The 55,060-nt window shown below is 68.7% G+C and carries 53 protein-coding genes and 1 pseudogene; 23 read left to right on the forward strand and 31 right to left on the reverse strand.

The window, feature by feature from the left end; translation table 11 throughout:
- From DIE04_RS26380 to DIE04_RS30240, 4 genes and pseudogenes are all read right to left on the reverse strand, one after another.
- Positions 1-188, reverse strand: a pseudogene (locus tag DIE04_RS26380) (aspartate aminotransferase family protein); the annotation flags it as partial.
- A 37-nt stretch (positions 189-225) separates the two neighbouring features.
- Positions 226-1,563 (reverse strand): glutamine synthetase family protein, encoded by a 1,338-nt coding sequence (locus tag DIE04_RS26385; RefSeq protein WP_044849097.1) that lies wholly within the window; start codon positions 1,561-1,563, stop codon positions 226-228.
- A gap of 29 nt (positions 1,564-1,592) precedes the next feature.
- On the reverse strand, positions 1,593-2,378 hold the full coding sequence (locus DIE04_RS26390) for a gamma-glutamyl-gamma-aminobutyrate hydrolase family protein (protein ID WP_124520612.1): 786 nt from the start codon (positions 2,376-2,378) through the stop codon (positions 1,593-1,595).
- A gap of 285 nt (positions 2,379-2,663) precedes the next feature.
- Positions 2,664-2,846 carry a hypothetical protein gene (locus DIE04_RS30240; protein WP_006402789.1) on the reverse strand — a complete coding sequence of 61 codons (183 nt, stop codon included), beginning with the start codon at positions 2,844-2,846 and terminating at the stop codon, positions 2,664-2,666.
- A 468-nt stretch (positions 2,847-3,314) separates the two neighbouring features.
- Here DIE04_RS30240 and DIE04_RS26400 point away from each other — a divergent pair, with 468 nt between their 5' ends.
- Positions 3,315-3,866, forward strand: a complete 552-nt coding sequence (locus DIE04_RS26400) for a cupin domain-containing protein (protein WP_044849101.1) — start codon at positions 3,315-3,317, stop codon at positions 3,864-3,866.
- 89 nt (positions 3,867-3,955) lie between these two features.
- Entirely contained in the window at positions 3,956-5,446 is a 1,491-nt protein-coding gene (locus DIE04_RS26405; protein ID WP_044849095.1) for an aldehyde dehydrogenase, read from the forward strand.
- A 60-nt stretch (positions 5,447-5,506) separates the two neighbouring features.
- Here DIE04_RS26405 and DIE04_RS26410 read toward each other — a convergent pair whose 3' ends face one another.
- Entirely contained in the window at positions 5,507-5,707 is a 201-nt protein-coding gene (locus DIE04_RS26410; protein WP_044849094.1) for a heavy-metal-associated domain-containing protein, read from the reverse strand.
- 333 nt (positions 5,708-6,040) lie between these two features.
- On the opposite strand from DIE04_RS26410, the gene DIE04_RS26420 reads away from it, so the two are divergent.
- Complete coding sequence (locus DIE04_RS26420) at positions 6,041-6,373, forward strand: cupredoxin domain-containing protein (protein WP_124520613.1); 333 nt, start codon at positions 6,041-6,043, stop codon at positions 6,371-6,373.
- A 12-nt stretch (positions 6,374-6,385) separates the two neighbouring features.
- Positions 6,386-7,222: an FTR1 family protein gene (locus tag DIE04_RS26425; protein ID WP_044849093.1), complete on the forward strand. Its 837-nt coding sequence runs from the start codon at positions 6,386-6,388 to the stop codon at positions 7,220-7,222.
- Between the two features lie 73 nt (positions 7,223-7,295).
- Here DIE04_RS26425 and DIE04_RS26430 read toward each other — a convergent pair whose 3' ends face one another.
- From DIE04_RS26430 to DIE04_RS26460, 7 genes are all read right to left on the reverse strand, one after another.
- Positions 7,296-7,514 (reverse strand): hypothetical protein, encoded by a 219-nt coding sequence (locus tag DIE04_RS26430; protein ID WP_040142345.1) that lies wholly within the window; start codon positions 7,512-7,514, stop codon positions 7,296-7,298.
- Positions 7,514-7,969, reverse strand: coding sequence for a hypothetical protein (locus tag DIE04_RS26435; protein ID WP_124520614.1), 456 nt, complete (start codon positions 7,967-7,969; stop codon positions 7,514-7,516). Before DIE04_RS26435 ends, DIE04_RS26430 begins: the two co-directional genes overlap by 1 nt.
- A gap of 50 nt (positions 7,970-8,019) precedes the next feature.
- Positions 8,020-9,837, reverse strand: coding sequence for a glutamine--fructose-6-phosphate transaminase (isomerizing) (glmS, locus tag DIE04_RS26440; protein ID WP_124520615.1), 1,818 nt, complete (start codon positions 9,835-9,837; stop codon positions 8,020-8,022).
- A 54-nt stretch (positions 9,838-9,891) separates the two neighbouring features.
- Positions 9,892-11,253 (reverse strand): bifunctional UDP-N-acetylglucosamine diphosphorylase/glucosamine-1-phosphate N-acetyltransferase GlmU, encoded by a 1,362-nt coding sequence (glmU, locus tag DIE04_RS26445; RefSeq protein ID WP_124520616.1) that lies wholly within the window; start codon positions 11,251-11,253, stop codon positions 9,892-9,894.
- Between the two features lie 135 nt (positions 11,254-11,388).
- On the reverse strand, positions 11,389-12,384 hold the full coding sequence (gene ttcA, locus DIE04_RS26450; protein WP_124486623.1) for a tRNA 2-thiocytidine(32) synthetase TtcA: 996 nt from the start codon (positions 12,382-12,384) through the stop codon (positions 11,389-11,391).
- Positions 12,381-12,785 carry a dihydroneopterin aldolase gene (locus tag DIE04_RS26455; protein ID WP_124486622.1) on the reverse strand — a complete coding sequence of 135 codons (405 nt, stop codon included), beginning with the start codon at positions 12,783-12,785 and terminating at the stop codon, positions 12,381-12,383. The genes ttcA and DIE04_RS26455 overlap by 4 nt, the downstream gene beginning before the upstream one ends.
- Positions 12,786-12,863: 78 nt before the next feature.
- On the reverse strand, positions 12,864-13,607 hold the full coding sequence (locus DIE04_RS26460; RefSeq protein WP_044849085.1) for an SDR family oxidoreductase: 744 nt from the start codon (positions 13,605-13,607) through the stop codon (positions 12,864-12,866).
- Between the two features lie 13 nt (positions 13,608-13,620).
- Between DIE04_RS26460 and DIE04_RS26465 the strand changes: the two genes are divergently transcribed.
- Entirely contained in the window at positions 13,621-14,811 is a 1,191-nt protein-coding gene (locus DIE04_RS26465) for a class I SAM-dependent methyltransferase (protein WP_124520617.1), read from the forward strand.
- 14 nt (positions 14,812-14,825) lie between these two features.
- The gene (locus DIE04_RS26470) at positions 14,826-15,020 is read left to right on the forward strand and encodes a DUF2905 domain-containing protein (protein ID WP_124486620.1); all 195 of its coding nucleotides are present in this window, start codon (positions 14,826-14,828) and stop codon (positions 15,018-15,020) included.
- Between the two features lie 103 nt (positions 15,021-15,123).
- Here DIE04_RS26470 and DIE04_RS26475 read toward each other — a convergent pair whose 3' ends face one another.
- The 6 genes from DIE04_RS26475 to DIE04_RS26500 form a co-directional block, all read right to left on the reverse strand.
- The gene (locus DIE04_RS26475) at positions 15,124-15,345 is read right to left on the reverse strand and encodes a hypothetical protein (protein ID WP_044849082.1); all 222 of its coding nucleotides are present in this window, start codon (positions 15,343-15,345) and stop codon (positions 15,124-15,126) included.
- A gap of 98 nt (positions 15,346-15,443) precedes the next feature.
- Positions 15,444-16,352, reverse strand: coding sequence for a carbohydrate kinase (locus DIE04_RS26480; RefSeq protein ID WP_124486619.1), 909 nt, complete (start codon positions 16,350-16,352; stop codon positions 15,444-15,446).
- Positions 16,349-17,629 carry an AGE family epimerase/isomerase gene (locus tag DIE04_RS26485; protein ID WP_124520618.1) on the reverse strand — a complete coding sequence of 427 codons (1,281 nt, stop codon included), beginning with the start codon at positions 17,627-17,629 and terminating at the stop codon, positions 16,349-16,351. The genes DIE04_RS26480 and DIE04_RS26485 overlap by 4 nt, the downstream gene beginning before the upstream one ends.
- Positions 17,626-18,645, reverse strand: coding sequence for a LacI family DNA-binding transcriptional regulator (locus tag DIE04_RS26490; RefSeq protein WP_124520619.1), 1,020 nt, complete (start codon positions 18,643-18,645; stop codon positions 17,626-17,628). The genes DIE04_RS26485 and DIE04_RS26490 overlap by 4 nt, the downstream gene beginning before the upstream one ends.
- 351 nt (positions 18,646-18,996) lie before the next feature.
- Positions 18,997-20,835, reverse strand: coding sequence for a phosphodiesterase (locus DIE04_RS26495; protein ID WP_124520620.1), 1,839 nt, complete (start codon positions 20,833-20,835; stop codon positions 18,997-18,999).
- Between the two features lie 260 nt (positions 20,836-21,095).
- Positions 21,096-22,139: a bile acid:sodium symporter family protein gene (locus DIE04_RS26500; RefSeq protein WP_124520621.1), complete on the reverse strand. Its 1,044-nt coding sequence runs from the start codon at positions 22,137-22,139 to the stop codon at positions 21,096-21,098.
- A 358-nt stretch (positions 22,140-22,497) separates the two neighbouring features.
- Between DIE04_RS26500 and DIE04_RS26505 the strand changes: the two genes are divergently transcribed.
- The 3 genes from DIE04_RS26505 (at position 22,498) to DIE04_RS26515 (ending at position 25,556) form a co-directional block, all read left to right on the forward strand.
- A complete protein-coding gene (locus DIE04_RS26505; protein WP_124520758.1) occupies positions 22,498-22,995 on the forward strand; it encodes a peptide-binding protein in 498 nt (165 codons plus the stop codon).
- A gap of 347 nt (positions 22,996-23,342) precedes the next feature.
- Positions 23,343-24,419 carry a porin gene (locus DIE04_RS26510; RefSeq protein ID WP_044846147.1) on the forward strand — a complete coding sequence of 359 codons (1,077 nt, stop codon included), beginning with the start codon at positions 23,343-23,345 and terminating at the stop codon, positions 24,417-24,419.
- Positions 24,420-24,593: 174 nt separating this feature from the next.
- Positions 24,594-25,556, forward strand: coding sequence for a LysR family transcriptional regulator (locus DIE04_RS26515; protein WP_044846148.1), 963 nt, complete (start codon positions 24,594-24,596; stop codon positions 25,554-25,556).
- 112 nt (positions 25,557-25,668) lie between these two features.
- Here DIE04_RS26515 and DIE04_RS26520 read toward each other — a convergent pair whose 3' ends face one another.
- The gene (locus DIE04_RS26520) at positions 25,669-26,628 is read right to left on the reverse strand and encodes a nitronate monooxygenase family protein (RefSeq protein ID WP_044846149.1); all 960 of its coding nucleotides are present in this window, start codon (positions 26,626-26,628) and stop codon (positions 25,669-25,671) included.
- A gap of 280 nt (positions 26,629-26,908) precedes the next feature.
- On the opposite strand from DIE04_RS26520, the gene DIE04_RS26525 reads away from it, so the two are divergent.
- Positions 26,909-27,805 (forward strand): alpha/beta fold hydrolase, encoded by an 897-nt coding sequence (locus DIE04_RS26525; RefSeq protein ID WP_124520622.1) that lies wholly within the window; start codon positions 26,909-26,911, stop codon positions 27,803-27,805.
- A gap of 62 nt (positions 27,806-27,867) precedes the next feature.
- Here DIE04_RS26525 and DIE04_RS26530 read toward each other — a convergent pair whose 3' ends face one another.
- A complete protein-coding gene (locus tag DIE04_RS26530) occupies positions 27,868-28,359 on the reverse strand; it encodes an Lrp/AsnC family transcriptional regulator (protein WP_124520623.1) in 492 nt (163 codons plus the stop codon).
- Positions 28,360-28,472: 113 nt separating this feature from the next.
- On the opposite strand from DIE04_RS26530, the gene DIE04_RS26535 reads away from it, so the two are divergent.
- On the forward strand, positions 28,473-29,375 hold the full coding sequence (locus tag DIE04_RS26535) for a DMT family transporter (protein ID WP_124486613.1): 903 nt from the start codon (positions 28,473-28,475) through the stop codon (positions 29,373-29,375).
- Positions 29,376-29,593: 218 nt separating this feature from the next.
- On the opposite strand, the gene DIE04_RS26540 is transcribed toward DIE04_RS26535, so the two are convergent.
- Genes DIE04_RS26540 through DIE04_RS26560 form a run of 5 tightly spaced genes read right to left on the reverse strand, consistent with a single transcriptional unit; the run spans position 29,594 to position 32,672 of the window.
- Entirely contained in the window at positions 29,594-29,800 is a 207-nt protein-coding gene (locus tag DIE04_RS26540; RefSeq protein ID WP_124520624.1) for a DUF1289 domain-containing protein, read from the reverse strand.
- On the reverse strand, positions 29,797-30,303 hold the full coding sequence (locus tag DIE04_RS26545) for a YbaK/EbsC family protein (RefSeq protein ID WP_044846152.1): 507 nt from the start codon (positions 30,301-30,303) through the stop codon (positions 29,797-29,799). The genes DIE04_RS26540 and DIE04_RS26545 overlap by 4 nt, the downstream gene beginning before the upstream one ends.
- Positions 30,304-30,326: 23 nt before the next feature.
- The gene (locus tag DIE04_RS26550) at positions 30,327-31,259 is read right to left on the reverse strand and encodes a hydroxymethylglutaryl-CoA lyase (RefSeq protein ID WP_124486611.1); all 933 of its coding nucleotides are present in this window, start codon (positions 31,257-31,259) and stop codon (positions 30,327-30,329) included.
- Between the two features lie 29 nt (positions 31,260-31,288).
- The gene (locus DIE04_RS26555) at positions 31,289-32,230 is read right to left on the reverse strand and encodes a glyoxylate/hydroxypyruvate reductase A (RefSeq protein WP_124520625.1); all 942 of its coding nucleotides are present in this window, start codon (positions 32,228-32,230) and stop codon (positions 31,289-31,291) included.
- A 4-nt stretch (positions 32,231-32,234) separates the two neighbouring features.
- Entirely contained in the window at positions 32,235-32,672 is a 438-nt protein-coding gene (locus DIE04_RS26560; protein ID WP_044846155.1) for a VOC family protein, read from the reverse strand.
- A 256-nt stretch (positions 32,673-32,928) separates the two neighbouring features.
- Between DIE04_RS26560 and DIE04_RS26565 the strand changes: the two genes are divergently transcribed.
- Positions 32,929-33,552, forward strand: a complete 624-nt coding sequence (locus tag DIE04_RS26565) for an alpha/beta hydrolase (RefSeq protein ID WP_124486609.1) — start codon at positions 32,929-32,931, stop codon at positions 33,550-33,552.
- Between the two features lie 54 nt (positions 33,553-33,606).
- Here DIE04_RS26565 and DIE04_RS26570 read toward each other — a convergent pair whose 3' ends face one another.
- Together DIE04_RS26570 and DIE04_RS26575 are read right to left on the reverse strand one after the other, a co-directional pair.
- On the reverse strand, positions 33,607-35,727 hold the full coding sequence (locus DIE04_RS26570) for a phosphocholine-specific phospholipase C (RefSeq protein WP_124520627.1): 2,121 nt from the start codon (positions 35,725-35,727) through the stop codon (positions 33,607-33,609).
- Between the two features lie 57 nt (positions 35,728-35,784).
- Positions 35,785-36,069, reverse strand: coding sequence for a hypothetical protein (locus DIE04_RS26575; RefSeq protein WP_124520629.1), 285 nt, complete (start codon positions 36,067-36,069; stop codon positions 35,785-35,787).
- Between the two features lie 559 nt (positions 36,070-36,628).
- Between DIE04_RS26575 and DIE04_RS26580 the strand changes: the two genes are divergently transcribed.
- The 3 genes from DIE04_RS26580 to DIE04_RS26590 are packed head-to-tail and all read left to right on the forward strand — an operon-like array spanning position 36,629 to position 40,622.
- Positions 36,629-37,381, forward strand: a complete 753-nt coding sequence (locus DIE04_RS26580) for a (2Fe-2S)-binding protein (RefSeq protein WP_124520630.1) — start codon at positions 36,629-36,631, stop codon at positions 37,379-37,381.
- Between the two features lie 17 nt (positions 37,382-37,398).
- Positions 37,399-38,400, forward strand: coding sequence for a xanthine dehydrogenase family protein subunit M (locus tag DIE04_RS26585; RefSeq protein ID WP_124520631.1), 1,002 nt, complete (start codon positions 37,399-37,401; stop codon positions 38,398-38,400).
- Positions 38,397-40,622: a xanthine dehydrogenase family protein molybdopterin-binding subunit gene (locus DIE04_RS26590; RefSeq protein ID WP_124520633.1), complete on the forward strand. Its 2,226-nt coding sequence runs from the start codon at positions 38,397-38,399 to the stop codon at positions 40,620-40,622. The genes DIE04_RS26585 and DIE04_RS26590 overlap by 4 nt, the downstream gene beginning before the upstream one ends.
- A 15-nt stretch (positions 40,623-40,637) precedes the next feature.
- Here DIE04_RS26590 and DIE04_RS26595 read toward each other — a convergent pair whose 3' ends face one another.
- Complete coding sequence (locus tag DIE04_RS26595; protein WP_124486603.1) at positions 40,638-41,558, reverse strand: LysR substrate-binding domain-containing protein; 921 nt, start codon at positions 41,556-41,558, stop codon at positions 40,638-40,640.
- 111 nt (positions 41,559-41,669) lie between these two features.
- Here DIE04_RS26595 and DIE04_RS26600 point away from each other — a divergent pair, with 111 nt between their 5' ends.
- Both DIE04_RS26600 and DIE04_RS26605 read left to right on the forward strand, forming a co-directional pair.
- Positions 41,670-42,308: a glutathione S-transferase family protein gene (locus DIE04_RS26600; protein WP_124520634.1), complete on the forward strand. Its 639-nt coding sequence runs from the start codon at positions 41,670-41,672 to the stop codon at positions 42,306-42,308.
- A 305-nt stretch (positions 42,309-42,613) separates the two neighbouring features.
- Positions 42,614-44,815 (forward strand): TonB-dependent siderophore receptor, encoded by a 2,202-nt coding sequence (locus DIE04_RS26605; RefSeq protein ID WP_124520635.1) that lies wholly within the window; start codon positions 42,614-42,616, stop codon positions 44,813-44,815.
- 55 nt (positions 44,816-44,870) lie between these two features.
- Here DIE04_RS26605 and DIE04_RS26610 read toward each other — a convergent pair whose 3' ends face one another.
- Entirely contained in the window at positions 44,871-46,145 is a 1,275-nt protein-coding gene (locus tag DIE04_RS26610; protein ID WP_124520637.1) for an MFS transporter, read from the reverse strand.
- Between the two features lie 107 nt (positions 46,146-46,252).
- Between DIE04_RS26610 and DIE04_RS26615 the strand changes: the two genes are divergently transcribed.
- The 3 genes from DIE04_RS26615 (at position 46,253) to DIE04_RS26625 (ending at position 48,000) form a co-directional block, all read left to right on the forward strand.
- Entirely contained in the window at positions 46,253-47,296 is a 1,044-nt protein-coding gene (locus DIE04_RS26615; protein ID WP_124520639.1) for a LysR substrate-binding domain-containing protein, read from the forward strand.
- A gap of 96 nt (positions 47,297-47,392) precedes the next feature.
- Entirely contained in the window at positions 47,393-47,620 is a 228-nt protein-coding gene (locus tag DIE04_RS26620) for a type II toxin-antitoxin system Phd/YefM family antitoxin (protein ID WP_124486598.1), read from the forward strand.
- On the forward strand, positions 47,620-48,000 hold the full coding sequence (locus DIE04_RS26625) for a type II toxin-antitoxin system VapC family toxin (RefSeq protein WP_014895868.1): 381 nt from the start codon (positions 47,620-47,622) through the stop codon (positions 47,998-48,000). Before DIE04_RS26620 ends, DIE04_RS26625 begins: the two co-directional genes overlap by 1 nt.
- A gap of 21 nt (positions 48,001-48,021) precedes the next feature.
- Here the strand turns inward: DIE04_RS26625 and dapA are convergent, their stop codons facing one another.
- Positions 48,022-48,915 carry a 4-hydroxy-tetrahydrodipicolinate synthase gene (dapA, locus tag DIE04_RS26630; RefSeq protein ID WP_124520640.1) on the reverse strand — a complete coding sequence of 298 codons (894 nt, stop codon included), beginning with the start codon at positions 48,913-48,915 and terminating at the stop codon, positions 48,022-48,024.
- A 453-nt stretch (positions 48,916-49,368) separates the two neighbouring features.
- On the opposite strand from dapA, the gene DIE04_RS26640 reads away from it, so the two are divergent.
- Together DIE04_RS26640 and DIE04_RS26645 are read left to right on the forward strand one after the other, a co-directional pair.
- Positions 49,369-50,388 (forward strand): sulfate ABC transporter substrate-binding protein, encoded by a 1,020-nt coding sequence (locus tag DIE04_RS26640; protein ID WP_044846167.1) that lies wholly within the window; start codon positions 49,369-49,371, stop codon positions 50,386-50,388.
- A gap of 193 nt (positions 50,389-50,581) precedes the next feature.
- Positions 50,582-51,550 carry an ion channel gene (locus DIE04_RS26645; RefSeq protein ID WP_124486595.1) on the forward strand — a complete coding sequence of 323 codons (969 nt, stop codon included), beginning with the start codon at positions 50,582-50,584 and terminating at the stop codon, positions 51,548-51,550.
- A gap of 74 nt (positions 51,551-51,624) precedes the next feature.
- Here DIE04_RS26645 and DIE04_RS26650 read toward each other — a convergent pair whose 3' ends face one another.
- Positions 51,625-52,239, reverse strand: coding sequence for a glutathione S-transferase family protein (locus DIE04_RS26650; RefSeq protein WP_044846169.1), 615 nt, complete (start codon positions 52,237-52,239; stop codon positions 51,625-51,627).
- A gap of 465 nt (positions 52,240-52,704) precedes the next feature.
- Here DIE04_RS26650 and DIE04_RS26655 point away from each other — a divergent pair, with 465 nt between their 5' ends.
- On the forward strand, positions 52,705-53,262 hold the full coding sequence (locus DIE04_RS26655; RefSeq protein ID WP_124520641.1) for a sugar O-acetyltransferase: 558 nt from the start codon (positions 52,705-52,707) through the stop codon (positions 53,260-53,262).
- Positions 53,263-55,060 lie beyond the last annotated feature (1,798 nt).

The raw sequence follows: 55,060 nt of genomic DNA on the forward strand, positions 1-55,060 counted from the left end.
TAGACGCCGTCGGCCTTCACGATCACGCGGCTGCCCGCGCGATTGAGCGCACCCATGTCCGAGAACGGATGGATGTGGTGCGCGGCGTCGAGCGCGCGGTATTCGGCGGTCGAGCGTGCCTGCGTCGTGCGCGGTGCGGTGGCCGGCGCGGCCGGCTGGATCCAGGCAGATTCGTTGCGGTACGTCATGTTTCCTCCGTGATTCCGTATTCGGTCGTGTGCACGCTCAGACGTGCAGCAGCAGATGGCGGCGTTCCCACGAACTGATCACGCGGAAGAACGCTTCGTATTCGGTTTCCTTCAGCGCGAAATACGCCTTCAGGAACTTGTGGCCGAGAATCTCGCCGAGCGGCTCGCACGCGGCCATCAGCGTGAGCCCTTCCTCGAGGTTGCGCGGCAGCTGGTACGGCAGCTCGTAGCCGTCGCTGACGAGCGGTTCGGTCGGCTCGAGACGCTGCGTCATGCCGAGATAGCCGGCCGCGAGCGTCGCCGCGAGCGCGAGGTACGGGTTGCAGTCGACGCCCGGAATCCGGTTCTCGATGCGGCGCGCGGCCGGGCCCGAGTGCGGGATGCGGAAGCCGACCGTGCGGTTGTCGTAGCCCCACTGCACGTTGATCGGCGCGGCCATGAAGCGCGACAGCCGGCGATACGAATTGATGTACGGCGCGAAGATCGGCATCAAGGCGGGCGTGTACTTCTGCAGCCCCGCGAGGTAGTTGTAGAACAGCGAGGTCGCGCCGCCCGTTTCCGGCGACGTGAACAGGTTGCGGCCCGTTTCCTCGTCGACGATGCTCTGGTGCACGTGCATCGCCGAGCCCGGCTCGTTTTCCATCGGCTTGGCCATGAAGGTCGAGTACATGTTGTGGCGCAACGCGGCCTCGCGCACCGTGCGCTTGAACAGGAACACCTGGTCGGCCAGCGACAGCGCGTCGCCGTGCATGAAGTTGATCTCCATCTGCGCGGCGCCGACTTCGTGGATCAGCGTGTCGATGTCGAGGTTCTGCGCTTCGCAGTACTCGTAGATGTCCTCGAACAGCGGGTCGAACTCGTTGACCGCCTCGATCGAATACGACTGGCGGCCCGTTTCGGGGCGGCCCGTGCGGCCGACCGGCGGACGCAGCGGCAGGTCCGGGTCCTTGTTCATGTCGACCAGGTAGAACTCGAGCTCCGGCGCGACGACCGGCTTCCAGCCCTTCGCCTTGTAGAGGTCGAGCACGCGGCGCAGCACGTAGCGCGGCGAGATCTCGACCGGCGAGCCGTCGAAGTGCACGCAATCGTGGATCACCTGCGCGGTCGGATCGACGGCCCACGGGATCAGGCGAATGGTCGACGTGTCGGGCACGCACACCATGTCGGGATCGGTCACGCCGGTCAGCGAGCCGTCTTCCGGATAGTCGCCGGTGACGGTCTGCACCATCACGGCCTGCGGCAGCCGCATCGATTCGCCGGACGTGAACTTGTTGCGCGGCGTGATCTTGCCGCGCGCGATGCCGGCCATGTCGGGAATGATCGCTTCGATCTCGGTGATCCGGTGCTGCTTCAGAAAGTCTTCGATGTCTTGCATGTCTGTTCTCGTTATGTGGGTCGGCGCGCTCAGGCGAGCGCGGCGGCGGCCGTGGCACGTGTGCGGGCGTCGCGGCGCGCGCGGCAGGCGTCGCCGAAGGCGCGGAAGATCGCGCTCGACAGCGGGTCATGCGCATGCCGCCATTCCGGGTGCCACTGCACGGCGAGGGCGAAGGCCGGGGCATCGACGACGCTGACGGCCTCGATCAGGCCGTCCGGCGCGACGGCTTCGACGGCGAGGCCGGAACCGAGCTGCGCGATGCCCTGCTTGTGCAGCGAGTTCACGTGCACGTCGTCGCGGCCGCCGGCGAGCGTGTGCAGCACGCCGCCGGGCGTCAGGCGCACGACGTGCGCGGGGCCGTATTGCGTGTCCATCGGCGCGTCGTCGTCCTCGCGGTGATCGGCGAGGCCCGGCACGTCGTGCACGCGCTGATGCAGCGTGCCGCCGCAAACGACGTTCAGCTCCTGGAAGCCGCGGCACACGGCCAGCACGGGCACGCCCGCGACGATCGCCGCGCGCAGCAGCGGCAGCGTCGTCGCGTCGCGCGCGGGATCGTGCTTCGTGCCGGGCGCGCTCGGCTCGCCGCCATACAGGTGCGGCTCGACGTTCGAATAGCTGCCGGTAAACAACAGGCCGTCGACCGTGGCGAGCACGTCGTCGACCGACTGGCGATCGCCGAGCGCGGGCAGCACCATCGCGAGCGCGTGTGCGCCGTCGACGATCGCCGCGACGTACTTGTCGCCGACCGTGTGCGACGCATGTGCGCCGATCTGCGTGAAGTCGGCGGTGATGCCGACGAGGGGTTTCCTTTCCATGACGTCAATCAGTTGTCCGTAGGACCGTTGCGTGCATCACGCGGGAAAACCGCAAAATGCAGGCGCGACACGGCCCCGCAGCCTCGCGAAGCGCGCAAGGCCGCTGGTGAATGGGCGCAACGGGTTCGCATGGCGATCCGCGCTGCGCGCGACGGTCAGGCCATCGTTCGTTTCGTCGTGCCGTGCGACGCGGCAATGGATGCGCGAACGCGTTCCGTCACCGCGCAGACGACGCGGCTGACGAACAGGCAGTTGAAACGAACGACGAGAAAAGGAGGAGAGGCGCTATGGCAGCAGCGACGCGACTTCGTCGGTATCGACGGCCACGAACGCGCGTGCGGAAACGGCGTTGTGACGGCGAACGGAACGACGGGACAGGATGGTGTAGATCGACAGATGCAGCAGGCGAGGACTATGCCAGCCGCAACTGCCATCGGAAGCGGGAGCAGCGCTGCGCAAACTTCGCACATCGCCTCGATCCCACCTCACCAGAGGGCCACGGACTCTCACGATTACACTCGACTGGTTTGTTGAAAGTATTGAACACCTGATCGTTTCGGCGCGCGAGGCGTTTAAAATAATCAAGGTGCCCGGCCTGCGTCATTTACATTGATGGGCATCAATTTTTACGTTGCAGTAACGTTTTTCGGTGCCGATGAATGGCCAATGACGCTGACCTGAGAGCCAGCATATACGAGCCAAAAACGGCGTCAAATGTTTTTTGACGGTCTCGTGTCAGGGCTTTCCCGAGGCACTGCGAACAAAATATTCGTAAATGGAATGACGCGCGGGGTGTTCATTATTTCGAACGCCTTTCAGGGTTTTCCCCGCTGATGTGTGGCATAAAGTGATTAGAATATTCAACGGCTGCTCAACGCTGTCCAACGCGTCGTTTCACTTTTTCACCGCACTTCTATCGTGTCCGAAACCGAATCGATGTCCACCGAAGTCGCCGAGCGCCTGCGTTTCGTGCGCAACAAGCATGGCCTGTCGCAGCGCGAACTCGCGAAGCGGGCCGGCGTGACCAACGGCACGATCTCGCTGATCGAACAGGGGCGCGTGAGCCCGTCGGTCGGCTCGCTGAAGAAACTGCTCGAATGCATCCCGATGAGTCTCGCGGAGTTCTTCACGTTCGAGCTGGTCGAATCGCGCTCGGTCGTGTCGCGACGTGACGAGATGCCGAACCTCGGCAACGACGCGCTCGCGTTTCACCTCGTCGGCGCGGGCGTGAAGGACCGCAACATGTGCATCATGCGCGAGGTCTACCAGCCGCTCGCCGATACGGGGCCCGAGATGCTCGTGCACGCGGGGCACGAGGGTGGCGTGGTCGTGTCGGGTCGGCTCGAGCTCACCGTCGACGGCGCGACCTGGCTGCTCGACCCCGGAGACGGCTACTACTTCGAAAGCCGTTTGCCGCACCGTTTTCGCAATCCCAGCGCGGAACAGCTCTGCGAGGTCGTGTCGGCCAATTCGCCGGCCACCTTCTGACCGCGCATCACCGCATTCGCCACCGCCGGCAGCGTTGCCGTTGCACGGCGTGCCGCAGCGCGAATGCCACAACCGTTGAGGCATCCTGAATGAACAAGTTGACTTTGGCTGACTGGCAGGACAAGGCGGCGTCGCTCGAGATCGAGGGGCGCGCATTCATCGACGGCGCGTCGCGCGACGCGCACGGCGGCAAGACGTTCGACTGCGTGAGCCCGATCGACGGCCGCGTGCTCGCGAAGGTGGCCGATTGCGGCGAGGCCGACGTGAACGCCGCCGTCGCGGCCGCCCGCCGCGCGTTCGACGCCGGCGTGTGGGCCGGACTGAACCCGCGCGCGCGCAAGGCCGTGCTGCTGCGCTGGGCCGCACTGATGCGCGAGCATCTCGACGAACTGTCGCTGCTCGAGACGCTCGACGCCGGCAAGCCGATCGGCGACACGACGACGGTCGACGTGCCGGGCGCCGCGTATTGCGTCGAGTGGTTCGCCGAGGCGATCGACAAGGTCGGCGGCGAAGTCGCGCCGGCCGACCATCATCTCGTCGGCCTCGTCACGCGCGAGCCGGTCGGCGTGGTCGCGGCCGTCGTGCCGTGGAACTTCCCGATCCTGATGGCCGCATGGAAGTTCGGCCCGGCGCTCGCGGCCGGCAACAGCGTCGTGCTGAAACCGTCGGAGAAATCGCCGCTGACCGCGATCCGCGTCGCGCAGCTCGCGTACGAGGCCGGCATCCCGGCCGGCGTGTTCAACGTCGTGCCGGGCGCGGGCGAACCGGGCAAGCTGCTCGCGCTTCATCGCGACGTCGACTGCATCGCGTTCACCGGCTCCACGGCAGTCGGCAAGCTGATCATGCAGTACGCCGCGCAGTCGAACCTGAAGCGCGCATGGCTCGAACTCGGCGGCAAGTCGCCGAACATCGTGCTGCCCGATTGCCCGGATCTCGACCGCGCCGCGCAGGCCGCGGCCGGCGCGATCTTCTACAACATGGGCGAGATGTGCACGGCCGGCTCGCGCCTGCTCGTGCATCGCGACATCAAGGACGCGTTCATCGAGAAGCTGGTCGCGGCCGCGCGTGCGTACGTGCCGGGCAACCCGCTCGATCCGTCGGTATCGATGGGCGCGATCGTCGACGGCATCCAGCTCGAGCGCGTGCTCGGCTACATCGACGCCGGGCGCAAGGAGGGCACGCTCGTCACGGGCGGTGCGCGCGTGAAGGCGGAGACGGGCGGCTTCTACGTCGAGCCGACGGTGTTCGAGGTGAAGCCCGATGCGAAGATCGCGCGCGAGGAGATCTTCGGTCCCGTGCTGTCGGTGATCGTGTTCGACGATGTCGACGAGGCGGTGCGGATCGCGAACGATACCGAGTACGGGCTCGCGGCGGCGGTGTGGACGTCGGACCTGACGACCGCGCACGACGTGTCGCGCCGGCTGCGGGCGGGCACGGTGTGGGTGAACTGCTACGACGAAGGCGGCGACATGAACTTCCCGTTCGGCGGCTACAAGCAGTCGGGCAACGGCCGCGACAAGTCGCTGCATGCGCTCGAGAAGTACACCGAACTGAAGTCGACGCTGATCCGGCTTCGCTGACGCGGCCGGTGTGCGGGCGCGGTGCCGACGGGCGCCACGCCCGTGCTGCGCATGCGCGCGTCAGGCCGTGCGCAGCGCCGGGTGGAAGCCCGCGGCTTCGATGATCGACTGCACGCGTTCGGCGCCTTGCGCCGATTCGACCTTGACCGTCTTCGCGGCCACGTCGATGTCGAGCTTCGCAGCGGGGTCGGCTGCCGTCACGGCACGCGTGATGGCGTTGGCGCAGCCGCCGCAGGTCATGTCCTGGACTTCGAATTCCATCGTGTTCTCCTGGGTTGGGTGGCGATTCACAAACGTCGCCAGCATGAAGCTTGCCATGGTGGGAAGGTCAAGCGATTCGTCGCGTTCGGCATCGCGAAAGCTATTTGTAAAGCAGAAGTCAGACGAATCGTGATGCGCCGATGTACGTCAGTCGGAATTTTTCCCGATTGACGGTCGCGCATTGTCGGCGAAATCTGGCGGAGCCTTGCACGACAAGGTGCGTGTCGCGTCGACGACGCCCGATGCCCATGCCATCAGTAAGGGTACTTCGAGAGGGAAATGCGAATCGATCTTACTATCGGTTCCCCCTCGATATTTCATTTCGTTACCCATATGAATCGCTTCGCTTTCGGTTTCGCACTGGCCCTGCTGGGCGTATCGGCATCGTCCGCCTTCGCTGCCGACGACGTCGTCAACCTGACCCTGAAGGACCACAAGTTCTCGCCCGACGGCGTGACGATTCCGGCCGGCAAGAAGGTGAAGTTCGTCGTGAAGAATCTCGACGCGACGCCCGCGGAATTCGAAAGCGACGATTTCAAGGCAGAGAAGGTCGTGCCGGCCGGCAAGTCGGTCGAGATCCTCGTCGGGCCGCTGAAGGCCGGCACCTACGAGTTCCACGACGAGTATCACGAAGCGCAGTCGAAGACGCACCTGACCGTCAAGTAAGCGGATATCGCCATGCTGTCTACTGCCCTGATCGTCTTTCGTGAAGTGCTCGAGGCCGCGCTGGTGGTCTCGATCGTGATGGCCGCCACGAAGGGCGTGCCGCGGCGCGGCTGGTGGGTCGGCGGCGGGCTCGTCGGCGGCGTGATCGGCGCCGGCCTGATCGCCGCGTTCGCCGACGTGATCTCGCAGTGGGCATCCGGCATGGGGCAGGAAGTCTTCAACGCGGGCGTGATGTTCGTCGCGACGCTGATGCTCGCGTGGCATTGCATCTGGATGAGCCGCCACGGCCGCGAGATGGCGCTGCACATGGGCGAGGTCGGGCGGGCCGTCGCGGCCGGCAGCCGGCCGCTCACGGGGCTCGCGATCGTGGTCGGCGTCGCGGTATTGCGCGAAGGCTCCGAGGCCGTGCTGTTCCTGTACGGCATCGCGGCGGGCGATCCGGGACAGACGCCGCAGATGATCGTCGGCGGGCTGCTCGGCGTGCTGGGTGGCGCCGGGCTCGGCTATGCGATGTATGCGGGCCTGCTGCAGATTCCGCTCAAGCGCCTGTTTTCCGTCACCAATGCGCTGATCGTGCTGCTCGCGGCGGGGATGGCGAGCCAGTGCGTCGGCTTCCTGCTTGCCGCGGGCCTCGTGCCGTCGTGGGGCGACGCGGTCTGGGATACCTCGTGGCTGCTCAAGGAAACGAGCATCGTCGGCAAGGCGCTGCATACGTTGATCGGCTATACCGCGCGTCCGGCGGGGATCCAGATCGCCGCGTACCTGGTCACGCTGGTTGCGATCGTCGTGCTGGCGCGGCTCGTCGGCCGGCCGCGGACGGTCGTGCCGCCGCCGCGGCCCGTCGCCTGAGCGGGCGGGGCCGAATGCAAAAAGGGGCGTCGTGGACGCCCCTTGTTACTTGCGTTGACGGTTCGCGCTCCGTTCAGCGATGGCTGTCGATCCACGCGCGGGCCCATTCGAGCCCCGCTTCGCGCGCTTCGTCCTCGGTATCGAACACGCCGAGCACGCCTGACGCTTCGACGAGCCGGTTGTTCTGCGTGATCGTGCCGCTCGCCGCGAAGCGCTCGGGCTGCAGGATTTCGTCTTGCTGCAGGATCGAATGGCCCCAGATCTGGTAGCCGTGATAGGTCTGCGCTTCCATTATCGCGTCACCTCCGCGGAACGGCGGCTCGCGCCGACACGCAGCACGTTGCCGTCCGGCGTGTATTGCCGTGGGATATCGGAGAATTTGAGTGCGTGCGGCGTGTCGGGCACGGTCGGCTGCATCACGGTGAGCCGGCCCGGCGCGGGCTGCGCGACGGGGCGCGGTGCGGCCGGCGCATCGACCGTCGCGGCGGTCGGTCGATGCGGCGCGGCTTTCACGGCTTGTGCGACGCGGCGCTTGTGCGGCTTGACGGCGACCTTCGGCTGCACGCTCGCGTGCTTTTCCGCGGTCTTGTTGCCGGCGTGCGCGTCGGCGGCCGCGCGCGGGGGCGGCGTACGTGCCGCCGGCACGCGCGCCTCGGGCGGGTTCCAGACTTCGACGTAGTGCTCGGTCGCCCAGCCCGTCGACGCGAAGCTCAGCGCCAGCAATCCGCATCCAAACAGTCTTACCATGGTCTCTCCGTCAGTCTCGCCGGCGCGCCGGACTGCGCTGCGCCGATTGCTTACTCCACCGTCACCGACTTCGCGAGGTTGCGCGGCTTGTCGACGTCGGTGCCGCGCGCGCACGCGGTGTGATATGCGAGCAGCTGCAGCGGCACGACGTGCAGGATCGGCGACAGCTGGCCGTAGTGTTCCGGCATCCGGATCACGTGCAGGCCGTCGTCGTTGACGATCTGCGTGTCGGCATCCGCGAACACGTACAGCTCGCCGCCGCGCGCGCGCACTTCCTGCATGTTCGACTTCAGCTTCTCGAGCAGCGTGTCGTTCGGCGCGACCGTGACGACCGGCATCGCTTCCGTGACGAGCGCGAGCGGGCCGTGCTTCAGTTCGCCGGCCGGATAGGCCTCGGCGTGGATGTACGAGATTTCCTTCAGCTTCAGCGCGCCTTCGAGCGCGATCGGGTAGTGCAGCCCGCGGCCGAGGAACAGCGCGTTTTCCTTGCGCGCGAATTCCTCCGACCACGCGATGATCTGCGGCTCGAGGGCGAGCACGCTGTTCAGCGCGGCCGGCAGGTGGCGCAGCTCCTTCAGGAATTGCGCTTCCTGCGCGGCGTCGACGTGCCCGCGCAGCTTGCCGAGCGTCGCGGCCAGCACGAACAGCGCGACGAGCTGGGTCGTGAACGCCTTGGTCGACGCGACGCCGATCTCGGTGCCCGCGTGCGTCAGGAACTGCATCTCGGTGAGGCGCACCATCGCGCTCGTCGCGACGTTGCACACCGCGAGCGTATGCGTGTGGCCGAGAGACTGCGCGTGCTTGAGCGCGGCGAGCGTGTCGGCCGTCTCTCCCGACTGCGAGATCACCAGCACGAGCTGGCGCGGGTTCGGCACCGATTCGCGATAGCGGTATTCGCTCGCGATCTCGACCTGGGTCGGAATCTTCGCGATCGATTCGAGCCAGTACTTCGCGGTGAGGCCCGAGTAGTAGCTCGTGCCGCACGCGAGGATCAGCAGGCTGTCGATGTCCGCGAACGCGGCGGGCGCCGCGTCGCCGAACAGCGTTGCGTCGAATGCTTCGGTTTGCGGCACCGTGTCGCTGATCGCGCGCGGCTGCTCGAAGATTTCCTTCTGCATGAAGTGGCGATACGGGCCCAGCTCGACCGCGCCGCCGTATGCGCTGACCACGCGGATCTCGCGCTGCGCGAGCGCGCCGTGGCGGTCGACGATCTTCACGCCGTCGAGCGACAGCTCGCACATGTCGCCTTCCTCGAGGAACGTGAAATGGTCGGTGCTGCCGGCCAGCGCCAGTGCGTCGGAGGCGAGGAAGTTCTCGCCGTCGCCGTGGCCGACGACGAGCGGCGAACCCTGGCGCGCGCCGACGACGATGTGCGGCTGGTCCTTGTGGGTCACCGCGATCGCATACGCGCCGTGCAGCTGCTGCACGGCTTCGCGCACGGCCTCGAACAGGTCGCCGCGATACAGGCTGTGCACGAGGTGCGCGATCACTTCGGTGTCGGTCTGCGACACGAATTCGTAGCCCTTCGCGCGCAGCGCGTCGCGCAGCGTCTCGAAGTTCTCGATGATGCCGTTGTGCACCAGCGCGAGCGCGTTCGACGAGAAGATCGGGTGTGCGTTGTGCGTGACGGGCGCACCGTGCGTCGCCCAGCGCGTGTGCGCGACGCCGGTCGTGCCTGCGAGGTGCGATTCCTGCACCTGCGCGTCGAGATCGGCGACGCGCGCGACGCTGCGCGCGCGCTTCGGTGCGTCCGGCTCGAGCACGGCGACGCCGCACGAGTCGTAGCCACGGTATTCGAGGCGCCGCAATCCTTCGATCAGCACCGGAACGATATTACGCTGCGCAACTGCGCCGACAATGCCGCACATGAATGGTCAATCCTGTAAGTCGACGCGGGCGCCGTTCGGGCGCCCGCAAAAGGTTCAGCTCTTCTTCTTGACCGGTCGGACGTAGCCGCTTTTCGCGGTCTGCGTCTTCTCGTTCAATGCGAGGACGCCCTCGGCGACGTCCTTCCAGATCGTCGTGCCGGCCGCGATCGTCACGCCGCGGCCGACGCGCACCGGCGCGACGAGCTGCGTGTCCGAGCCGACGAATACGTCGTCCTCGATCACGGTGCGGAACTTGTTCGCGCCGTCGTAGTTGCAGGTGATCGTGCCGGCGCCGATGTTCACGCGCGCGCCGATGTCGGCGTCGCCGATGTAGGTCAGGTGGTTCGCCTTCGAACCGTGGCCGATCACCGCGTTCTTCACCTCGACGAAGTTGCCGACGTGCGCTTCGTCCGCGAGCTGCGCGCCCGGGCGCAGCCGCGCGTACGGGCCGATCACGGTGTGCGCGCCGAGTTCGGCGCCGTCGATGTGCGTGAACGCGTCGATGCGCGTGCCCGCGCCGATCGACGCGTTGCGGATCACGCAGTTCGCGCCGATCGTCACGTTGTCGGCGAGCGTCACGTTGCCTTCGAACACGCAGTTCACGTCGATCGACACGTCGCGGCCGCACCGGAGCGTGCCGCGCACGTCGAGGCGCGCCGGATCGGCGAGCGTGACGCCGTCGGCGAGCAGCGCATCGGCGACGTTGCGCTGATGGATGCGCTCGAGTTCCGCGAGCTGCGCCTTGCTGTTCACGCCGAGCGTTTCCCAGTCCTCGTCGGGCTGCGCCGTGACGATCTCGAAGCCGGCCTCGATCGCGAGTTCGACGACGTCGGTCAGGTAGTACTCGCCCTGCGCGTTCTCGTTCTTCAGCGCGCCGAGCCACATCGACAGCTGGGCCGTCGGCGTGACGATGATGCCGGTGTTGATCTCGGCGATCTTCAGTTGCTCGGGCGACGCATCCTTCTGCTCGACGATGCGCGTGACGAAGCCGGACGCGTCGCGCACGATGCGGCCGTAGCCGGTCGGATCGTCGAGCGTGACCGTCAGAATCCCGTAGCGGCCCTCGCGCGCGGCGTCGACCAGACGCCGCAGCGTCGACGCGTGGGTGAGCGGCACGTCGCCGTACAGCACCAGCGTCGGTTGCGCGGGATCGAGCAGCGGCAGCGCCTGGCGCACCGCGTGGCCGGTGCCGAGCTGCTCGGCCTGTACCGCGAACTGCACGTCGGGCGCGGCGACGGCGGCCTGGACCTGCTCGGCGCCATGACCGACGACGACGACGAGCCGCGACGGCTGCAGCGTGCGCGCGGTGGCGATGACGTGGGAGAGGAGCGGCCTGCCGGCCAGGGGATGGAGCACTTTCGGCAGCGCGGAACGCATGCGCTTGCCGGTGCCTGCCGCCAAAATCACGATATTCATGGCGCCAGCTTGTCAGAGGAGTTCGTAGCCGTCCATTTTAGCATGCGGCCCCTGGCATTCCGGGCCTGTCGCGACCGGGCGACAGTGCCGGAACAGGGCACGCTGCGCCCCGTTCCGGCGATGTTCGGACCCTGCTTACAGGTCGTCGAACTGGACAATCGAGATCGGTTTCGCGGCACCCGGCACGGCGGTGTCTTCGCCGGACGCGCACGGCTCCTCGTCGAACGCAATGTCGCCCTGCGGATCGGCTTCTCCGGTCGCGCGCAGCGACGCGAACGGGAACTGGGTCGTATCCATCAGGTGCGACGGCACGACGTTCGCGAGCGCGCTGAACATGTTGTCGACGCGGCCCGGAAAGCGCTTGTCCCATTCGCGGATCAGCGCCTTCATTTCCGCGCGCTTCAGGTTCGGCTGGCTGCCGCACAGGTTGCACGGGATGATCGGGAATTCGCGCAGCTCCGCGTATTTCTCGAGATCGGTTTCCTTCACGTACGCGAGCGGGCGGATCACGACGTTCCGGCCGTCGTCCGACTGCAGCTTCGGCGGCATCCCCTTCAGCTTGCCGCCGTAGAACATGTTGAGCAGCAAGGTTTGCAGGATGTCGTCGCGGTGGTGGCCGAGCGCGATCTTGGTCGCGCCGAGCTCGCCCGCCACGCGGTACAGGATCCCGCGGCGCAGCCGCGAGCACAGCGAGCAGGTCGTCTTGCCTTCGGGGACGAGCCGCTTGACGATGCTGTAGGTGTCCTGGTTCTCGATGTGGAACGGCACACCGACCTGCGTCAGGTACTCGGGCAGCACGTGCTCGGGGAAGCCCGGCTGCTTCTGGTCGAGGTTGACCGCGACGATGTCGAAGTCGATCGGCGCGCGTTCGCGCAGGCGCAGCAGCACGTCGAGCATCGCGTAGCTGTCCTTGCCGCCCGACAGGCACACCATCACCTTGTCGCCCTGCTCGATCATGTTGTAGTCGCCGATCGCCTGGCCGACCTGGCGCACGATCCGCTTGAACAGCTTGTTGTTCTCGTACGCTTCCTTCTGCTCGCGGCGCGTCAGCGCGCGGCGACCGGTGTCGGCGACGGTGGCTTCGATGGCGGCGCCATCGGCCGCCGTGTCATTCATGTGGGGGGCGTTCATGCGCGCTCCTCGTCCTTGATGCGAAAGACTTCGACGCCGACGGCGTCGCAGTCCGGATAGGCGTCCGGTTTCTCGGTACAGACGCGTACCGCGCGCACGCTGTCGTGCGCCAGCAGGTTCGCGGCGATCGCGTCGCACAGCGTTTCCTGCAGGTGGATGTGGCCGCGCGCCAGGCACTGCGCGACGCTCTGCTTCATCAGGTCGTAGTCGACGACTTCATGCAGCCGGTCGTCGACGGGGGTGGACAGCGCGAGCGGCACGAACAGGTCGATGTTGATGACGACGCGCTGCTCGCCGCGCTTCTCGTGTTCGAAGGCCCCGATGTTGATGTGCACCTCGTAGTCGCGCAGGTAGAGCCTGCGGCAGTCCGCGAGGCGGGGGTGCAGGAGAGCGGAAAACATGGTCGTCCCAGTCAAATTGGCGTGCGTGCACGCAAAGCGGCGCGGGCGGCGGCGGTCGGGCCGCGCGCTCCGCGCAGTTCAGTCATTCGGGCCGGCGGCGGGCGGCACCAGGTGCTCGCCGCCGTCGACGGTCAGCGTCGCGCCCGTGACGCCGGGCGCGCTCGCGAGATAGCAGGCCGCCGCCGCGATGTCGTTCGCGTGCGGCGCGTGGCCGCGCACGAGCGCCGCGACGCGCACCTTCGGCGCCAGCGCCAGCGCGAGCGCCGAGGTCGCGCGGTTCAGCGCGGCCTGCATCAGCGCGTGCGACAGCTGCGCCGGCGCCGGGTGAAACAGGGCCTGGTCCAGCACGTGGATCGCGCAGGCGCGCAGCGATTCGTCGTCGCGCGCGGCATCGGGCGTCGCGTCGGCGAGCGCGCGGGCCAGCGCGAGCGGCGCCGTCACGTTGCGCGCGAGCGCGCCGGCGAGCGACGCGCCATCCACGGTATGCGCGTCGTCGGTGCCGGCGCAAGCGCTCACGAACACCGCACAGGCGGGCCGGCCGAGTGCCGCGCCGCACGCGGCAACGAGCGCGGCCGCATCGGCTTCCAGGGCCAGATCGGCGTCGAGCACGGCCGCGCGGCGGCCCAGTGCGGCGACTTCGGCGACCAGCGCGTCGCCAGCCGCGCGCGGCGCGCCGGGGCTGCGCTGCAGCGCGACGTCCCAGCCGCGCTGCGCGAATCCGGTCGCGAGCGCACGGCCGAGCGACGCGGCGTCGGCCGCGCTGCCCAGCGCGCCCGCGACGAGCGCGATGCGCGGGGGCGACGTATCGGCTGAAACGGTCATTTACAATGCCGGGATGAACCCGAAAGCTCACGAACCCGCTAGTTTACCTGCTCCCGGCCCTGACGCGCTCGCGCAGTCCGAAACCCTCGCCGCGCAACTGCGCGACGAGATCGCGGCGGCCGGCGGCTGGCTGCCGTTCGACCGCTTCATGGAACGCGCGCTGTACGCGCCCGGCCTCGGCTATTACAGCGGCGGCGCGCGCAAGTTCGGGCGCCGCGCCGACGACGGCAGCGACTTCGTGACGGCCCCCGAGCTGTCGCCGCTGTTCGCGCAGACGCTCGCGAATCCCGTCGCCGACGCGCTCGCGGCGAGCGGCACGCGCCGCGTGATGGAATTCGGCGCGGGCACCGGCAAGCTCGCGGCCGGGCTGCTCGCGGCGCTCGATGCGCTCGGCGTCGAGCTCGACGAATACCTGATCGTCGACCTGTCCGGCGAACTGCGCGAACGGCAGCGCGACACGATCGCGGCGGCTGCGCCGGCGCTTGCGGGAAAAGTACGCTGGCTCGACGCGCTGCCCGAGCGCTTCGACGGCGTCGTGGTCGGCAACGAGGTGCTCGACGCGATGCCGGTGCGCCTCTTTGCGAAGGCGGGCGGCGCGTGGCGCGAGCGCGGCGTCGCGCTCGACGCGCGGCACGCGTTCGTGTTCGACGACCGGCCCGTGGGCGCGGCCGGCCTGCCGCCGGTGCTCGCGACGCTCGACGTCGACGACGGCTACGTGACCGAAACACATGAAGCCGCGCTGGCGTTCACGCGCACCGTGTGCACGATGCTCGGGCGCGGCGCGGTGCTGCTGGTCGACTACGGCTTCCCCGCGCACGAGTACTACCACCCGCAGCGCGACCGCGGCACGCTGATGTGCCACTACCGCCACCACGCGCACGACGACGCATTCCTTTACCCGGGCCTGCAGGACATCACCGCGCACGTCGAATTCACCGGCATCTACGACGCGGGCGTCGCGACCGGCGCGGACCTGCTCGGCTACACGTCGCAGGCGCGTTTCCTGTTGAACGCGGGCATCACCGACGCGCTCGCCGCGATCGATCCGTCCGACATCCACCAGTTCCTGCCGGCCGCGAACGCGGTGCAGAAGCTGATCTCGGAAGCCGAGATGGGCGAGCTGTTCAAGGTGATCGCGTTCTCGCGCGGCATCGACGGCACGCTCGACGCGTTCGCGCGCGGCGACCGCTCGCACGCGCTCTGACGGCGGAGACCGGGATGCTGCGCTGGTTCATGGCGTCGTTCGTTGCGGTGATGATCCTGACGCGCTGCTGGCCGTGGCTCGGCAAGTTCGGCATCGGGCGGATGCCGGGCGACGTCACGCTGACGCTCGGCGGGCGGCGTTATCCGTTCCCGTTCATGTCGACGCTGGTGCTGACGATGCTGGTGTCGCTGGTGGCGCGGCTGCTCTGAGCCGTGCCGAAGACGGCGCGTCGCGGTCCGGCCGCGGCGCGCACGTGACGGGTTCGGCGCGGGGTAGTTCGTGCATGACGGCTCGTGCATTGAAGCTCGCGCATCACAGCTCGATTTCGCCGAGGATCCGGTGCGCGAGCGCCTTCGCCTCGTCGAACGCCTCTTCCTCGCTCGGACTCGTCGTGTGGACGTCGTAGCGCACGTTCTCCGTCTCGTCGCCGTCGTCCCGGGCGAGGATCACGTAGCCCTGGAACTGTCCGTTGGCGGCGTGCTGCGTATGCGCCTTGGCCGTGTAGATGCCCTTCGTGAACGTGTTCGTGTCCATCGTGCCTCTCCCGCAATAGGACACTTCATCGTAGCACTGCGGCGCAGCATGTACAGCGCCGCATATCGGCGACCGATCAGCGCGCCGTCATCATCCCGTCACCCTTCGAGCAGCGCGACGACCTCGTCGAGCGTCGGCGCGTGCGCGCCCGTGTGCCGGCATGCGGCGGCGCCCGCCGCGAGCGCGAACGCGAGATGCTCGCGCCACGACCGCTGCGGCGCGGCCATCAGGCTGAACAGCATGCCGCCGATCGACGCGTCGCCGGCGCCGACGGTGTCGACCACCTCGACGCGCGGCGGGCTGGCCTCGAGCACGTCGCCGTCCGCGTACAGCGTCGCCGCCTGCGCGCCGCGTGTGACGAGCACGGCCGCGCGCGGATTCAGCGCGCGCACCGCCGCGACCGCGTCGGGGCCGTCGCCGCCGAACAGGTGGCGCAGGTCCTCGTCGGAGACCTTGATCAGGTCGGCGAGCGCGGCCATCGTCTCCAGCGTCGGCCGGTACGCGGCCGTCATCAGGTTCCGGTAGTTCGGATCGAAGCTGATCTTCACGCCGCGCGCGTGCAGGTCGGCCGCGAGCGCGACGAGCGTGCCCGCGAGCGGCTCGCGCACCAGGCTGATGCAGCCGAAGTGCGCCCATTTCACGTGAGCGGCCCAGCCGGCCGGCAGCCGCGCCGGGTCGAACGCGAGGTCCGCGCTCGCTTCGCCGATGAAGAAGTACGCGGGCGGCCGCGTCTCGTGGACGATCGCGAGCAGCGGCGCACGCGGGACCCGCTGCAGGAAGCGCAGGTCGAGCCCGGCGGCCTCGCTGGTGCGCCACAGCACGTCGGAGAAGCAGTCCTCGCCGATCGCGCCCGCGAGCGCGCTCGACAGGCCGAGCCGCGCGACCGCGCGCGCGACGTTCCAGCCGGCGCCGCCCGGCACCGAGGTCCACTGCGCGTCGCCTGCGCGCACCATGTCGGTCAGGATGTCGCCCGCCGACACGAAGGCCGGAAAGGTGCCGCCGCTCATTGCGTCGGCTCGCTGCGCGCCGCCCGCGCGAGGGTCGCGAGCACGTCGTAGCACGCGCCCATCGTGTGATAGTCGGTCTTGCCGGCCGGGCTTTTCTCGTCGCTGTACTTGCGGTTGTCGCAGGTGAGGATCCGATACCACGCGCCGTAGCGGTGATCGACGAAATGCGCCCAGCTGTAGCGCCAGATCTCGTCGTACCAATCCCAGAAACGCTCGCTGCCGGTGCGCGCGCCGAGCATCGCGGCCGCTGCGAAGGTCTCCGCCTGCACCCAGAAATACTTGTTGTGGTCGCAGATCGTGAAGTCGGGGCCGAAGCCGTAGCAGAGGCCGCCGTGATCGGCGTCCCATGCGTGCGTGAGCGCCGCGTCGAACAGCTCGGCCGCGCGCGGCACGAGCCAGTCGAGCGGGCGGTGCCGCTCCAGGATCAGGAGCAGCTTCGCCCATTCGGTCTGGTGCCCGGGCTGGAAGCCCCACGGACGGAAGATGTTCGAGCTGTCTTCCTTGTTGTAGTCCCAGTCGACCGACCAGTCCGCGTGGTAGTGCTCCCACACGAGGCCGCCCGACAGCGCGGCCTGGCGCTGCGTGATGTGGGTCGCGAGCTTTTCCGCGCGATCGAGGTAGGTGAGGTGGCCGGTCGCCTCGTATGCCGCGAGCAGCGCTTCCGTCATGTGCATGTTCGCGTTCTGGCCGCGGTACGACGACACGATCCAGTTCGGCGTCGCGTCGTCCGCGTAGAGGCCGGCGGCCGCATCCCAGAAGCGGTGTTCGGCGAGCTCGTAGGTCGACGCGATCAGCGCGCGCGCTTCGTCGATGCCGGCCATCGTCGCGTGCGCGGCGGCCAGCAGCACGAACGCGAGCCCGTAGCAATGGCGCGTGCCGTCGAGCGTCGCGTGCTTCGTGCCGTCGCGCCAGTCGAGCTCCCAGTCGTAGCCTTGCAGCGCCTCGTCCCAGTGCGCGTCGCGCAGGAAGCGCAGCCCGTGGCGCGCGTAGTCGAGATGGCGCGGATCGCCGAAATGCCGGTACGCCATCGCGTAGTTGAAGACGAACCGGCAACTGCTGACCAGATGCCGCGACGTGCGGTTGTAGACGCTGCCGTCGTCGCGGAAATAGTGGCGGAAGCCGCCCGTCGGGTCGAACGCGTTCGTCGCGTAGAACCGCAGCGTGTCCTCGACGTGCGACAGCAGGAACGACGGATCGCGGAAGCTCGCGACGAACGGTGCCGCTTGCGCGTGGTTGGCCGGCGTGGCCGTGCGGGATTGGGCCGGGGGCATGTTCATGATTCGGTGACCGTGGCGGTATCGAGCGCCGGTGAGCCGGCGGGCTGGCTGCTGGCCCGTACGATCAGCTCGACGGGCAGGGAGATCTCGGTGCGCTCGGGGGCTTCGGCGAGCAGCAGTTCGACGCCGCGGCGGCCGAGCGCTTCCTTGTCGACGGCGAGCGTCGTGAGCGGCGGGTTCGCGTGCGCGGCGGCCGGGATGTCGTCGAAGCCGACGATCGCGATGTCTTCCGGAATCCGCACGCCGCGCGCGAGGCACACGCGCTGCGCGGCCAGCGCGGCGGCGTCGTTGTACGCGAACACGGCGTCCGGGCGCGGGCCCGGCGCGTCGAGCAGCTGCTGCATCGCCCGCGCGGCGCCGGTGTCGGGGTCGAGCCCGGCGTCGATCGTCACTTCGTACGCGGGATCGAACAGCCGCCCGGCCTCGAAGAACGCGCGCCGGTAGCCGATCGCGCGCTGCGCGATGCTGTAGTGCGCGGCCGAGCCGCCGATGAACGCGATCCGCGAGCGGCCCATCGCGAGCAGGTGACGCATCGCGAGCGCCGCGCCCGTCGCGTTGTCGATGTTCACCGAGCGCAGGCCGGGCGCCCACAGGTCGATCAGCACGAGCGGCCGGCCGGTCGCGGCGAGCGCCTCGATCGTCTCGGGCTCGATGAAGCCGGCCACCGCGATCGCGTCGGGCGCGTGCGGGCGCATCTGGCGCAGCACGTCGTCGTTCGGGCCGACCGTGAGCAGCGTCGGCACGATGCCGCGCTCGCGGCACGCGTCCTCGACGCCGTGCAGCACGTGCGAGAAGAACGGGCTGGCGGGAAAGCGGTTGTGCTGGCGGTGCAGCAGGAAGGTGAGCCGGCGGATGCGCGGCCGCAACTGGGCCGGGTCGTAGCCGAGCCGCTGCGCGATCTCGACGATGCGCGCTCGCGTGGCTTCGGACAGGCCCGGCTGGTTTTTCAGCGCGCGGGAGACGGTGCCGATCGAGACCTCTGCCGCCCGCGCTACGTCGCGAATGGTGGTGCCCATCGTTCGGGATCCGGTTTGTTTAGGGTGACGGCGATTGTATAGTAAACGCGGCGCCTAATTCGGGCCGGATAACCGGGGAATACCCGGAAATAGCGGGTTTTTGCGAGCTAATCTGCGAAAACGCCGTTACTAAAAATACTAAACAAAACGCGGAAAAGGCAAGGTGATCACGCGGAATGTGGCGGTGCCGGCAGGTGGAGCGTCCGGCACGTTCCGCTGCCCGGCGTGAACGGAGCCGGCGGGGCGATCGGCCGGCGGTTGCCGGGGCGCGGCCCGGCCGGGTCGGCGCGGCACCGGCAACGTCGCTCGGGCGGGTTGGCGACCTGCCTGCGACCGGCAACCGCCCGTCACTCAGCCTGCCGCCGCGAGTGGCGGCTCGCCGCGATCGCGCAGCGCCGCGCGGCCCGCGTCCAGATCGACGACCGCGAGCCCGCCCGGCTGCTGTTTCGCGCGTCGCTTCGCGAGCGCCGCGACCGATGCGATCTCGTCGCTGCCGTAGCGTATCGCGCCGTTCGCGCCGGCCGGCACGCCGACCACACCGATCGCCATCGTCACGAAGCCGAAGAACGCGGGGTTGCCGTAGCGGTCCTCGCCGCGCAGCCCGCCCGCCAGCCGGTCGGCCTGCGTGTAGAAGCGCTGCGCGCCGTCGTTGAAGCGCGCGATCGCGTCGGCCGCGCGCGCGTGCCAGTCGTCGCGCTGGAACAGCACGAGGAAATCGTCGCCGCCGACGTGTCCGAGAAAGTCGCGTTGCGGATCGCACACGCCGGCCAGCACCGTCGCCGCGAACTTCAGCACTTCGTCGCCTTGCCAGTAGCCGTACTGGTCGTTGAACGGCTTGAACTGGTTCAGGTCGACGTAGCACGCGTGGAAGCCGGCGTCGCGCGCCAGCAGGCGCTCGATATGCGCGCTGATCGGGATGTTGCCGGGCAGGAACGTCAGCGGATTCGCGTAGCGCGCGGCCTCGATGCGCATTTCGGTCACCGCGCGCACGAGGCTTTCGCCGGTGCCGAGCCCGACGTAGCGGCCGTGTTCGGTGATCACGAAGCCGTCCGCGAGGTAGCGCTGGTCGTGGCTCGCGAGCAGCATCGCGAGCTGCTCGACCGTCGTCGCGTTGTCGATCATCAGCGGCGCGTCGTTCGCGAACTGCAGGCACGGCTTCTTCCCGAACACCTCGCGGTGGTACGGCAGCGCGAAGCGGTCGATGAAGCCGCGCCGGTTCACGAGCGCGACCGGCTGGTCGCGTTCGACGAGCGCGACCGCGTGCAGCGCGGGCATCCGGTTGAACAGGTCGAGCACGTCGTTGTTGGTCGCGTCGCGCGGCAGCGCCGGCGCGGCGACGAGCATCTTCGCCGCGATCGTGCCGGCCGGCCGCACGGCGCGGGTCGCACCGGGAAACACCGCGATGTGCGGGGCGCGGATCGCGTCGCGCGCGGCCGGCGCGACGACCGGCGAGGGTTGCGCGTCCGGCCGCCCGAGCAGGAAGCCCTGCACGCAGCCGATGCCCATGTCGCGCACGACGAGCAGGTCGCACTCGTTCTCGATCCCTTCCGCGATCAGTTGCGCGCCGCTTGCCTGCGCGAAGTGCTGCATCGCCCTGACCGCCTCGAACTTGAGCGGATCGCGCGCGATGTCGTGGATGAAGAAGCGGTCGATCTTCACGACATCCGGGTGCAGGCGCAGCCACAGGTTCATGCTCGCGTTCGCGGTGCCGTAGTCGTCGAGCGCGAACTGGATGCCGGCGTCGCGCAGCGAGGCGACCGCCGGCCCGATGCGTGCGACGTCCGGCAGCGCGGTCTGCTCGGTCAGCTCGATCACGATGCGCTCGGCGCCGATCCGCGCGCGCACGAGCAGTTGCCGCGCGCGCTCGCGTTCGCGCGCGAGTTGCAGGATCGTGCCCGCGCTGAAGTTGAGGAACAGCTTGCCGTCGCAGCCGAGCGCCGCGAATGCGTCGAGGCAGGTGCGCGCGGCCGCCTGTTCGAGCGCGACGGTCGTGCCGTCGCGGGCGGCCTGCGCGAACAGTGCGGCCGGCGGCTCGAGGTCGGTGCCGCGCGGGCCGCGGATCAGGCCTTCGTAACCGACGACCGTGCCCGATCCGAGATCGACGATCGGCTGGAACACGGCCGCGAGCGCGCGTTCCGCGATCAGGTGGGTGGTGGGGGCAGCGGGCGAGTCGGGATGGGGCGCGGGCATGGAGGGGGGCGGCCGAGACGACGGGACGCCCGACTTTAACGGCAGTGCGTGCGGAGAATTGAATGAAGATTTCGTGACGCGATGCGCGTCGATGGTGCATGCGTCGCGGCGGGCTGCGCGGCGGGGAGGCGGGAGGCGGGAGGCGGGAGGCGGAAAGCGCGAAGCGAGAAGCGAGAAGCGAGAAGCGAGAAGCGAGAGGCGAGAGGCGAGAGGCGAACACCCCAGCGCGGCCAGTCATGCCGGCCGCGCAGCCTCCCGCGTCAGCGCTTGCCCGCGCTCAGCGCACCGCGCCCGCGTGCGGCACCGGCCGCACCCGCGTCGCCGTCGCGCTCGCCGCTCGTGTCGCGCGCGCCCCAGCGTTGCGCGAGCGCCGCGCAGGCCATCAGCTGGATCTGGTGGAACAGCATCAGCGGCAGCACGATCGCGCCGACCGCCTGCGCGGAGAAGATCACCTTCGCCATCGGCACGCCGGCCGCGAGGCTCTTCTTCGACCCGCAGAAAATGATCGTGATCTGGTCGGCGCGGTTGAAGCCGAGCCGCTTGCTGACGAACGCGGTCAGCCCCAGCGCGATCACGAGCAGCACGACGTTGACGATCAGCAGGCCGCCGAGCGCGCGCGCCGGAATCTGGTGCCACAGCCCCTGGTTCACGGCCTCGCTGAACGCGACGTAGACGACGAGCAGGATCGAGCCCTGGTCGACGAAGCGCAGCACGCCGCGGTTGCGTTCGATCCAGCCGCCGATCACGGGCCGCAGCAGCTGGCCGGCGATGAACGGCACGAGCAGCTGCATCACGATGCTGCCGATGGTGCTCCACGGCGACGCGGCCGCGGCCGACTGCGACGTGATCATCAGCCCGACGAGCGCCGGCGTCACGAAGATCCCGAGCAGGCTCGACGCCGATGCCGCGCACACGGCGGCCGGCACGTTGCCCTTCGCGATCGACGTGAACGCGATCGACGACTGGACGGTCGACGGCAGCGTGCACAGGAACAGCACGCCGGCATACAGCGTCGGCGTGACGAGCGGCTGCAGCACGGGCTTCAGCGCGAGGCCGAGCAGCGGGAACAGCGCGAACGTGCTGAGCAGCACGACCGCATGCAGCCGCCAGTGGGTCGCGCCCGCGACGACGGCTTCTCGCGACAGCTTCGCGCCGTGCAGGAAGAACAGCAGGCCGACCGCGATGTTGGTCGCCCAATTGAACGCATGGGCGGCCGGGCCGCGGCACGGCAGCAGGCTCGCGAGCACGACGGTGCCGACGAGCGCGAGCGTGAAGTTGTCGGGAAGAAAACGGGGACGGGCCATCGGGGAACTCGATTCGGAAACGGCGGGCGCACATGTCGCGCGCGCGAAGCCGGTATTGTCCCGGTTGGTCATTCAATAAACAAATTCATTGTACGAATCCATTGATGAATCGATTGCATGATGCGGCTGCGCAACACGGCACGCCCGCGGCGGCCCGGCGACGTGCGAAGCGGCAGAAGAATGTTCTGTCGCGATCCCACCCTGAAGTGAAAAAACCTAGCAGTAACATGGTGTTACACCGATGCCCGCGACATAACACTTTTTGGCTCGACACCGTTTGGGACCGCTCATAAATTACTGCTGAAAGGCTTGCGTCGGCCGGAAACAGCCGGCGGCGAGCGGCAACAGGCACTGAATGATGACGGAACGGGTGAAACTGAAGGTCGGACGATGGGTGGCAGGCGTGCTCGGCGCGCTGCTGATGCCGCTCGCGCTCGCGCAACCGCCGCATGGTGGTCAGGCGTTCGGCGGCGGTCATGGCTTCGGTCACGGTTTCGGTGGCGGCGACATGCGCATGTACGGCCAGCCGGCCGGCAACGCGCAGGTATGGCGCCGGGCGCTGCCGCCGGGCGGCGCGCGTGCCGGCGGCGTGAACGGCTATGGTTCCCGCTGGGGCCTGCGTCCGACGCCGTCTTACGGGCATTACGCCGCGCAGAGCCCGTATCGTCCGATCAGCGCCGAGTCCCGCCAGATGCCGCGTCCGCCGGGCGGCGGCAACGTTCCGTTGCGGGCCGGCTCGATCCGCGCCGACGTCGCGCGCTACAACGAAGAGCGTGGCGGCCGTCCGATGCCGCCGCCCCGCGCGCAGGAAGAGCCTTCCCACTCGCCGTTTTTCTCCCCGTTCTACCGAAACTGAGCGCCCCGCGCGTTCGTTCCCCCGCCGGCTGTGATGCGAATTCGCCACAGTCGCGCATAGATTTCCGCTGATTTTCCCGTCGCATTGCGCTATCTTTCGCGCCCGGCACGCGCGCCCCTCGCGGCCGTCCCGTCGCGTGCCCGCACCGCGCGGGGCCGCTGCGGCGCGCCTGGCCATGTGCCGATTCCGCGAAGTTAATGCTGCCGCTATACCCGCAATAAGTGTGCGCAATTTTGACGGGACGCAGGTTCCGTAAAGATGGCTGCGCCCCATACGACGCAAGCAATCGGCTCCAAACAACAACGCTCGCGCCACTTATCGACATTCGACAAAACCCTGGAGATCCCATGAAAGCATTCGCTCGCCGTGCGTCGCGCACGTCCGTCAAGCTGATCGCCGCGGCCGCCTGCGTGGCCGCAACCGCACCCGTTCACGCGCAGTCGAGCGTCTCGCTCTACGGTCAGGTCGACGAATGGGTCGGCGCCACCAAGTTCCCGGGCGGCGATCGCGCATGGAACGTGTCGGGCGGCGGGATGTCGACGTCCTACTGGGGCCTGCACGGCGCCGAGGATCTCGGTGACGGCTACAAGGCGATCTTCACGCTGGAGAGCTTCTTCCGTGCGCAGAACGGCCAGTTCGGCCGCTTCCAGGGCGACACGTTCTTCGCGCGCAACGCATATGTCGGCGTCAGCTCGCCGTACGGCACGGTGACGGCGGGCCGCCTGACCACGCACCTGTTCCTGTCGACGATCCTGTTCAACCCGTTCTACGATTCGTACACCTTCTCGCCGATGGTGTACCACGTGTTCCTCGGCCTCGGCACGTTCCCGACCTATCCGAGCGACCAGGGCGCGGTCGGCGATTCGGGCTGGAACAACGCACTGTCCTACACGTCACCTTCGTTCGGGGGCCTGAATTTCGCGGCGATGTACGCGCTCGGCAACACGGCCGGCGACAACCGCTCGAAGAAGTGGAGCGCGCAGTTCAACTACGCGAACGGCCCGTTCGCGGCGACCGCTGTCTACCAGTACGTGAACTTCAACAACGGCCCGCAGGACCTGAGCTCGCTCGTGACCGGCATGAAGAGCCAGGGCATCGGGCTGGTCGGCGCGACCTACGACCTGAAATACGTGAAGCTGTTCGGCCAGTACATGTATACGAAGAACGACCAGGTCGCCGGCAGCTGGCACGTGAACACCGCGCAGGGCGGCGTGTCGGTGCCGCTCGGCGTCGGCAACGCAATGGCGTCGTACGCGTACTCGCGCGACGGCGGCGGCCTCGACCAGACGCGCCAGACCTGGGCCGTCGGCTACGACTATCCGTTGTCCAAGCGCACCGACGTCTACGCTGCGTACATGAACGACCACATCAGCGGCCTGTCGAGCGGCAATACGTTCGGCGCAGGCATCCGCGCGAAGTTCTGACGATTCGTCGGTTCGGACGCGCACACAACGCGCGTCGCATGTGCCGGCATTGCGCCCCGAAAAAACGGCGCCGCTATTCGCGGCGCCGTTTTGCCTTTGTTGACCTTTTTGTTTCCTCGCCTTTGTTACCCTATCTCGTAATTGCATAATTCCCAGGAATTGCGAGCTAGTTCGATGGATACCCTCGTCAGCATGAATGTGTTTCGCTACGTCGTCGAAGTGGGCAGCTTCGTCGGCGCGGCCGAGCGCATGCAGATGTCGGCCGCGATGGCGAGCAAGCACGTGATGCATCTCGAGCAGCAGCTCGGCGCGCGGCTGCTGCATCGCACGACACGACGTGTCGCGCCGACCGAGGCGGGACGCGAATACTATGAGCGCCTCGTGCAGGCGCTGTCGGAACTCGACGAAGCCGGACAGGCGGTCGGCGCCGCGAGCGTGGTGCCGCAGGGCCGCCTGCGCGTGACGTCGCTGTCCGCGTTCGGATTGCGGCACGTGATGCAGGCCGTCACCGATTATGCGGGTCGGTTCCCGGACGTGACCGTCGACGTGACGCTGTCCGATCGCGTGGTCGACCTGATCGAGGAAGGCTACGACGTCGCGGTGCGCGCGGCGCCGAACGGGCTGAAATCGTCGTCGCTGGTCGCGCGGCAGATCGCGACCGCGCACATCCTGCTGGTCGCGTCGCCCGAGTATCTCGACAAGCACGGCACGCCACAGACGATCGCCGATCTCGCGCATCACAACTACCTGCGTCGCGATTCGAATTCGACGATGCTCGATTCGCTGGTGATCGACGCGGCCGCCGCGTCGCGCGTGAACCTGAACGGCAACCTGATCGTGAACCATCTCGAGGGGCTGCGCGCAGCCGTGCTCGCGGGCGCGGGCATCGCGCTGCTCGGCACCGAGGTGGTCGGCGACGACATCGAATCCGGCCGGCTCGTGCCGGTGCTGCTCGACGCCGTGCCGCCGCACGAGGCGCCGATCTATGCGGTGTACGCGAGCCGTCGCCACGTGTCCGCGAAGGTGCGCTCGTTCGTCGACTTCCTCGCGGCACGGTTCGAAGGGCAGTCGCTGTGCCCGTCGATCGAGTCGCGCCTGCGCGTGCTGCCGATCACGCGGATCAAGCGCGCGGGCTGACCGGCGCCGGCCGCCCGCGTGGCGGACATGAAAAAAGCGCGAGCCGTTGCGGTTCGCGCTTTTTTGTTTGGTCCGACGTCGTGCGCGCCGGTGGCGCAACCCGCCGCCCGCGTCAGCGCGCGATGCCGAGTCGTGCCTTCGCGTCGTCGTACTCGCGCTTCAGGCGCTCGACGAGTGCGCCGACGCTCGGCAGGTCGTCCATCAGGCCGACGCCCTGGCCGGCACCCCAGATGTCCTTCCACGCCTTCGCCTTGTCGCCGCCGAAATTCATCTTCGACTTGTCCGATTCCGGCAGTGCGTCCGGATCGAGGCCGGCCTTCTCGATGCTCTCGCGGATGTAGTTGCCGTGCACGCCGGTGAAGAGGTTCGTGTAGACGATGTCGGACGATTTCGCGTTGAGGATCGCGTGCTTGTAGTCCTCGACCGCGTGCGCTTCCTGCGTCGCGATGAAGCGCGTGCCCATGTACGCGAAGTCGGCGCCCATCGCCTGCGCGGCGAGGATCGAGCCGCCGTTGGCGATCGCGCCGGACAGCACGATCGGGCCGTCGAACATCTTGCGCACTTCGCCCACGAGCGCAAACGGCGACGTCGTGCCCGCATGGCCGCCGGCGCCGGCCGCGACGAGGATCAGTCCGTCGACTCCCGCTTCGAGCGCCTTCTGCGCGTGGCGCAGGTTGATCACGTCGTGCAGCACGATGCCGCCGTAGCTGTGCACCGCGTCGACGATCTCGCGCGCCGGCGCGCGCAGGCTCGTGATGAAGATCGGCACCTTGTGCTCGACGCACACGCGCACGTCGTGCTCGAGCCGGACGTTCGACTGATGGACGATCTGGTTGACCGCGATCGGGCCGATCACCGCGTCCGGGTGCTTCGCCTTGTGGTCGGCTAGTTCGGACTGGATCTGCGTGAGCCATTCGTCGAGCAGTTCGGCCGGACGGGCGTTGAGCGCGGGGAAGGATCCGACGATACCCGCCTTGCATTGCGCGAGCACGAGTTCGGGGTAGCTGACGATGAACATGGGCGACGCGATGACGGGCAGCGTCAGGTTCTGCAGGACGGCGGGCAATGCCATGTGATGTCTCCAGTCTCGAGGGGCGGCCGGGCCCGGCGCGGGTCGCGCCGACGCCGGCATGCATGCTTGGCGGTCGAACGGTGCTTCGAGTGTAGCGGTACAGCCGCGCGTTCATATTAATACGAACGGTCGTGCGATTCTACGCGAGCTTAACAAACCGCGCGGCGTGGCGACAATCGAGTGAGTGTTCTCTTTCTACGCGTTCGGGCATCTGGCGCGCGCAGCAGCCGGCCGGGCGCTCCTACAATATCCGCCATAACAAACCAACGAGAAACAAACCATGTCGTTTGAGGCGTTTGCTCCGTTTCGCGTGACGGTGCAGGACACCGACATCTTCGGTGTCAAAGGAGGCGCGGGGCCGCCGCTTCTGCTGCTGCACGGCCACCCGCAGACCCACATGATCTGGCATCGCGTCGCCGCGACGCTGGCGAATCACTTCACGGTGATCGCGACCGACCTGCGCGGCTATGGCGCGTCGGGCAAGCCGCCGAGCGACGCGCGGCACGCGCCGTATTCGAAACGCGCGATGGCGGCCGACCAGGTCGCCGTGATGCGCCATTTCGGTTTCGAGCAATTCCATGTGTGCGCGCACGATCGCGGCGCGCGCGTCGCGCACCGCCTCGCGCTCGATCATCCGGCGGCCGTCGAGCGGATGATGCTGCTCGACATCGCGCCGACGCTCGCGATGTACGAGCAGACCGACCGTGCGTTCGCGACCGCGTATTTCCACTGGTTCTTCCTGATCCAGCCGGCTCCGCTGCCCGAAACGCTGATCGAAGGGCGCACCGATGCGTACATCGAGCGCGTGATGGGCAACCGCTCGGCCGGGCTCGCGCCGTTCGCGCCGGAGGCGCTCGCCGCGTATCGCGCCGCGCTCGCGCAGCCGGGCGCCGTACACGCGATGTGCGAGGACTACCGCGCGTCGGCGACGATCGATCTCGAACACGACCGCGCGGATCTCGAGCGCGGCAACAAGGTCGCGTGCCCGCTGCGCGTGCTGTGGGGCGAGCACGGGATCGTCGGCCGCTGCTTCGATCCGCTCGACGAATGGCGGCGCGTCGCGCGCGACGTCAGCGGCCGCTCGCTCGATTGCGGGCACTACATTCCGGAAGAGGCGCCCGTCGCGCTGATCGACGAGCTGCTCGCGTTCTTCGAAGCGCGCGACGCGGCCGCGTGAGCGGGGCCGGCCGCGGCCGGTCGCGCGGCGCTTGCTGCGCGTCGACGGTCAGCGTTCGAGGATCAGCGGCGCGCGACGTCGTCTTCGACCAGCGGCGGCAGGCGGCGCGGCACGGGCGTCGATTTCACGATCGCCGTGCTCGTTTCCGCGCGCTCCGTCACCTTCGACAGGATGTCGTCGAGGTGCTCGATCGTGCGCAGGTAGAGCCGGCAGATGAAGCAGTCCTCGCCGGTCACCTTGTCGCATTCGACGAATTCCGGAATCCGCCGCAACACCTCCTCGACCAGATGCAGCTGTCCCGGCAGCGGCTTCACGCGGACGATCGCCTGCAGCGTGTAGCCGAGCGCGCGCGGATCGAGCTCGACGGTGAAGCCCGCGATCACGCCCTGCGCCTCGAGCCGCCGCACGCGATCGGCGGTCGCGGGCGCCGACAGCCCGATCTGTCGCGCCAGCTCGCTGGTGGCGATGCGCGCATCCTCGGCGAGCGCCGCGAGGATCGCGCGGTCGGTCGCGTCCAGCGACGCGACGGCGGGCGGGGAAAGGCGTTTCGACATGATCGCTTTGCTTTCGAAGGTGAATCGGTCGTTTCGCTTCAGTTTAGCCGTGGATGCACGGAAAGCAAGTTTCTAGAATCGAAGTCATCTTCTCTCGCCAAACGGAGTCCATGATGGCCTCGAACGAAATCCGCCGCGGTGCCGCCGAGATGATCGTCGCGATGCTGATGTCCGGCACGATCGGCTGGCTCGTGATGTCGTCGCAGCAACCGCTCACCAACGTCGTGTTCTTCCGCTGCCTGTTCGGCGCCGCGACGCTCGCGATCGTCTGCGCGGCGCTCGGCTTGCTGCGCCGCGCGCTGTTCTCGCCGCGCATGCTCGCGCTCGCGACGCTCGGCAGCGTCGCGATCGTCGCGAACTGGCTGCTGCTGTTCGCCGCGTATTCGCGTGCGTCGATCTCGATGGCGACCGCCGTCTACAACACGCAGCCGTTCATGCTCGTCGCACTCGGCGCGCTCGTGTTCCGCGAACGGATCAGCGCGTCGACGATCGCGTGGCTCGCGCTCGCGTTCATCGGGCTCGTCTGCGTGGTGCGGGTCGAGCCGGCCGTGCTCGCGGTGCCCGGCGAATATCTCGAAGGCGTCGCGCTGTCGCTCGGCGCGGCGTTCCTGTACGCGGTGTCGTCGATCGTCACGAAGCACCTGAAGGGCACGCCGCCGCACCTGCTGGCACTGCTGCAGGCCGGCCTCGGCATCGTGCTGCTCGCGCCGTTCGCGCACTTCGACACGCTGCCGGCGACGGCCGCGCAGTGGCTCGATCTCGTCGTGCTCGGCGTCGTCAACACCGGCCTGATGTACGTGCTGCTGTACGGCGCGATCCAGAAGCTGCCGGTCGCGATGACGGGCGCGCTGTCGTTCGTCTATCCGGTCGTCGCGATCATCGTCGATCGCATCGCGTTCGGGCAGACGCTCGCGTGGACGCAGGTGCTCGGCGCGCTGCTGATCCTGCTCGCGGCGGCCGGCGTGAACCTCGGCTGGCGCATCGTGCCCGCGCGTCGCGCGGCGGTCGGCAACTGAAACGGTCGTGCGATTCGACTTGCCGCTACGGCCTGCCGCCAGGCCCGTCGGCGTCGCCTCCGGGCACGCGGATTGCGCGCCAGACAGGCCGTAAGGAGTTGTAGGGAAACACCCGATGCGACGCTGCAGCGTCGCTCGTATGATGCGGCTGTGACGTTGATCACGTTCACAGGATTCCGATCTCATGCCGTTCGCCAAGCAGGCCGAACGGCATTTTTTTATGCGCCGCTCCGTGCGAGCAGGCGCCGCCGCGCGTCGAGCCGCGCGAGCAACTCGCGTCTCGCGTCGTCGTCCGACGCGCGCCATCCCTTGATCTCGTCACGCGTGCGCAGGCAGCCCGCGCACCAGTCGGTGCGCGGATCGATCCTGCAGACGTCGGTGCACGGCGAGGCGACCGTGCCGACCGGTACCGGCGCGTCGCTCATGCGTCGTTACGCAATGCGACGTCGGCGACCGGCGCACCCGTCAGCGCGACGAGTTCCTGCGGCGACAGGTTGAACACCGCGTGCGGATGGCCGGCGGCGGCCCACAGGCTGTCGAGCTCGAGCAGGTCGGCGTCGATCAGCGTGACCGGTTCGACGAGATGGCCGATCGGGCACACGCCGCCGATCGCGTAGCCGGTATGGTCGCGCACGAACTTCGCATCGGCGCGGCCGACCGCGCCGACCTGGGCGGCGACCTTCTTCTCGTCGACGCGATTCACGCCGCTCGCGACGACGAGCACCGGCAGGCCGTCGGATTCGCGGCGAAACAGGATCGACTTCGCGATCTGCGCGACCGAGCAGCCGAGCCCGGCCGCGGCTTCGGCGGAGGTCTTGCCGGTTTCGGCGAGCATCACGATCCCTTTCGCATGCCCGCGTTCGCGCAGCAGCAGCGCGACGCGTCGCGCGGAATCGGGGAGAGAGTCGAATGAAGCGGGTGTCGTCATGGGGAGTCCGGTGAGTGTCGGGGTCACGCGCAGCTCGGCGCGTCGGCCGCGCTCTGCGCCTTGGCGAGCAGCGCGCGACCGGCGCGCGACACGTTCGCGCGGCCGATCGCGTTCGAGATGAAGTCGCCGGCGGCGACCACCTGCGCGAGATCGATGCCGGTGTCGATGCCGAGGCCCTGCATCAGGTACAGCACGTCCTCGGTCGCGACGTTGCCGGTCGCGCCCTTCGCGTACGGGCAGCCGCCGAGGCCGGCGACCGACGCGTGGAAGATCTCGATCCCCTCGAGCAGCGCCGCGTAGATGTTCGCGAGCGCCTGGCCGTAGGTGTCGTGGAAGTGGCCCGACAGCCGTTCGCGCGGGAACACGCGCGTGACGGCCGACAGCACTTCGCGCGTGCGCTTCGGCGTGCCGACGCCGATGGTGTCGGCGATGTCGATCTCGTCGCAGCCGAGCGCGGCGAAGCGTTCGACGACGTCGACGACCGACGCGACCGGCACCTCGCCCTGGTACGGGCAGCCGAGCGTGCACGACACGCTGCCGCGCAGCCGCAGGCCGGCATCCTTCGCGGCCTTCGCGACCGGCTCGAAGCGCGCGATGCTCTCCGCGATGCTGCAGTTGATGTTGCGCTGCGAGAATGCCTCGCTCGCCGCGCCGAAGATCACCACTTCGTCGGCGCGTGCGGCGAGCGCGTTCTCGAAGCCTTTCAGGTTCGGCGTGAGCACCGAATACACGGTGCCCGGGCGGCGCTCGATGCCGGCCATCACGTCGGCGCCGTCGGCCATCTGCGGCACCCATTTCGGCGACACGAACGATGCGGCCTCGATATTGCGGAAGCCGGCGCGCGACAGCCGGTCGACGAGCGCGATCTTCACGTCGGTCGGTACGAAGGTCTTTTCGTTCTGCAGCCCGTCGCGCGGGCCGACTTCGACGATCTTGACGGCGGTGGGGAACGTCATGGTTGTCTCCGGTCTCGTATAGGTGGAATTCAGTAGCCGCGCGCGTAGTCGACGATGCCGCCGACGCGCTCGCCGCGCTCGAGCGCGCGGATCTTGCCGGCGATCTGCTCGACGGCTTCGTCGCGCAGCGTCTCGGCCGAGCTGTGCGGCGTGATCGTGATGCGCGGCGCGTGCCAGAACGGGTGGTCGACCGGCAGCGGCTCGTGCTGGAACACGTCGAGCGTCGCGGCGGCGACCTGGCCGCTCGCGAGCGCGTCGAGCAGGTCGGCTTCGACGAGATGCGCGCCGCGTGCGACGTTCACCAGGTATGCGCCCGGCGCCAGCTTCGCGAAGGTCCGCGCCGACAGGATCCCGTCGGTATCGTGCGTGCTCGGCAGCAGGTTGACGAGCACCTTCGCGCCGTCGACGCACGCGTCGAACGCGTCGTCGCCCGCGAAGGTCGCGACGCCGTCGAGCCGTTTCGGGCTACGGCTGTAGCCGCGCACCGGCAGGCCGAGCGCGGCGAGCGCCTGCGCGACCTGCGCGCCGAGCACGCCGAGGCCGAGCACCGCGACGGTGAAGCTCGCGCGCGGATGCGGCTCCAGCACCTGCCAGCGGCGCTCGCGCTGCAACGCGTCGTATTCGTCGAAGCGGCGCAGGTAGCGCAGCACCGCGTGCGTCACGTATTCGATCATCTGCCGCGCCATGCCCGAATCCTCGAGGCGCACCAGCGGCACGTCGCGCGGCAGCGTGCCGGGATGCGCGCGATCGAGCGCGAGCAGCGCATCGACGCCCGCGCCGAGGTTGAAGATCGCGCGCAGGCCGTCGCGCGGCGCGAACAGCTCGCGCGGCGCGCGCCACACGAGCGCGTAGTCGGCGGCAGCCGTGTCGCCCGGCTGCCACGCGCGCAGCTCGGCCTCGGGCAGCGCCTGCGCGATCGCGTCGTGCCAGGCGCCGGCTTCCTGGTGCGGCGAGTAGAACAGGATCTTCATGCGCTTACTTCGCGAACAGCTGGCCGATGTCGGCGAACGCCTTGAACTCGAGCGCGTTGCCGCACGGATCGAGGAAGAACATCGTCGCCTGCTCGCCGACCTCGCCCTTGAAGCGGATATGCGGCTCGATCACGAAGCGCGTATGCGCGGCCTTCAGTTTGTCGGCGAGCGCATGCCATTCGTCCATCGACAGCACGACGCCGAAATGGCGCACGGGCACGTCGTCGCCGTCGACCGGGTTCACCGCGCTTTTGCCGGTTTCGTCCGGCGCGAGGTGCGCGACGAGCTGATGGCCGAAGAAGTCGAAGTCGACCCAGTGTTCCGAGCTGCGGCCCTCGGGGCAGCCGAGCAGGCCGCCGTAGAACGCGCGCGCGCCGGCGAGGCTCGACACGGGGAAGGCGAGATGGAACGGGCGCAGCGCGCCGGCGGGCGTAGCGGACATCGGGCGTCTCCTGTCGATCGGAACCGGCGCGGGGAGCCCGGTTCGATCCGATGCAAGGCAAGCGGGAAGCCCACATTCTACGGTTTCGCGGCGCATTGCGCCGCCGCGAGGCCGCCGGCCCGCACCGCGAGGCCCGCGCCGGCGGTCGCCCGGCTACCGTCCCGCGCAAAAGCAAAGCACAAAATATTGGTTCGGCCGCCGCGCACGCCACGCCACAATCGAACCTCGTCTCCAAGCAAAGCAAGCGAGGGCAATCATGCGCGCATGCAGCAAATCGGCGTGGCCGCCGCGGCTCGTGACCGTTCCGGGCCTGCACGGCAGCGAAGGCGCCCACTGGCAGACCTGGCTGGAGCGGCAGTTCCCGCGTGCGCTGCGGGTCGAGCAGGCCGACTGGGACGCCCCCGATCTCGCGCGCTGGGCGCAGTCCGTGCGCGTGCTGCTCGAACGCGAGCGCGGCCCGTTCGTGCTGGCCGCGCACAGCTTCGGCTGCCTCGCGGCCGCGCATGCGCTCGCGCAATGGCCGCAGGAGGCCGACGTCGCGGGCGTGCTGCTCGTCGCGCCCGCCAGTCCGAAGAAATTCACGTTCGCGGGGCCGTTCGACGCGCGCCGGCTCGCGGTGCCGTCGATCGTGATCGGCAGCGAAACCGACCCGTGGATGCCGCTCGCCGATGCGCGCACGCTCGCGCAGCGGCTCGGCAGCGCATTCGTGAACCTCGGCGACGCGGGGCACATCAACACCGCGGCCGGCTTCGGGCCGTGGCCGCGCGCGAAGTACTTCATCGACACGCTGGTGCACTGCGCGGCGCCGCTGCGCTTTCGCGACGCGGACGACGGCTTCGACGTCGCGCCCGTCGAGCGCGCGCTCGCGCACGCGATCTGAGATTCGACGGCACGCGCCGCGCGGCCGACGCCGCGCGCCGTCGTGCCGCCGCGCTTACGGCGCGGAGACCGGGCGCACCGCGGCCGGATCCGAGTAGCTCGACCGGCCGTTCTCGACGTGGCCCGCGAAGCGGCGCGAGAACGTGCCGTTCACGCCGTCGCTCACCGTCACGTCATACCAGTGGTGGCTCGACGCGAGCGCCCATTGCTCGACGCGTTCGTCGCCGCCGTGCAGGGTCACCTGGCGCGCGGGCGTGCCGTACGCGTTGTCGGTCAGCGTCAGCGTCACGTGACCGCTGCCGTGGTTGCGCAGCTTCAGGTACAGGTTGCCGTTCGCGATGTCGTAGCCGGCTTTCACCTCCGGCTGCGCCTGGTTGCGCCGGCGCGCCGTCGCGGCCGACACGTTGCCCGCGAACATCCGCACGAAGCCGTTCGGCCCGTACACCGAGAACGCATACGCGCCGTTCGTCTCCGTCACGTCGAAGTCCGCGTGCAGCACGCGGCGCGCGCCGACCGTGTAGCGCCACGGGCCGTCGGTGCGGTTGGTCGCGTACACCTGGAAGTGCGCGCCCTGGTTGCCGCGGTTCGCGAACTCGATGCGCAGCGTGTTGCCGCCGTAGAGGCTCGCGTTCACGTGCAGTTCGTACGGCAGCGCGCGCGCCGGGCGCACGCCGGGTTCCTGCGGGTCGATCGGCGACGGCGTCGCGGGCACGCTCGGCGCGGGTTGCGACGTGCATTGCTGGTCGGCGATCGAGCGGTACTGGCTCGTATCGGGCAGCGTCGGGAACGTCGCGTCGGACGAGCGGAAGTCGAACGCGGCGGTCAGATCGCCGCAGACGGTCCGGCGCCACGGCGTGATGTTCGGCTCGTCGACGCCGAAGCGCTCGCCGATGAAGCGGATCACCGACGTGTGGTCGAATACCTGTGAGCACACGAAGCCGCCCTTCGACCACGGCGACACGACCGTCATCGGCACGCGCGGCCCGAGGCCGTACGGCAGCCCGTCGGCCGTGTAGCTGCCGCCGCGGCCGGGATTCACGACCGTATGCAGCTCGCCGTCGGTGGTCACGGTCGATGCGCCCTGCGCGGCCGAGGTCGGCGGCTGCGGCGGCACGACGTGATCGAAGAAGCCGTCGTTTTCGTCGTACATGATGAACAGCACCGTCTTCGCCCACACGTCCGGGTTCGACGTCAGCGCGTCGAGGATCTGCGACGTGTAGTTCGCGCCGTACGCCGGCGTGTATTTCGGATGCTCGGAGAACACGGCGGGCGGCAGCAGCCACGACACCTGCGGCAGCCGGTCGTTGATCACGTCGTCCTTCAGGTTGTCGAGCGTGCGCACCGTCTGCGCGCGCTGGTACAGCGACGAGCCCGGCTTCGCGTTGATGAAGTTCGTGAAGTTCTGCAGGATGTTCGTGCCGTAGTTGCCGTTGTACGGATCGGCCCACGTGAGCCCCTGCTGGTAGATCTGCCACGACACGCCGCGCGCCTCGAGCCGTTCGGGGAAGGTCGTCCACGACAGCAGCTGGTACGCGGGCGGCAGGTCGCCGTCGACGTAGTCGGCGTTGTCGAGCAACGGGCCGCCGAACTTGCCGGTCGGGTCGACCGTGCCCGTCATCAGGTACGAACGGTTCGGATGCGTCGGCCCCGGCAGCGAGCAGAAGTAGTTGTCGCACACGGTGAACGCATCGGCGAGCGCGTAATGGAACGGGATGTCCTCGCGCACGTGATAGCCCATCGTCATGTCGGTCTTGTTCGCGGGCCACTGGTCGTAGCGGCCGCCGTCGATCGCCGCGTGGGTCTTCGCCCACGAGTGGTCGAGCGCGCCCAGGCACTGCGCGCTGGTCGTCTTCGTGTCGAGCCGGAACGGCAGCACGGGCTTCGCCGGGTCTTCCTTCGACGGCTGGTACCACACCGGCTTGCCGTTCGGCAGCGGAATCGGGAAGCGGTCGTTGTAGCCGCGCACGCCGCGCAGGTGTCCGAAGTAATGGTCGAACGAGCGGTTCTCCTGCATGAACACGACGATGTGCTGGACATCGCGGATCGTGCCGGTGCCGCGCGCGGCCGGAATCGCGAGCGCGCGGCGGATCGATTCGGGGAACGCGTTGAGCGCGACGGCCGCGCCCGCCGACTGTGCGACGGTATGCAGGAAACGGCGGCGGCTGGATGACGTCATGTTATTTCACCTCGGTTCTGCGATCGGGGACTGGGGACACCAACAGGAACGGCGGGATCAGTGCGGCGACGACGCGGCGATGGCGGACGCGCCCGCGTTCGTCGCGGGCTTCGCGTCGTCGTCATCGTCGGGCGGGTAGTGGACGACGGGCGGCGCGAGCGGCGCGGCATCGGACGCGGCGGCTTTCGCGCCCGAGCCGCTGTTGAACGCGCTCGCGGCGCCGGACGATGCGCCGGCCTGTTGCGAGGCGTCGGTCGCGTGCGCGTCGTGCGGCGCGTCGTCGCTGCAGGCGGCGGCGAATGCGGCGGCACATAGAACGACGACGAGGGCAACACGACGCATCACTTCTCTCCTGGCAGGCGGATCGGGAAACGTTTTCGAGTATGCCCGTGCGATGCGACGATTCGGTGAATCGTTTGCGACCGGCGCGTGATCGCGAACGGCTTTCGTGATGCTGACCGTATGCTTTCACGGCGGCGGAGCCGGGTCGACCCGCCGAATTTTCATGGCGGATGTAGTGGCCGCGCGCATTTACACGCGCGTGCAACGCGACGAACCATGCACGCGATGCGACGTGTCGTGCACGGCGTTGCGGACGCCTTTGGCCAGCGTCGGTCGATGTGTCGCCCGCGCCACTGCCGAATGCGTGTTTTTTACCGCATCGACAGCCGACGGTCAGCCACGCGCCAGCGTAGCGGCACGCACGTGACAGGAGCGGTAACCGATACCTGCGTGCGGTCCGTTCGCAACGCATGAACGCAATCTGCCCGGCGCAGGCGAAGACCCGTGTCGGCTTGCGGCACCGGAATTGCTCGCAGCGCCGATGCACGCGCTGTCCCGCGCGGCCAACCGGGCACGGGCGGCGTATCCGCATCCATCAACCAGGGAGCGAGCAGAAGCCATGTCAAGCGATCGACCCATCCCCCCGTCCACCGAGCCCGCGAGCGATGCTGCCCCGTCGCCGCTCGCGGCCGGCCATGCGGCGTCGCCGCCGTTACCGCACGATACGCCCTCCAGCGCCGCACGGCGCCGCTTTCTGCAATCGGCGGCGGCCGCGACCGTCGGCGCCGCATCGCACGTTCATCCGCAGCAGCCGCACACGACATTCACGCCTGCGGCGACACATCGCGATATGGTCCCGGCGCAGCCCGTGCGGCTCGACATCAACGGGCGCGAATACACGCTGCAGCTCGAACCGCGCGTCACGCTGCTCGACGCGCTGCGCGAATACGCGGGCCTCACCGGCACGAAGAAGGGCTGCGACCGCGGGCAATGCGGCGCGTGCACGGTGCTCGTCGACGGGCGGCGCATCAACGCGTGCCTGACGCTCGCGGTGATGCACGAAGGCGAGCGGATCACGACCGTCGAGGGGCTCGCGCGCGGCGGCGTGCTGAGCCCGATGCAGCGTGCGTTCGTCGATCACGATGCATTCCAGTGCGGCTACTGCACGCCCGGCCAGCTGTGTTCTGCGACCGCGCTGCTCGACGAGTTTTCGGCGGGCGCGGCGAGCGCCGTCACCGACGACGTGCGACGCCGGCCCGCACAACTGTCGGACGACGAGATCCGCGAGCGCATGAGCGGCAATCTGTGCCGCTGCGGTGCGTACCCGAACATCGTCGCCGCCGTGCGCGCCGCGCACGCGGCGAACGGCTAGCGCGGGAGGACCCGGCCATGGAAGCGATCTCCTACGAACGGGCAACCGACGTCGCGGGCGCCGTGCGGGCGGCGCAGCGGCCGGGCGCGGCCTTCATCGGCGGCGGCACGAACCTGCTGGACCTGATGAAGGGCGGCGTCGCGCGGCCCGTCACGCTCATCGACATCACGCGTATCGCGGGCCTCGATACGGTCGACGCGTTGCCGGATGGCGGACTGCGAATCGGTGCGCTCATGCGCAACAGCGATGCGGCCGCTCATCCGCGTATCCGCGCGGACTATCCGCTGCTGTCGCAGGCGCTGCTCGCCGGCGCGTCCGCGCAATTGCGCAACATGGCGACCGTCGGCGGCAACCTGATGCAGCGCACGCGCTGCCCGTATTTCTACGATCCCGCGTTCGCGCAATGCAACAAGCGCGAGCCGGGCAGCGGCTGCGCGGCGATCGGCGGGCACAACCGGATGCACGCGATTCTCGGCGCCAGCCAGCAGTGCGTCGCGGTGAACCCGTCGGACATGAGCGTCGCGCTCGCGGCGCTCGACGCGGTCGTACAGGTGAGCGGCCCACGCGGCGCGCGGCAGATTCCGTTCGCGTCGTTTCACCGGTTGCCCGGCGATCGGCCCGACCTCGACACGACGCTCGAACCGGGCGAACTGATTACGTCGGTGGATCTGCCGCCGCCGCGCTTTGCGGACCATGCGCACTACCTGAAGGTGCGCGACCGCGCGAGTTACGCGTTCGCGCTGGTCGCGGTGGCCGCCGCGTTGCGGCTGGACGGTGCGCAGGTGACGGAGGCGCGCATCGCGCTCGGCGGCGTGGCGCACAAGCCGCTGCGTGCGACGGCCGCGGAACGGCATCTCGTCGGCCGCGCGCCAACCGATGCGGCGCTGCGCGAGGCGGCTGCGCTCGCGTTGCGCGACGCGCGGCCGCTCGACGGCAATCGATTCAAGGTCGCGCTCGCGCAGCGCGCGATCGTCCGTGCGGTGCATGCGGCCGCTGGCACGACGGGAGATGCGGCATGAACACGGTGACCGGACAGCCGCTCGACCGTGTCGACGGCGTACTCAAAGTGACGGGCGGCGCGCGCTATGCGGCCGAATTCGCCGATACGTGCCTCGCGCACGCGGTGCTCGTGACGAGCACGATCGCATCGGGGCGCATCGAATCGATTGACGCGGCACGCGCACGCGCGATGCCCGGCGTGCTGTTCGTGATGACGCACGAGAACGCGATGCGGTTGCCCAACGGCGGCCGCACGCCGCTGTCGCCGCCGGCCGGGCGCCGGCTCACGCTGTTGCAGGACGACACGGTGCGCTACAGCAACGAACCTGTCGCGGTCGTCGTCGCCGAAACGCTCGAGCAGGCGACCGACGCCGCGAATGCGGTGCAGGTGCGCTATCGCGCGAGCGATGCCACGCTCGATTTCGCGCGCGCGAAGCGCGGCGCGCGCGTGCCGCCGAAGCAGCAGGGGCGCGCGATGGACACGCAGCGCGGCGACGTCGATGCAGGCCTGCGCGAGGGCGCGGTGCGCATCGACGCCACCTACACGACGCCGATGCAGCATCACAACCCGCTCGAGCCGCACGCGACGATGGCGCACTGGGACGGCCCGACGCTTACGCTGCACGACGCGACGCAGGGCGTGTCGGGCGCCAGCACGGCGGTGGCCGCGGTGTTCGGCATCGCGCCGGAGCAGGTGCGCGTGATCTCGCCGTTCCTCGGCGGCGGCTTCGGCTGCAAGGGATCGTCGTGGTCGCACGTGTCGTTGTGCGCGATGGCCGCGCGACAGGTGGGCCGCCCGGTGCGCCTTGCGCTGACGCGGCCGCAGATGTTCGGCCCGGTCGGCGGCCGCCCGTTCACCGAGCAGCGCGTCGTGCTGGCCGCGCGCGCCGACGGCACGCTGACCGCGCTGCGCCACGACTCGATCGTCACCACGTCGACGTTCGAGGACTGGACGGAGATGTGCGGGATGCCGTCGCGGATCATGTATGCGGTGCCGAACCAGGCGACCACGCACCGGATCGTGTCGCTGAACGTCGGCACGCCGACGTTCATGCGCGCGCCCGGCGAGGCGTCCGGTTCGTTCGCGCTGGAATCGGCGATGGACGAGCTCGCGTGGCGGCTCGGCATGGATCCGGTCGCGCTGCGGCTCGCGAATTACGCGGAAGTCGATCCGGAGGACGGGAAGCCGTGGTCGAGCAACAAGCTGCGCGAGTGCTACCAGGCCGGCGCGCAACGCTTCGGCTGGTCGCGGCGCACCGGCGGGCCGCGCACGATGCGCGACGGCGACACGCTGGTCGGTCTCGGGATGGCCGCCGCGACGTACCCGGCGAATCGCAGCGAGGCGTCTGCGCGTGCGCGCATCCTGCCGGACGGCACGGCCGAAGTCGCGTCGGGCACGCAGGACATCGGCACCGGCACCTACACGGTCATGACGCAGGTCGCCGCCGATGCGCTCGGCTTCGCGCTGCAGAACGTGCGCTTCGTGCTCGGCGATTCGAGCCTGCCGCGCGCGCCGGTGTCGGGCGGCTCGCAATCGGCGGCGAGCGTCGCGCCGGCCGTGCGCGACGCCGCGCTGCGGGCGCGCGCGATGCTGATCGCGCTGGCGGTCGCCGATCGGGGCTCGCCGCTGCACGGCGTCGCGGCGGACGACGTGACGGTCGACGACGGCTGGCTCGTGCATCGCGGCGAAACGTCGCGGCGCGATCCGGCCGCCGCGGTGATCGCGCGGGCGGGCGGACGGCCGCTCGAAGCGCAGGCGACCGCGAAGCCGGGTGACGAGAAGTCGCGCTATGCATCTCATTCGTTCGGCGCGGTGTTCGCCGAAGTACACGTCGATGCCGAACTCGGCACGATCCGGGTGCCGCGCATCGTCGGCGTGTACAGCGTCGGCAGCCTGCTGAATGCGAAGACCGCACGCAGCCAGCTGATCGGCGGGATGGTGTGGGGGCTCGGCACCGCGCTCGAGGAAGGCTCGTTCCTCGACGTGCGGCATGGCCGCTTCACGAATGCGAACCTCGCCGAATATCACGTACCCGTGAATGCGGATATCGGCGATCTCGACGTGAGCTTCGTCGACGAGCACGACACGCATTTCAACCCGCTCGGCATCCGCGGCATCGGCGAAATAGGGATCACGGGCGTGCCGGCGGCGATCGCGAATGCGATCTATCACGCAACGGGCGTGCGCGTGCGCGATCTGCCGATCACGCTCGACAAGGTGGCGATGCCGACGCGCGCGTGAGCGTCAGCCGCAGCGTCAGCGGCGCGGCGTTCTGCGCCGCGCTTCGCTGCGCAGCCAGTCGAGCCACGTGCGGATCGCCGCTTCCTGCGGATGGCCGGGGCGCCATACGACGTAGTGCGCATACACGTCGGTCACGCGCACCGTCGATACGCGCACGAGCGTGCCGTCCGCGAGCTCGGGCTCGATCAGCGAGCGGCGCGCGAGTGCGACGCCGCGCCCTTTCAGCGTCGCGTCGATCAGCGCATTCGCATCGGTGAAACGCGGCGCGCGAGCGGATTCGGTGAGGTCGAGCCGCGCAGCCTGGAGCCACGGTTCCCATGGCTGCGCGGGATGGCGCAGCAACGTCGCGCGCACGAGATCGGCCGGCACGCGCGGCGCGATGCCGTCGCGATTGCGGTACGCGGGGCTCGCGACCGGGAAGATCGTCTCGTTCATCAGCTTTTCGGCGACGACGCCCGGCCAGCTGCCGGGCCCGTAGCGCAGCGCGACGTCGATGCGGTCGCGCTTGCGCAGCGGCGCGAGCGCCACGTCCGGGTGCAGCGCGATCGCGATGTGCGGATGCGCGGCCGTGAAGCGCGGCAGGCGTGGTGCGAGCCAGCGCTCGGCGACACTTGGCAGCACGCTGACGTTCAGCGTCACGTCGCAGGTACGCGGGCGGCTGCGTACGGCGAGCGCCGGCTCGAACGCGCGTTCGAGCACGCTCAGGCCCTGGCGCACCTGTAGCGCGAGCGCATGCGCGGCATGCGTTGGCGTTGCGCCGTTGCGTTCGCGCGTGAAGAGCGGGTAGCCGAGCTGCGCCTCGAGCGCGCGGATGTGCTGGCTGACGGCGCCTTGCGTGAGCGCAAGCGCATCGGCCGCGCGCGTGAAGCTCTGCAGCCGCACGGCGGCTTCGAACGCACGCAGCGTCTGGAGCGGGGGGAGGTGGATGCGTCGCATGCGGGTATTAGTAACACTAATGCTCAAGCACGACAATTCTTCGTTTGCCGAGCATCGGGATGCGTTCCTACACTCGGTTCCGTCTTCCACAGCGCCGTCGGGCCACACACCATGAACGCATATCGTCTCTATCTTTCGCCGGGCGCCTGCTCGCTCGCCGCTCATATCGCGCTGGAGGAAACCGGCGCGCCGTTCGACGTCGAGATCGTCTCGGTGCAGAAGCAGCAGAACCTCGAGGCGCCCTATCTGGCGATCAACGCGAAGGCGCGCGTGCCCGTGCTCGCGATTCCGGGCGAGCCGAGCGTGCTGACCGAAACGCCTGCGATCCTCACGTATCTCGCGCACCGCTATCCGGACGCGCAATTGCTGCCGCTCGGCGAACCGCTGCGCGAGGCGCGGTGTCATGAATGGCTCGCCTGGCTGGTCGGCTGGGTGCACGGCGTCGGCTACGGCGCGTTGTGGCGGCCGGGCCGCTTCATCGGCGATCCGGCGCTGCACGGCGCGGTCAGCGCACACGGGCGCGGCACGATCGAAGCCGCGAACGCTTCGATCGAGGCCACGCTCGCCGATGGCCGAACGTGGGCTGAACCGGGTGCGCATTCGATCGTCGATCCGTTCCTGTTGGTGCTGTATCGCTGGGGTGTCGCGATCGGACTCGACATGACGCAGCATGCGGCGTGGACAGCCCACGCGCAGCGCGAGGCCGAGCGGCCGGCCGCGCGGCGCGCGCTGGCGCGCGAGGCGGCCTGACGAATGCGCGGGCGCCGTGGGGCGTGCTGCGCCGCCCGCGTGTGACGAACGGCTGCCATTTCATGGTGCCGCGCATCGGTGGCGTGTACAGCGTCGGCGGCCTCCTGAACGCGAAGACCGCACGCAGCCAGCTGTCGCACGCTTCGTGCGAATGATCGAGACGCCACACTGTGTCATGCTGGCCTGCGCCATGCCCGCGTCGTTCGACGATTAATTCGGATCCCGAAGTTCGTACGTGTCCAATTGCCACGTCGACTCCATTCCTATTGAATGAGAACCATTCTCGTTAATGGGGTGGAGTGAACATGAGTCGTTGCATTCTGTCGAGCGCGACGCCGCCGCGTCGCGCGACCGCGTCCGTTGCGTTCGCGATGGTGACCTGTGCCGCCGCGCCTGCGTGCGCGGAAGAGGACGAGCCGCGCCACGCGCCGCACCTGAGCCCGATCTTCGTCCACGGCAATCGCGACGCCGGTACGCGCGTCGACCGGTCGGGTTCCGCCAAATACGCGACGCCGCTGCTCGACGTGCCGCAGACGATCACCGTCGTGCCACGCGCGGTGCTCGACGAACAGCAGGCGCTGAGCCTGCGCGACGCGCTGTCGAACGTCGCGGGCATCACGTTCAACGCGGGAGAAGGCGGCGGCGGGTCGGGCGACATGTTCAATATCCGCGGCTTCGGCGCGAACGCGAACCTGCAGCTCGACGGGTTGCGCGACAGTGCGCAGAACAATCGCAGCGACCTGTTCAACATCGAGGCGGTCGAGGTGATCAAGGGGCCGAACTCGGTATTCGGCGGCGCGGGCACGACGGGCGGCTCGGTGAACCTGATCAGCAAGACGCCGAAAGCCGGCGCGCTCACGGAGGCCGGCACGATGCTCGGTACGTCCGGCTACCGCCGCGTGACGCTCGATGCGAACCGGCCGGTGCCCGGCACCGAAGGCCGGGCCGCGTTCCGCCTGAACGCGATGGCGCATGTGAACGACGTGCCGGGCCGCAACGACATCCGCAAGCGCCGCTGGGGCGTCGCGCCGTCGCTCGCGTTTGGCCTCGGCACGCCGACGCGCGTCACGCTCGGCTATTTTCACCAGTACGACAACAACCTGCCCGACTACGGGCTGCCTGCGCACAACGGCCAGGTGCTGGCGGGCATGTCGCGCGACCGCTATTTCGGCTGGCGCAATCTGGATCGCGAACGGATCGCTGCGGATGCCGTCACCGTGAAGGCCGAGCACGACGTGTCGTCCGGCCTGAAGGTGCAGAACCTGAGCCGCTACGCGCACCTGAATCGCGATACGGTGATTTCGGGAGCGCGCGTGAGCCTGGAAGGGCTGCCGCCCGGGCGTTACAAGCCGGCCGGGCCGCAAGGCTACGGCCGCGACGCGTCGACCGCGATGTGGGCGAACCAGACGAACGTGACGAGCACGTTCACGACGTTCGGCGTCGGGCATACGCTCGTCACGGGCTTCGAGATCTCGCGCGAAACGTACGGCCGCACGACCTATTCGTACGGGCTCAACCGGTTCTACCCGGCCGACGGCTTTGCGCTCGCGGCGCCGCCCGGCGTGTGGCGCGGCCCGGCGCAGCGCGAGGACAGTGCCCGCCAGGACACCGCGCTGGTCGTGAAGGCGCTGTACGCGTTCGACACGATCTCGGTCGGCCGCTACTGGGACATCGACGTCGGGCTGCGGCACGACTGGATCGACGACTGGGCGGAAGGGGCCGCGGCCGGCAAGCCCGCCGAGCGCGCGGACAGTTCCGACCGTCACCTGAGCACGCGCGCGGGGCTCGTGTTCAAGCCGACCGACAACGGTCGCGCGTATTTCGCGTACGGCACGTCGTTCAACCCGTCCGCCGAATTTCTCGCGACCTCCGGCTCCGGCGTGAGCGCGGCGACCGCAGCGCTCGCGCCCGAGACGAACGAGAGTTTGGAGCTCGGCGCGAAATGGGAGGGGCTCGCGGGCGTCGCGCTGAACGGCGCGCTGTTCCAGACCGAAAAGAACAACGCACGCGAACGCATGGCCGACGGCAGCTACGCGCTCGTGGGCCGGCAGCGCGTTCGCGGCATCGAGCTCGGGGCCGCCGGCAAGGTGACGCCGCAGTGGGACGTGTTCGCCAACTACACGTATCTCGCGAGCGTCACGCTCAGTTCACCGGCCACGCCGCGCCGCGACGGACAGGCGCTCGGCAACACGCCGCGGCACGCGTTCAACCTGTGGACGACCTATCGGTTGCCGGCCGGCTGGACGGTCGGCTACGGTTCGCACTTCGTCGGCCGGCGCAACGTGACGTCGCAAGGCGACGGCAAGCTCGGCGCGTACTGGGTGCACAACCTGATGGCGTCGTACGACGTGAGCCGCAGGCTGCGCTTCCAGCTGAACGTCGACAACCTGTTCGATCGCGCCTATGTCGAACGTGTGCGGCAGGTGGCGGGAAACGCATCGCAATCGTCGGCCGTCGAGTTCGGCGACGGCCGCTCGGCGATGCTGTCGGCCGTGTACAAGTTCTGAATGCCGCGCCATGCGGTCGGCAGGACGGGCGTCGCCGCTGGCGCCCGCTTGCTGGCTAGCGGGCAAACAACGGGTACGTTGCCGCCGCGATCAGCGCGGTCGCGAGCCACACCACGCTCCACGAGCTGACGGCGAGCAGCGGCGGAATCGCGAGCGGCGTCGCGAACAGCCCGAGATAGACGACCGTGTTCGCCATCCCGAGGGCGGTGCCTGCGTGGTTCGCGCCCGCGAGCGTCGCGAGTTCGGTGTACGCGACACCGTGCCAGGCCGACACGCAGATGCCGGCGAACACGAGGATCGCGACGATCGCGGCGAGCGGCACGTGCGGGCTGCCGGCGGTCGCGGCCGCGAGCAGCGCGAACGATCCGGACGCGACGCAGACCGACCCGCGCAGGTACGCACGCCGGTTGCCGTGCCGGTCGGTATGGCGGCCGCTCCACACGCGCATCACCATCGCGCCCAACTGCAGCGCGACCATCGCCGCGCTGATGCCGGCGAGGCCGAGCCGGCCGAAATCGTGCAGGAACACGGTCGCGAACGTGAGTACCGCGAACTGCGGTGCACACAGCGCGCCGATGCCGAGCACGATGCGCCAGACGCGGCCGCTCGCGAGCGGACTGCGCGCGGGCGCGGCCGGCGATTGGTGCCCGACGGCGCGGTTCGCGTCGGCGGGCGCGGTGGCCGCCGCGTCGGGCGGTTCGTGCAGCCAGCGCCACGTGAGCGCGGCCGATCCGGCACACAGCAGCATCAGCGCGCCGTACACCGCGGCGAAGCCCGCACGCGACGCGAGCGACGGCAGCAGCGCCGCGCCGACGCCGCCGCCGAGCGGCACGGCCGTCTGGCGGATGCTCATCGCGAGCCCGCGTTCGCGCTCGCCGAACCAGCGCATCACCGCGCGTCCGCTCGAGCCGTTCACGCTGCCGCCGAGCAGGCCGACGCAGCACATCGCAGCGACGACGCGCATGAGCGGCGGCACCGCGTGCGTGGCCGGGACGATCGTGGCCACCATCAGCGCCAGCATCGCGGCGGTCGCGACGAGGCCGGTGAGCAGTACGCGACGATCGCCGAAGCGGTCGGCGGCGATCCCCCACGGCAGTTCGGACAGTGCGACGCCGAAGCCGAGCGCGCCGAGCACGAGGCCCAGCGCGCCGTTGTCGAGGTGATAGGCCGAGCGCATCCACACGGCGGTGGTCGGAATGCCCGCCGCGGCGGCGGAAAAGCTCATGTTCGCGGCGACGCCGGCCGCGAGCACGCGCCAGCGATGGGCCGGGCCGCGCGCGTCGCGCGCTGGCAAGGACGAGGACGGGGATGCTAGGCAGGAGGTATCCATGGCGACAGGGCCCGTGTGGAAATTGACATCGCCAGTGTGGCGGCCTACATTCATCCTGAAAATCGGAAAGTTTTTGATGAATCGTTCGATAAAACGGGATGATTGAGATGTCCGGACAAGACCCTGCCCACGGCGAGGTGTCGCTCGTGGCACCCGACGCCACGCTGGCCCGGCCGAACTTCGACGTCGCGGCGCTGCGCAGCCTGGTCGCGGGTGTGGATCTCGGCAGCTTCGCGAAGGCCGCCGATCGCGTCGCGCGTTCGTCGTCGGCGGTGAGCGCGCAGATCCGCAAGCTCGAGGAACAGGCCGGCACGCCGCTGTTCGTGAAGGCCGGCCGCGGGCTCGCGCTGACCGACGCCGGCGACGCGATGCTGCGCTATGCGCGGCGGATGATCGAACTGAACGACGAAGCGGCCGCGGCCGTGCGCGGCGTGAATCTCGACGGCTGGGTGCGGGTCGGCCTTCAGGAGGACTTCGGCGAAGCGATCCTGCCCGACGTGCTCGGGCGTTTCGCGCGTGCGCACCCGAAGGTGAGGATCGAGGCGCGCGTCGCACGCAATGCCGAGTTGCTCGAGCGGCTCGACGCGAACCAGCTCGATCTCGCGCTCGTGTGGGGCGACCCGGCGTCGGCGGCGCTGGTGTCGCGCGCGGGCATCGACAGCGACGCGATCGCGCAGGTGCCGATGCAGTGGATCGCGGGTGGCGCGAGCGGTTTCGGCGTGCCGGACGCCGACGGACCGGCGGATGCGGTCGACGACGGCGCCGCGCGTCTGCGTGCGATGCACGCATCGGGCGAGCCGTTGCCGCTCGTCGTGTTCGACCGGCCGTGCCGCTTCTTCGGCGCGGCGACCGATGCGCTCGACCGTGCGGGCGTGCCGTGGCGCGTCGCGTTCACGACGCCGAGCCTGGCCGGGCTGTGGGCGGCGGCGGCGGCCGGCCTCGGGCTGACCGTGCGCTCGCACTACGGGCTGCCCGCGTCGGTGCGTGTGCTCGACGCGGCGTCGTCCGGGCTGCCGGCACTGCCGGGCCTGCCGCTGATGCTGCTGCGGCGGACGTCGTCGGCGACGCCGACCGTCGAGCGGCTCGCGCGGATCGTCACGCAGGCGGTGCGGGACGCGACGCGAGGGGACGCGGGGGCGCTGGCGGCGTGATGGCGATCGACGCGCCTGCGCCCGGCTGGGCGTTCGGCCTATTGGAGGGACGGGGCGAATGTCGTGACAATGGTGGATCACTCAACGGAGGCCATCATGCAAGTTGCCACTGTCCCGGAAGCCGCGCTCGATCTTCAGCGGCTTCTCGATGCCGCGATCGCCGGCGAACGCGTCGTGATCATGCAGGACGGCAAGCAGTCGGTCCGGCTCGTGCCGCTCAAGCCGATTCATCATTACGGGCTCCTCGAGGGGCAGATATGGATCGCGGACGACTTCGACGCACCGCTTCCCGATGATTTGCTGGATGCGTTCGAAGGAAAGTGATGCGGCTGCTATTCGATACGCACATCTTTCTCTGGATGTGGGCCAATGATCCGAAATTGAGCGCTCGCGCGCGCAATCTGATTGCCGAAGCCGACGAGGTGTTCATCAGCAGCGCGAGCATCTGGGAAGTCGCGATCAAGGCCGGGACGGGAAAGCTGGACGTGGATGTGGACCGGATGGTCGAAGCGATTGCGATGAGCCGATATCGGGAGCTGCCGGTTCGGGCCGCGCACGGCGCGGCCGTGCGCTATCTGCCCCACTACCATCGCGATCCGTTCGACCGCTTGCTGGTCGCGCAGGCCTGGTCCGAACCGATGCTGCTCATCACCGCCGACGGCCATCTTGCGCAGTATGGCGCGTCGCGGATTCTGACGGTCTGAAACAGTTTTCGAAGCGAAATCCTACGCTGCCGCGACCGTCTGCGCCGACGCCTCCAGCGCCGCGCACAGCTTGCCGAGCCTCTCCCGCAACCCCGCGCTCGCCGGCACGAACGGCAACCGCAGCCCGTCCTCGCACCACCCCTGCGCAGCCAGCACCGCCTTCACCGGCGCCGGATTCGGCTCGGCGAACAGCGCCGCGACGAGCGGCTGCAGCGCGACCGACAGCCGTCGCGCGTCGGCGAGCCGGCCGTCGCGCAGGAGCGCGTGGATGCGCACGTGCCATTCGGGCAGCACGTGCGCGCTGCTGGCGATCGCGCCATGCGCGCCGGCACACAGCGCGGCGAAGTTCTGGTTGTCGTCGCCGGAGAGAATTGCGAGCGGCGTCTCGTGCACGAGACGGCTCATCCGTTCGAGCGTCCCGCCGCATTCCTTGATGCCCGCGACGCGCGGATCGCGCGCGAGCGCCTGCAGCGTCTCCAGTTCGACGTTCACGCCGGTGCGATACGGGATGTTGTAGACGAGGACCGGCAGGTCGGCCGCCTCGACGATCGCCTCAATGTGGCGGCGGATCCCGTCTTGCGTCGGCCGAACGTAGACGGGCGGCGTGACGAGCAGCCCGTCGGGCCGCAGCGCGGCGAGTTCGCGTGCGCGGGCGGCTGCGAAGTGCGTCGCGCTCGCGGTGAGGCCGACGACGATCGGCAGGTCGGGCACCGCATCGCGCAGCGTCGCGAACACGGCGTCCTGTTCGCGCGCGTCGAGCAGCACGCCTTCACCGGTCGTCGCGCCCGCGACGAACCCGGCGACGCCCACCGCCGCATAGTGACGCGCGAGCCGCGCGAGCGCGCCGTGGTCGACCTCGCCGTCGTGGAACGGCGTGACGAGCGGCAGCCAGATACCTTCGAAACGTGTGTACATGCAAAGCCTCATGGTGGAAACGGAGTGGGAAGGAACCGTTCCGCCGGCGGGGTGCCGGAGCGAGGCGTGCGAGCAAGGAGAAAGAAACGACCTGCGGGCATCCCGTCCGGCATTCGCCTGACGGGACGCGACGCCCCCGTCAGTCGAGGTGTCGTTTTTTCAGTTTCAGCCCGGCCGCGCGCGCGCCTGCCGCGATGGCGGCAAGGATCGACGGCGAACGCGGGGCAACGGACATGGATGAACCGTGAAAGGGGCTGAACGGCGATCTTAACACCGGATCCGGCGCGTACGCGAGCGACGCGCCCCTACTTAGCAGAATTCGAGATTTGCTTTCCACGACAGATTGGAAAGTGCGTCGCGCCCGGCCGTTAAAATGCCCGCTTACGTTTCGATGACAGCGCGTACGCGTGCCGTCACGCATATCCACCACCACTGGAAACGGGGCATATCACGATGGCAAGCATCAAGGGGATCGGCCGCTGGCTGCACACGGGCGCCGCGGCGGCGCTGGTCGTGGCGGCCACGGCCGCGCATGCGGACACGTCGATCCTGAACGTGTCGTACGACGTGACGCGCGAGCTGTACAAGGACATCAACACGAGCTTCGCCGCCGCCTACAAGCAGCAGACGGGTGAAACGGTGACGATCAAGCAGTCGCACGGCGCGTCGAGCGCGCAGGCGCTGTCGGTGTTGCAGGGGCTGCAGGCCGACGTCGTGACGATGAACCAGCCGAACGACATCGACCTGCTCGCCGAGCGCGGCCAGCTGCTGCCGAAGGATTGGCGCGCGCGCTTCCCCGACGGCAGCTCGCCGTACTCGACGACGATGGTGTTCCTCGTGCGCAAGGGCAATCCGAAGGCGATCAAGGACTGGAGCGATCTCGCGAAGCCGGGCGTGCAGGTGATCATCGCGAACCCGAAGACGTCGGGCAACGGCCGCTACGCGTACCTCGCCGCGTGGGGCTACCAGAAGCAGAAAGGCGCGACCGACCAGCAGGCGCTCGACTTCGAGAAGGCGATCTTCCGCAACGTGCCGGTGCTGGACTCGGGCGGCCGCGGCGCGACGACGACCTTCACGCAGCGCGGCATCGGCGACGTGCTCGTCACGTTCGAGAACGAAGTCGCGCTGATGGACACCGGCGCGTCGGGAGCGGAATTCGACGCCGTGTATCCGTCGGCGAGCATCCTCGCGGAGCCGCCCGTCGCCGTCGTCGACAAGGTCGTCGACAAGAAGGGCACGCGCAAGGTCGCGCAGGCGTATCTCGACTACCTGTACACGCCGCAGGCGCAGGAGATCATCGCGCAGCACCATCTGCGCCCGCGCGACGCGACCGTGCTGAAGAAGCATGCGGCCGAGTTCAAGCCGCTGAAGACGTTCAGCGTCGAGCAGGTTTTCGGCAGCTGGGCGAATGCGCAGAAGACCCACTTCGCCGACGGCGGCACGTTCGACCGCGTGATCGTCGACCGCAAGTAAGTTCGGCGGCAGGCGGCAGGCCGCAAGCCCCAGGCCGCGCCGCGAGCACGCCGAACGACCGCGAAGCCGGCCGCCCATGCGGCCGGCTTTTTTTCGCGCCGCACGCGCAAGGCCCGCTCCGCATCGCTGCGCATTCCCGGCCGCCGCCCGCGCGTGCTACGCTCATCGCCTCCTTGCTCCAGGCCCTCGCGAGATGAACGTCGATTCGTCCTCCCCAGCCTCCCGCGGCCGCGGCCGCAAGATCTGGTCGGGCACCCGCCCCGTGATCGCGTACGGGATGCCGCCGCTCGGCTGGCGCGACCTCTATCACCGCGCGCTGACGGTGAGCTGGCCCGTATTCTTCCTGTCGCTCGCGGTGCTGTTTCTGCTGCTCAACGGCGGCTTCGCGACGCTCTACCTGCTCGGCCACGCGCCGATCGCGAACCAGTCGCCGGCCGGGTTCGCCGGCGCGTTCTTCTTCAGCGTCGAGACACTCGCGACGGTCGGTTATGGCGACATGCATCCGCAGACCGTCTACGCGCACGTCGTCTCGACCTTCGAGATCTTCATCGGGATGTCGGGCATCGCGCTCGCGACCGGCCTCGTGTTCGCGCGCTTCTCGCGGCCGCAGGCGAAGATCCTGTTCGCACGTTACGCGATCGTGCGGCCGCTGAACGGGCGGATGACGCTGATGGTGCGCGCCGCGAATGCGCGCCAGAACGTGATCGCCGAAGCGCAGGCGAAACTGCGGCTGATGCGCGTCGAAGGCACGCACGAGGGTTATATGCTGCGCAAGATCCACGACTTGCCGCTCGTGCGCAACGAGCATCCGATCTTCCTGCTCGGCTGGAACCTGATGCACGTGATCGACGAAACGAGCCCGCTGTTCGGCGAGACGGCCGAGTCGCTCGCCGCGCGCGACGCGTCGCTGCTGATCACGATCGAGGGCTCCGACGAGACGACCGCGCAAGTCATGCAGGCGCGCTACTCATGGACGCATGCGGAGATCCGCTGGCGTCATCGCTATGTCGACCTGATGCACGACGAAGGCGGCATCACGCACATCGACTACACGCATTTTCACGAAGTCGTGCCGGTCGACACCGATACGGACGAGCGCGGCTCGCCGGGCGTGGTGGTCGAGGCCGGCACGGCCGCGCAGACGCCCGGGCCGGCTGCATGACGGCCGTGAACGGTGCGAACGGGCGCCGGCCTTCGGGCGCGGTCGCCGCGACGGAAGGCCGTGCCGTTCACGCGTCACGCATGCAGCAGGCGCGCCGCTTCGCGCTGTTCGACCGCGACCGCGCGGCGATGGCCGTCGCGATCCTCGGCGCGCGCGACGTAGTCGCCGAGCACGCCTTCGTGCGGCAGCAGGTGCGCGTCGAACGCGATCTTCAGCGTGCTGGCGAGCAGCAGGTCGGCCGCGGTGAAATGATCGCCGACGAGCCAGCGGCTGTGGGCGAGCGTTTGCGCGAGCGCACGCTGCACGCGCGTGATGTTGCCCCAGCCGAAGGCGACCGGATTGCCCGACGCGCCGGTGAATTTCTCGGCCATCGCCGGCTCGAGGCAGGTGGGCGTGAAGAACATCCACTGCAGGAAGCGGCCGCGCAGCGGATCGTCCGGTGCAATGCCGAGCCCGGCGCCCGGGCAGCGATCGGCGAGATAGAGCAGCACGGCGCCGGATTCGGCGAACGGTTCGCTGCCGTCGTCGAGCGCGGGTAGCTTGGCCATCGGATTGACCTGGACGAACGCGTCGCTGCCCTGTTCGTGCGATCGCAAGTCGATCGGCACGAGCTCGTAGACGGCGCCGATTTCCTCCAGCATCCACAGTGCCCGGAATGCCCGGGTCTTCGGCCAGTAGTAGAGCTTCATCGCGCCTCCGCGTATGGGTGTGCGTGTCGGGTCGGTGGATGCTCAAGCGTACCCGAGCGGGAGAGGTTCGGACAGGGGCGGACGGCGAGAATGGCGGAGCCTGGCGTGGGCGCGTGTCGTGCGTGTCCGGGCGGATGCGGGCGGGTAGGGAATTTCCCGCAAAGCCTGGTATGGCGGAAGTTCATGAATTAACTAGTCATGAAACAACTAGTTTGAGATTGACGTATGCGTGCTCGGCTGCAGCGGTCACGACCCTGCTGTTCCGCTGGCTTTGCAGCAGCGTCGGCGGCTGCCCGCACGAGTCCGGTCGATGGCCGTCGGCGGGGCGCGAAACGAGGAAACCGGGTGACCCTGCGCGGGTCGACCGACTGACTGAATTCAAGGCGATGCGATCGTATTCGACGAGCCAGGCGCTGCGTGATGCGCGGCGTTGCCGGTTCGATCGCGCACGGAGAACGGCAACGAATGGCGAACGACGATCGCACCACGATCATTCCCCGGCGCACGCCGGAATCGGCCGCGATGCGCGCCGAGCTCGGGCGGACGATGGCGATCACCGCGCGGCTCAACCGTCTGACGTTCGACGATGCGCACGACGTCCGGACATTGTTCGGAGAACTGATCGGAAGGGCGGTGGACGACGGTTTTCTGCTGATCCCGCCGTTTTATGCGACGGGCGGCGCCGATACGCGGATCGGCCGCAACGTGTTCATCAACCAGAACTGCACGTTCTATGACCTCGGCGGCCTCGACATCGGCGACGACGTGATGATCGGGCCGAACGTCAGTCTCATCACGTCGGGCCATCCGGTCGAGCCGTCCCGCCGGCGCGACGCCGTCGTCGCCCGGCCGATCGTGATCGGGAGCAACGTGTGGATCGGCGCGGGTGCGACGATCATCGGCGGCGTGACGGTCGGCGAGAACTCGGTTGTCGGCGCGGGTGCCGTCGTGACGCGCGACGTTCCGCCGAATACGCTGGTTGGCGGAAACCCGGCGCGGATCATCCGTTCGATTGCCGAATGACCGCGCTTGCGGGCGCCGTCCGCTTCGGCGCGGATGTGGACAACCGGGTTTCCGCCCACTCGAAATGCTGTGGATTCGAACGGTGAGCGTGCGTCCGGAGGCCGAATTTGCGGGGCTTTCCGGCATCCGGCGCCGATCGCGGGCAGGTGCGTGAACCGACGTTGCCGCAGCGCCCGCGATGAATTTTTTCGCCGCGTCGGTTGTGGATATCCCGGCCTCGAAACCACTCGGCAGACTGTGCATTTCACCGGTGAGTGCGACCGGATGCGGCCGGATGCGCGATGCAGGGTGTGGACAACCGGGAATCGCGACGAAGAAAAATGCTGTGCCTTTGACCGGTGAGCGCCGCCGACCGATCGCGCGTGAGACTTGCCTGGTGCGGACTTCCGGGCGTCGCGCGAAATCCGGAGCGCCGCGCATTCTAACGGCGAGTGCGGAGCGGCGATAGAGCCGCGCGCTCATCGCGGTGTGGATATCCTGCCGTGGAATTCACTCGAAGCGCTGTGTATTTCAATGGTGAGCGTCGGTACCCGGACAGGCCAGGTGTCGCCTTGCGTGCCCGTTCCCGATCTTCGACGCGACTTCGGGGTCGCGCATTCTAACCGCACACGCGATCGCGCGTGCCATTCGCGTGCTTGCCGCGATGTGGATATCCGATCGCCGAAAGCAGTCGACGTGCTGTGTCTTTCGGTGGAGAGGGCGCGCGCGTGCTGCTCTGCCGCGTCGGTGCGACTGCGGATGCGTGGGCCTCGGCGTGGTTGCAGGTGCTGCCGGTCACGCCTGAATCGGCGCTTTCGTGCGATACCGTGCCTTCGTTCACCGTAGAATTTCACAGCGTTCCGAGTGGTCGCGGATCGAGCTATCCACACCCGAATCGGCACCCGCGTTCGACTGCAATTCCGTCGCTCACCGTCGAATTTCACAGTGTTCAGAGTGGTCGTGGATCGAGCTATCCGAACCGAATCGGTGTCCTAGTTCGACTGCCATGCCTTCGCTCACCATCGAATTTCACAGTGTTCCGAGTGGTTGCGGATCGAGCTGTCCACACCCGAATCGGCACCCTCGTTCGACCGCCGTGCCGTCGCTCACCGTTGCAAGTCACAGCGTCTCGAGTGGTCGCGGATCGAACTATCCACACCTGAATCGGCACCCTCGTTCAATCGCCGTGCAGTCACTCACCGTTGCAAATCACGGCGTTTGGCGTTGTCGTGTGGCGGGCTGTTCGCATCCGGATCGGCGCTCTCGTTTGATCGGGTGCCGGCGCTCACCGTCGAGATGCACAGCGTTTCGAGTCGTCGCGGGTTGGGCTGTCCACACCCGGATCGGCATCCTTGTGCGATTGCGTGCCGATGCTCATCATCGAAATTCACTGGATTTTCAGCGCCTGGTGTGGGCGATATCCAAACCCGTGCCGGCACCTCGTCCGGCGACGCGACTGCATGCGCCGACGAACGCCAAGGCCGTGCGGGCGCTTGCGGAGGCGGGCCCATCCACACTGAAGCGCGCTGTCCCGCGTCGCCCGGACGCTCCGAAACGTCGCGAGGGCGGACGGCGGTGTGGATATCGCGCTGCCGAATCGACTCGCAAACCTGTGCATCCCACAGGTGAGGACGAACGCCGCGTCGTCGGGGCAGGAATCCGACGGTGTGGATATCTCCCGCCAACATCGACTCGCCGCGCTGTGAATTTCGACGGTGAGCGTCGGCATCCGCTCGAACCGCGGACCGATCGAGGTGTGGACATCCGGCCTCCGGCGCGACTCGAAACCCTGTGCAACCGAATGGTGAGCGCGCGGGCC

The sequence above is a fragment of the Burkholderia sp. Bp8994 genome, from assembly GCF_003853805.1.
Taxonomy (GTDB): domain Bacteria; phylum Pseudomonadota; class Gammaproteobacteria; order Burkholderiales; family Burkholderiaceae; genus Burkholderia.

Excerpts from the sequence above, each read along its gene's own strand:
- DIE04_RS26595 (WP_124486603.1), bottom strand. The coding sequence starts at position 41,558 with ATGCGACGCATCCACCTCCCCCCGCTCCAGACGCTGCGTGCGTTCGAA.
- DIE04_RS26570 (WP_124520627.1), bottom strand. The coding sequence starts at position 35,727 with ATGACGTCATCCAGCCGCCGCCGTTTCCTGCATACCGTCGCACAGTCG.
- DIE04_RS26600 (WP_124520634.1), top strand. The coding sequence starts at position 41,670 with ATGAACGCATATCGTCTCTATCTTTCGCCGGGCGCCTGCTCGCTCGCC.
- DIE04_RS26430 (WP_040142345.1), bottom strand. The coding sequence starts at position 7,514 with ATGGAAGCGCAGACCTATCACGGCTACCAGATCTGGGGCCATTCGATC.
- DIE04_RS26620 (WP_124486598.1), top strand. The coding sequence starts at position 47,393 with ATGCAAGTTGCCACTGTCCCGGAAGCCGCGCTCGATCTTCAGCGGCTT.
- ttcA (WP_124486623.1), bottom strand. The coding sequence starts at position 12,384 with ATGAACGCCCCCCACATGAATGACACGGCGGCCGATGGCGCCGCCATC.
- DIE04_RS26655 (WP_124520641.1), top strand. The coding sequence starts at position 52,705 with ATGGCGAACGACGATCGCACCACGATCATTCCCCGGCGCACGCCGGAA.
- DIE04_RS26510 (WP_044846147.1), top strand. The coding sequence starts at position 23,343 with ATGAAAGCATTCGCTCGCCGTGCGTCGCGCACGTCCGTCAAGCTGATC.
- DIE04_RS26565 (WP_124486609.1), top strand. The coding sequence starts at position 32,929 with ATGCGCGCATGCAGCAAATCGGCGTGGCCGCCGCGGCTCGTGACCGTT.
- DIE04_RS26385 (WP_044849097.1), bottom strand. The coding sequence starts at position 1,563 with ATGCAAGACATCGAAGACTTTCTGAAGCAGCACCGGATCACCGAGATC.
- DIE04_RS26540 (WP_124520624.1), bottom strand. The coding sequence starts at position 29,800 with ATGAGCGACGCGCCGGTACCGGTCGGCACGGTCGCCTCGCCGTGCACC.
- DIE04_RS26500 (WP_124520621.1), bottom strand. The coding sequence starts at position 22,139 with ATGGCCCGTCCCCGTTTTCTTCCCGACAACTTCACGCTCGCGCTCGTC.
- DIE04_RS26650 (WP_044846169.1), bottom strand. The coding sequence starts at position 52,239 with ATGAAGCTCTACTACTGGCCGAAGACCCGGGCATTCCGGGCACTGTGG.
- DIE04_RS26495 (WP_124520620.1), bottom strand. The coding sequence starts at position 20,835 with ATGCCCGCGCCCCATCCCGACTCGCCCGCTGCCCCCACCACCCACCTG.
- DIE04_RS26460 (WP_044849085.1), bottom strand. The coding sequence starts at position 13,607 with ATGACCGTTTCAGCCGATACGTCGCCCCCGCGCATCGCGCTCGTCGCG.
- DIE04_RS26560 (WP_044846155.1), bottom strand. The coding sequence starts at position 32,672 with ATGTCCGCTACGCCCGCCGGCGCGCTGCGCCCGTTCCATCTCGCCTTC.
- DIE04_RS26575 (WP_124520629.1), bottom strand. The coding sequence starts at position 36,069 with ATGCGTCGTGTTGCCCTCGTCGTCGTTCTATGTGCCGCCGCATTCGCC.
- DIE04_RS26610 (WP_124520637.1), bottom strand. The coding sequence starts at position 46,145 with ATGGATACCTCCTGCCTAGCATCCCCGTCCTCGTCCTTGCCAGCGCGC.
- DIE04_RS26590 (WP_124520633.1), top strand. The coding sequence starts at position 38,397 with ATGAACACGGTGACCGGACAGCCGCTCGACCGTGTCGACGGCGTACTC.
- DIE04_RS26605 (WP_124520635.1), top strand. The coding sequence starts at position 42,614 with ATGAGTCGTTGCATTCTGTCGAGCGCGACGCCGCCGCGTCGCGCGACC.
- DIE04_RS26545 (WP_044846152.1), bottom strand. The coding sequence starts at position 30,303 with ATGACGACACCCGCTTCATTCGACTCTCTCCCCGATTCCGCGCGACGC.
- glmS (WP_124520615.1), bottom strand. The coding sequence starts at position 9,837 with ATGTGCGGCATTGTCGGCGCAGTTGCGCAGCGTAATATCGTTCCGGTG.
- DIE04_RS26645 (WP_124486595.1), top strand. The coding sequence starts at position 50,582 with ATGAACGTCGATTCGTCCTCCCCAGCCTCCCGCGGCCGCGGCCGCAAG.
- DIE04_RS26520 (WP_044846149.1), bottom strand. The coding sequence starts at position 26,628 with ATGGCATTGCCCGCCGTCCTGCAGAACCTGACGCTGCCCGTCATCGCG.
- DIE04_RS26390 (WP_124520612.1), bottom strand. The coding sequence starts at position 2,378 with ATGGAAAGGAAACCCCTCGTCGGCATCACCGCCGACTTCACGCAGATC.
- DIE04_RS26515 (WP_044846148.1), top strand. The coding sequence starts at position 24,594 with ATGGATACCCTCGTCAGCATGAATGTGTTTCGCTACGTCGTCGAAGTG.
- DIE04_RS26550 (WP_124486611.1), bottom strand. The coding sequence starts at position 31,259 with ATGACGTTCCCCACCGCCGTCAAGATCGTCGAAGTCGGCCCGCGCGAC.
- DIE04_RS26425 (WP_044849093.1), top strand. The coding sequence starts at position 6,386 with ATGCTGTCTACTGCCCTGATCGTCTTTCGTGAAGTGCTCGAGGCCGCG.
- DIE04_RS26435 (WP_124520614.1), bottom strand. The coding sequence starts at position 7,969 with ATGGTAAGACTGTTTGGATGCGGATTGCTGGCGCTGAGCTTCGCGTCG.
- DIE04_RS26585 (WP_124520631.1), top strand. The coding sequence starts at position 37,399 with ATGGAAGCGATCTCCTACGAACGGGCAACCGACGTCGCGGGCGCCGTG.
- DIE04_RS26455 (WP_124486622.1), bottom strand. The coding sequence starts at position 12,785 with ATGTTTTCCGCTCTCCTGCACCCCCGCCTCGCGGACTGCCGCAGGCTC.
- DIE04_RS26410 (WP_044849094.1), bottom strand. The coding sequence starts at position 5,707 with ATGGAATTCGAAGTCCAGGACATGACCTGCGGCGGCTGCGCCAACGCC.
- DIE04_RS26640 (WP_044846167.1), top strand. The coding sequence starts at position 49,369 with ATGGCAAGCATCAAGGGGATCGGCCGCTGGCTGCACACGGGCGCCGCG.
- DIE04_RS26580 (WP_124520630.1), top strand. The coding sequence starts at position 36,629 with ATGTCAAGCGATCGACCCATCCCCCCGTCCACCGAGCCCGCGAGCGAT.
- DIE04_RS26555 (WP_124520625.1), bottom strand. The coding sequence starts at position 32,230 with ATGAAGATCCTGTTCTACTCGCCGCACCAGGAAGCCGGCGCCTGGCAC.
- glmU (WP_124520616.1), bottom strand. The coding sequence starts at position 11,253 with ATGAATATCGTGATTTTGGCGGCAGGCACCGGCAAGCGCATGCGTTCC.
- DIE04_RS26420 (WP_124520613.1), top strand. The coding sequence starts at position 6,041 with ATGAATCGCTTCGCTTTCGGTTTCGCACTGGCCCTGCTGGGCGTATCG.
- DIE04_RS26615 (WP_124520639.1), top strand. The coding sequence starts at position 46,253 with ATGTCCGGACAAGACCCTGCCCACGGCGAGGTGTCGCTCGTGGCACCC.
- DIE04_RS26470 (WP_124486620.1), top strand. The coding sequence starts at position 14,826 with ATGCTGCGCTGGTTCATGGCGTCGTTCGTTGCGGTGATGATCCTGACG.
- dapA (WP_124520640.1), bottom strand. The coding sequence starts at position 48,915 with ATGTACACACGTTTCGAAGGTATCTGGCTGCCGCTCGTCACGCCGTTC.
- DIE04_RS26465 (WP_124520617.1), top strand. The coding sequence starts at position 13,621 with ATGAACCCGAAAGCTCACGAACCCGCTAGTTTACCTGCTCCCGGCCCT.
- DIE04_RS26490 (WP_124520619.1), bottom strand. The coding sequence starts at position 18,645 with ATGGGCACCACCATTCGCGACGTAGCGCGGGCGGCAGAGGTCTCGATC.
- DIE04_RS26485 (WP_124520618.1), bottom strand. The coding sequence starts at position 17,629 with ATGAACATGCCCCCGGCCCAATCCCGCACGGCCACGCCGGCCAACCAC.
- DIE04_RS26405 (WP_044849095.1), top strand. The coding sequence starts at position 3,956 with ATGAACAAGTTGACTTTGGCTGACTGGCAGGACAAGGCGGCGTCGCTC.
- DIE04_RS26625 (WP_014895868.1), top strand. The coding sequence starts at position 47,620 with ATGCGGCTGCTATTCGATACGCACATCTTTCTCTGGATGTGGGCCAAT.
- DIE04_RS26505 (WP_124520758.1), top strand. The coding sequence starts at position 22,498 with ATGACGGAACGGGTGAAACTGAAGGTCGGACGATGGGTGGCAGGCGTG.
- DIE04_RS26475 (WP_044849082.1), bottom strand. The coding sequence starts at position 15,345 with ATGGACACGAACACGTTCACGAAGGGCATCTACACGGCCAAGGCGCAT.
- DIE04_RS26530 (WP_124520623.1), bottom strand. The coding sequence starts at position 28,359 with ATGTCGAAACGCCTTTCCCCGCCCGCCGTCGCGTCGCTGGACGCGACC.
- DIE04_RS26525 (WP_124520622.1), top strand. The coding sequence starts at position 26,909 with ATGTCGTTTGAGGCGTTTGCTCCGTTTCGCGTGACGGTGCAGGACACC.
- DIE04_RS26535 (WP_124486613.1), top strand. The coding sequence starts at position 28,473 with ATGGCCTCGAACGAAATCCGCCGCGGTGCCGCCGAGATGATCGTCGCG.
- DIE04_RS26400 (WP_044849101.1), top strand. The coding sequence starts at position 3,315 with ATGTCCACCGAAGTCGCCGAGCGCCTGCGTTTCGTGCGCAACAAGCAT.
- DIE04_RS26480 (WP_124486619.1), bottom strand. The coding sequence starts at position 16,352 with ATGAGCGGCGGCACCTTTCCGGCCTTCGTGTCGGCGGGCGACATCCTG.